Origin of the sequence: Paenibacillus senegalensis JC66, assembly GCF_000285515.1 — a bacterium.
GTDB lineage: Bacteria > Bacillota > Bacilli > Paenibacillales > NBRC-103111 > Paenibacillus_L > Paenibacillus_L senegalensis.
Map to the genome: position 1 here is coordinate 618,699 of NZ_HE610959.1, position 57,671 is coordinate 676,369.

Consider the following 57,671-nt stretch of genomic DNA (forward strand, 5'->3'; position numbering starts at 1 on the left):
AGGGCTTGTTGCCTGCACTTTGTACGAAATGTCGTACAAATGCATGGGGTTAAAGTGCGAATACCGGAGATTTGTATGAAACGTCGTACAAATACAGGGGATTGAAGGCAATTACCCAAAATTTGTATGACAAATCGTACAAAAGCATGGGATTGGAGTGCGATTGCCCGAGATTTGTATGACAAATCGTACAAATGCAAGGTCTTTAAGCTATTAAGGGCCTGCAGCCATCTGCAGCCAGTGTTTCAGACGAAATTTCGTAGCAAGTTATGGGATTGAGGCGCGATTCCCCGAGATTGGTCAGTTGAGTCCGTATAATTGTGTAAAAAGGATTTCCTGAAATGGATAGGAGCCATCCCCATAATCCTCGGTTAGAATGAAGTTTCCGACCTACATTCAGAGAGGAGATTATGAGAAATGGCTCAATATCAGATTAACGCAGATTCAGAGGTATTGCATCAACTTTTTTCAGGTAATTCCCGGTATGAGGCTAGAGTCCGTCCGGATGCTCGGTTACCTCAAGGGCTACCTGTCGTTCCGGCGTTCTCCTTATGAGGGCTGGACAAGGTATAACGTTGTGTAGGAACCGTGACATTGGCCCGCTTGAAAGTGGCAGGCACCCGCCTCGCTGCTTTCCTGCAAAATCAGCAGCACAAAAAAAGTTGGACGGAAAACATTAGTAACGTTTTTCCGCCCAACTTTTTATTTTGGGGACTTAGTGGATAGCCCCTTTGTTTACTATGAGGTTAAAAATAAACTATCAGTGCTTAACCAGTAAACTCCTGAACCCACACATCGTTGTAGTAAGATACACCGATTTTAGTGAAGTTAGGGCCAAGAATATTCTTCTTGTGGCCTTCACTGTTCATCCAATCGTTCATTACCTGCTCCGCTGTGCGTTGTCCTTTTGCAATATTCTCACCGGCATAAGAATAAGGAATATTATATTGATTCATCATATCAAAAGGTGAGCCATACGTAGGCGAATTATGACTGAAATAATTGTTGTGGTACATATCTTTAGCTTTATCCAGTGCCATATTGGACAGATCAGCATCTAGTGTCAGCGGACCAAGACCGGCTTTAGCTCTTTCTTCATTAACCAATCTGGCTACTTCTTGAGCGAGCTCATGAACTCCTTCTACACTGCCAGCATTATCGGGCTGCTGCGGTTGAGGTGCCGGGGTTGGTGTTGGTGCAGGGGCCGGGGCTGGCTGCCCCTTCTCTGGTGCTGGCGTTGGTGCCGGCTGCTCTGGTTCAGGGGCTGGCTGCTCCTTCTCTGGCACAGCTGGAATAACTTGCTCCAGCCAAGGAATATACCATTCGCCTTCTGGCAAGTTGCTGTTTATATGGTCATACAAGCGATCCAGCAAGTCTTGTGGATTCGCTTGAAGCAGTGAATCCAAATTGATGTGATAGACTTGTACAGTCTCATAGGATTGGGTCTGCTTCCCATGAGCTGCGGATGCAGCACCTGCCGAAAAAACCGTACTAGCCAAAAGCACCCCGCTAAGGGCAATCGTCTTGAATTTCTTGTTCATTCGGATTTTTCCTCCTTATTATAGCCAGAAACATAAAGAATAAAGAACTCAGAAAACGCAAGCTCAGTGCCGGCCGTTTCCTGGAGGGCGCTTCTTTTTCCTTTGTTTGCTACTTGGCCGAAATTCTATTAGATTGTAACATGGTCTATTAACTCTATCACTCCACAATGTTTGGCAAAACTGTAAATAATCTCGGAAACGCTTCCAAACCAAACCAACCGAATAGGCCGACAAATTCTGGTCTATAGCCATGAAGACATTGCCAGGTATGAACTTCAAGGGCCTCGACAAAATAATGATGAACATGGGTAGAAAACGATCTTTTTTTAAAATTGAAATAATAAGGAGGACTGAGCTTGCGAAATAAAACCATCATCTCCCTATTGCTGCCTATCATTCTTCTGTTAGGCTCTTGCGGGCAAGCAGCTTCGCCACAACAGCAATCATCGCTGGATGGACCCCGCTCTTCAAGCTTAAATGCCGAAGGTCATGCTGGAGGGACACTGGACATGCTGGCCGGTGGCTCCGAGAAAGCGGTGCGAAAAATCAAGCCCATGGACAACTACCAGCTGCAGCGCAAATTTCCCGATATCCTCTATATGACGGGTCCTTCGGATCAGCCGGTGGCCGCCCTCACCTTTGACGATGGGCCGGATCAGCGTTTCACTCCACAAATTCTGGATGTCTTGAAAAAGCATAATGTACGCGGAACCTTTTTCGTTATGGGCTCCAGAGTCAAAGGACATCCTGAAGTTGTTAAACGCATAGTGGAGGAAGGCCATGCACTCGGCAATCATACTTATTGGCATCCTCAGCTGTACAACGAGAGCTTGTACCGCCTCAAATGGGAAGCGGAAGAAACGGATAAAGCACTGCAGGAAGTGGTTGGTTTTAAGCCTAAGCTGTTTAGGCCTCCCTATGGAGGTTTAACTGATGAGCTCGTTGCCGAATTGGGAAGACAGGATTACAAGGTCATTGGATGGAATGTCGATTCACTGGATTGGAAGGAAATCGGAGCGGACGAAATTTTAAGCAATATGGAGAGTCATTTAAAGCCTGGGGCTATCATTCTTATGCATAGCGGAGGCAATTGGGATCAAGATTTATCCGGAGGGGTCGAGGCTTTGGACCGTCTCATCCCCGAGCTTAAAAACCGCGGTATTGATTTGATTACGATACCGGAGCTGTTGGATCTTCCAGACCGGAAATAGCCGGTCTGGAGGTTTCGCCGGAATTTTTGCCGGAATTATCAAAAACAATGGACAAATCACGAGTTGCCGCTTGATTTTCTAAATTTTTATTAACTGGCCAGGTGCCTTCAAACCTCGATTTGTTGTCTTTCCATACACCGTCAACTATAATTTCAGATAGATATACTTAATGATAGACCTAACGTTTGCCATGAGACGATAGTTTGTAATGACGATAATTTGCCATGACGATAGTTTGCAATGACGGATAAGGCGAAAGATTTTACATAGCGAATACGAAGGGGCCGAGATCATGGAAGTGATTTGCGATTGCAAGGAGATCAAGGATGCTCGGGGGGCTATTGTTCTGGTACATGGGGCTGGAGAGCATTTTGCCCGGTATGAATGGTTATGCGAACAATTGAATAAGGAAGGGTTCTCGGTTTATGGAGGAGATCTGCCTGGCTACGGGCGTACAGCAGGAAAGCGCGGACATATCAACAGCTTTGCGCAGTATTTCCAAGCAGTTGAGCGCTGGCTGCAGCAAGCGTCTTACAAGGACAGGCCGGTATATCTGCTCGGACATAGCATGGGCGGACTTGTAACGATCCGTTATGCGATGGAAAACAGCCCGCAAGTAAACGGAATCATTCTGTCCTCTCCTTGTTTAAAGCTGTACCGCCAAGTGTCCCGTTCGCTGGAAATGCTAGTTTCCGTGTTGAATCGGAGCTTGCCGGGTCTTCAATTCAAGTCGGGCATTCAACCTGGTGCGGTAAGCCGGAGTAAAGAAGTGCAGCGCAGAGTAACCGATGACCCGTATTATGCCAAAAAAGTAAGCGTCAGATGGTACAAGGAGCTGAGCTCAGCCATGGCCATTGCCCGGGAGCAAACCAGCCGCTTTCCTGATATCCCGCTGCTTGTTATGCAAGCCGGTGACGATCTTGTTGTCCAGGCTGAGGCAAGCCGGGAATGGTACGCCAAGTTAGAAATCCCGGACAAGCATTACAGGGAATGGCCCGGCTTGTATCATGAACTGTTTAATGAACCGGAAAAGCAAGAGGTGTTCGCGTATATGCTGGATTGGCTTGAGGCCGGGAGGTAGTCTTATGACTACACTCCTATAAAGCCTCCATACAAATTAATGAAGAAGATGGTGATGTCCGTCATTTTATCCGTATAGAGCAGAATGCCGACCAGTACCATTACTGCTCCGCCTATTTTCATAATGCGGTTGGAATATTTAATAATCCATTTGGTTCTGCCAATGAAAAAGGCCATTACGAAAAAAGGCACCGCAAAGCCCAAGGTATAAGAAACGGTATACAACAGCGCCTGATCCGGATTACTGACAGCCATAGCCAGTACCGCTCCAAGTATAGGCCCTACACAAGGAGTCCAGCCTGCAGCATAGGTCATGCCTACCAATACCGAACCCGTGTAGCCGACCGGTTTGCTGGGCAGTGAGAAGCGGAGATCCTTAAGGAGCATTTTAGGTTTAAAAATCCCCATCATAACCAGCCCCATTAAGGCCACCAATACGCCCCCCAGCTGTCTGATCAAAGTTTGATAATTGGCAAACAAGGAGCCTACGAGACTTAGCGACCATCCAAGGGCGATGAAGATAATCGAGAAGCCCAGCATAAAAAACGCGGTATGAAGCATTGCCCGCTGCTGGAACATTCCTCTTCCCTCTTGCAGGTCTTTTACGGATACTCCCGTAATGTATGACAGATAGGACGGATATAAAGGCAGACAGCATGGAGATATGAAAGACAGAACTCCTGCTCCAAATACAAGCCATATACTTAAGTCCGCAGCATTCATTATCTTCACCCATTTCATTGACGATATTATTCAAGTTTTCTTTCCAGCTATTTTCTATTGTAATGGATTTCCGCACTCTTCACTCTATCCTAGCTTATCTTATTATGAACATTTCTAGAACAAAGCGAGCAAATCCATCTTTTCAAACTCAAAGGGTGACACGGGATTTGGGCAGCATGCTTAAAGAGTATCAAAATGTCCCCTTGTTGAATACAACTTATGTTATTAGAACATTTTAAGAGCAGTCCGCACAGAAATACGATAAGCGCAGGAAATAGATGGCAGTCCAGGTGGAAAAGAGATACAATCGAGATTAGTTGTTTTCTTTTTTTCGCAAAATTTTATATGATAGGGATAATGGCCTTCAGAGGACCTATCAGCTACTAGTACAAACCGATGAAACAGAAACCGCCTTCTCAAAAGAGACTGCCGTTTCTAAGTGCAGCAAGTCAGGGTAGTTTTTTCAGGAGGGAATATTATTGCAAACAAAATTAAATGAAGTTAGAAATAAACTTCAAGCCTACGGCCAGGAGCATCTCCTCGCCTTTTGGCCTTCGCTATCCGATGATTCCCGGGAGAAGCTGTTGCAGCAGATCGATTCGATCGATTTTGATTTGCTTCAGCAGCTATCCGGCAAAGCGGGTAAGAAAGAAAAGCCCGATAGCATCGAGCCGATCTCCGCTGAGAAGTGGACAGAATTCGATAAGTCCAGACAGGCGGAGCTTGAACAATTGGGATGGTCGCTGCTAAAGCAAGGCAAGGCCGCTGTATTGGTCGTTGCCGGCGGTCAAGGAACACGGCTTGGTCATCCGGGACCTAAAGGTACTTTTGATATCGGCCTGCCTTCACGCAAATCTTTGTTTCAACTTCAGGCAGAGCGTCTGATTAATTTGTCGGGCAAAGCACAGAAGAACATTCCGTGGTATATAATGACCAGTCCCGAAAATGACGCGGAAACTAGAAGTTTTTTTGCTGAACACCATTACTTTGGCTATGATGAAAATTCTATTTATTTTTTTGAACAGGGTGTATTCCCGGCAATTGACGACAAGGGAAAGGTGCTGCTGGCCCGCAAAGACGAAATCGTTATGGCACCGAGCGGCAACGGGGACTGTTTCCCTGCTTTAAAGCGCAATGGCATACTGGATCAAATGAAACAGGAAGGCGTTGAATGGCTGTTTTATTATAATGTAGATAATGCTATCGTCCGCATTGCGGATCCGGCTTTTATCGGGTATGCTGCTGCTTCTGGTTTACAATCCGCCAGTAAAGTAGTCCGTAAATCTCATGCCCGGGAGCGGGTTGGCATACTCTGTATGCAGAACGGCCGTCCTGCAGTAGCGGAATATTCCGATATTCCGGAAGAGCTGATGCTCGCGGCTGATGATAAGGGTCAGTGGCTTTTTCCTTACGCCAATATTTCCATGCATTTATTCCATGTGAATTTTGTGGAAAAAGCGGCTGCTTACCCAATGCCTTTTCATGCAGCCAACAAAAAAATCCGTACGGTGGATGCGAAAGGCGACAAAGTCGTACCGGAGCAGCCTAACGGGTATAAATTCGAGAAGTTTATTTTCGACTGCTTCCCTTTAATGGAGCGAATGGCTTTGTTAGAGGTGGAGCGTGAGGATGAGTTCGCCCCTGTAAAGAATAAAGAAGGACAGGACAGTCCGGATACGGCCAGAGAGATGCTGTATCATCTTCATCGCAAATGGCTGCTTGCAGCGGGTGTATCCAGGGAATTAATCGAGCATCAGCCCGTTGAAATTTCACCTCTTCTGTCTTATGCGGGTGAAGGATTGGATTCTGAAGTCATCCGCTCTATCCTAGCGTCTAGAGTGGTCTGATTCTAAAGTTGTTAAGCTATCTCTAAAAAAATAAGGTGCCTCACGCTGTCGCTTGACGCTAGGGCACCTTGTTTGCTATTCCACAATCTTAAGAAATACCGGCTTGACGATTTCGAACGAATGGTCTGTTGGAGTCAAGCGACCACTGGATGCATCAATTTGAAATGTCGTAACTGTGTTGCTCTCTTGATTAGCTGCCAACAGCCAGCGGCCGTCCGGGGAAAGAGCAAAGTTTCTTGGAAAGCGGCCTCCGGTTGCTATAATTTCAATCAGTTCCAGCCTGCCGTCTGAAGGCATGACCTGGTAAACAGCCAGGCTGTCATGGCCGCGGTTGGAGCCGTATAAATATTGGCCGTCCGGAGAGAGATGCAAGTCCGCGCAATAATTTTGCCCGGTGAACGATTCCGGCAGTGTCGTGATCGATTGCAGCACTTCCAGCTGGCCCTGGCCATCGTAAGCAAGTACCGTAATCGTGGAATTCAATTCATTAATAACATAGAGGCGGTCCCCTTCCTTGTTAAACAGCAAATGCCGCGGACCTGCTCCCGGTTCGAGGGAGGTTCCTCCGTGTCTGACTAGTTGATTACGTTCCGGGTTGAGCTTATACACTACAATCTGATCCAGCCCAAGATCGGCAACAAATACGAATTGTTTGCCGGGGTCCATTACAATGCAATGAGGATGAGGCTGCTGCTTGCTGCCGGCGGCAGCCAGTTGGCGATGATCGTGGAAATCGGCCATTGCGCCTATTCTGCCATCATCCAGCATAGGATATGCGGCAATACTCCCCCCTGTATAGTTAGCTACCAGCAGCAGCTTAAGATCACTATATAGACTTACATAACAAGGGATAGCGCCCGAAGTCGGCTGCTTATTCAAATATGCAAATGATCCATCTTCATTTAATGCATAGGCATGCAGACTGCAGCTAGGCTCAGCAGTCTCACTAACGACATAGAGTCGAGTTTGCTCCGGATTCAATGCCGCATAGGAAGGATTGTCGATCCCGCTTATCCCTGCAACACGCTTAAGCATGCCCGAGCTTTTGTCAAGGATAAGCCGAGTCAATCGTTCTTCTCCCCCGCTTCCATACGAACCTGCAAATACATGCCATCCATCACTAATGGTCGGTTCCATTATCATAACCCCTTCCTCTCTACAACGCTGTTGTAGGCTCTGGAAGTATTTTCCCATAAGACGAGACATGCAGACAAGTCTTGAAATTAAAAAACTGATAAGGGTGTTCACCAAGGTGCTGATCGGAGGAGGAAAACCAAGGAGGAATTACGCGGGGAGAATCGTATCGCCTTTCATATCCATAACTTTTAATGTACTGGACGGTGTTAAGCGGCTGTTCGCGTATTCCCTTAAGTCTCCACGATATACGAGCTGCAGCAGCGGAGAATTCTCCAAATCTACTGGCGTAGTCATACAGGGTGTCTTGGAAACAAGATTGATTCCACCTGCCTGAAACACGGAAGTGACGAATTGCGTGCAAAAGTAGGCTTTTTTCCGTTTAATCCGTGTTTTCAATGCAACTCCCAGCAAGCCAAGGAAGTTATACCGGTATTTATGCTGTTCACGCTCAACACGCTGTACTTCCCCAAGAATAAGAGAGTACTGGTCTTCACTGACAGAGCAGCTGTAAATCGCGCATTGCGTCTGATTCTGCCCCTGCCTGATCAAGCTGCCGTACAGACTCTCTTTAACAAAACCGCCTATCCACGGATTGCTGGGATCTTTGCGTCCGAAGCTGTAAATTGTACTTAAATTTTTGTCAAACGCAATAGAAGAATGATTTAGAGCAGATTTTGTGTACAGCCCAATCGCTCTGGAAAGCAGCGTGCCCGTATCTGTAAATAAAATATAAATCTTCTTCTCATTCAACATAGTAACCACCTACATCACAATTATTATTGCCTGTTCTTACTCTATAACTGAATTATATTAAATAGGTTCAAGTTAATAACATAGTCCAGCGGCTGGAATTGTTCTGGACTTAAGTCGGGGTAATCCTATCCTCTTCCTGCTCATCTATTGTAATGGCTTGTAAGCAAATTGTGTACAGATTTAAAGAAAAATTAAACTTTCATTCAGAGAATGGTAAGACTTTGTATTGGCTTCCGGCCCCTTCCAGAATAAAAACCGAAGGAGTCTGCCATACTCTAAGTAAGGATGCACAGCGTCAACTGGACAGCCAGAGACATGGTTCCGACATGGTTTTCTGTTATGGTGCCATGTCTTTTTATTGACAAAGGAGCGACAAATGTGGAACAAGGTAAAAAGTGGGACCTGGTCGCGGTGGCTTCCATACCCCTAATTATGACACTTAGCAATTCCATGCTAATTCCGATCCTGCCTGTTATGGAGAGGGAACTCGGCATCTCCTCGGTTCAAGCCAGTCTAATCATCACGGCGTACGCGGGTGTAGCCATAGTGTTCATCCCTATCGCCGGGTATCTATCCGATCGTTTTGGCCGAAAAAGAATCATCCTTCCCAGCCTGATCCTGGCCGCAGCGGGCGGCGCATTATCCGGCGTTGGCGCATGGTTTTTCAAGGAATCGGCTTATCCGCTTATCCTTAGTGGACGATTGTTATCGGGGATCGGTGCGGCTGGTGCAAGCCCGATCGTTCTTCCATTAGTCGGTGATATGTTTCGTAGAGAAAAGGATGTCAGCACAGGGCTTGGCATTATTGAAACCTCCAATACGTTCGGCAAGGTGTTAAGTCCCATTTTGGGCTCTTTGCTGGCTGCCTTTGTCTGGTTTTTGCCTTTCCTGGTTATTCCCGTATTTTGTATCATTGCTATTGCAGCCGTCAGCTGGCTTGTCAAAATTCCTAAGAAAAAAGAGAAAAAACCACTGGAACTCGGCCGTTTTATTTCCAGCTTAAAATATACTTTCAAACGCGAAGCCGGTTGGCTCACAGCTATTTTTGTTATCGGCGGTTTCAGTATGTTTGTTATTTTCGGTTTTTTGTTTTACCTTTCCTCCGTCCTGGAAACAGCTTACCATATCGACGGAGTGGTCAAAGGAGCGCTGCTTGCTATTCCGCTAGCGGCTTTATGCCTATCTTCCTATTTAACCGGAAAAAAAATTGGAGAGAATAAAGTCATTATGAAATGGGTAACCTTTAGCGGCATAACGTTACTGGCTGCAGCTATGTTATACTGCGGATTATTTCCCGCTATGACTATTTCCCAATTATTTTTCCTCATGTTTGTCAGCGGAATCGGCATTGGAATTGCCCTGCCCAGTTTAGATGCCCTAATTACGGAAGGGATCAGCAAGGAAAAACGCGGAACCATTACCTCTCTTTACAGCAGTATGAGATTTATAGGCGTTGCCGCAGGACCTCCGGTTGCCTCCGTATTAATGAGCCAGCCCTCTGCCCTGTTCTATACTTTTGCCTGTGTCGCTGCTGTTGGAAGCTTATTGGCTCTGTTCGCTATTGTTCCCGGGCGCAGCAAGCTCTCTGCATTATCATAAACGAATTAAACTCGCATTTGGTTGCCTTAAATATAAAAAAACCTTTTTCCTGCATCTGACAATGCTAATACGAAAAAGGTTTTTTTCGTTTCAAATCACGTACAAGATTTATTCTACAGCCTGATTTTTCACCTCAAATTCAGCATATAACGTATGCTTGGAGTCCCTTGTCTCATTGTTCACTTGTTTGACAATCCGGTAAATTCCATCCTCCAGACCATCCAGAATAATGTCCTGCTTCCAAACTTCCCCTGGCTTCAAATAAATGGCTACCATAATAAAAAATTGCTCCTCTTTGGGCGGAACTTTTCTCCATTCCCCGTTTAGCCGCCTTTCGATTTCATAAGGATAGCCAAAGAAAAAAACATCGTTTCCCGGATTTTTAATAATCAGAGTAAGCGAATCACTGCCGGTATATTGATTCTTGTCGGTGCTCATTTCCAGCATTGGCTTCTCAGTCCCTTCAACCTCAGCTTCCTCAGACCAATTGTGTAGGGAAAACAGGCTGCGCCCTAATAACTGATTTAAGGGCATCTTGTTCGTTTCTGCTAACTCTGCCGGCGCTGGCTGGAGCACTAAAGTCCAAGCCAATGCAGCCATAACTATTATCATAAGCTCGTCTCCTGATTTTAAATTCCTTTTGACCACACATCCACTTGGTACTATTTTTCCATTGTTTCTGCAGAATAATAACTATAAAAATAACAAAACCTATATTTCCCTTTCCTATTCATGTAGAGCGCAACAAATGGGTTGTTATTCGCGTATAACATTTGGAAGACATTGGACAAGCTTTAATGGTCTGCCCTATTGTTAATTTTCGCACAGAAAGAGGTTACAGAAGGCTTTGAAACGTATCCGCAACATAAGCATATTTATTCTTTTCAGTTTATTGACACTTACTATTTATCAAGGAAACAGTTACGGTTATCAGCCTGCTGTCACATGGGCCGAGGCTGATCGTGCACTCCTTTCGGGGCAGATGGGTTTTAACCGGATGCAGGTTAGCCAGCTCAGACACGTTACCGGCACCGCCCCCACTCCACCGGAGGCGCAAACCGATATTACTTATATCGCTCATCGCGGCTATTCCGCGGCAGCACCGGAAAATACGATTCCGGCCATTGTCAAGGCTTTTCAGCACGGAGCCCATGGAGTGGAGATTGATGTGCAAATGACTGGCGACGGCTATGCTATCGTCTTTCATGATCATACACTCAAGCGCACTACTAATGGAAGTGGCTTCGTAAGGTTCAAAAAACTGAATGATTTGAAAGCACTGGATGCCGGCTCTTGGTTTCGTAATGGGGATTATACCGGAACGGCTATACCTACCTTTGGCGAGGCATTAGATGCTATGCTTCCTTACCGCAACCCGATTGTGTATACCGAAATTAAAGATTATCGCAATCCCCAGGATATTCAAGCCATTGTAGAATCCGCCAAAAAGAAGGGCTGGGAGAAAAGAATGGTTTTCTCTTCCTTCTCGGGAAAAGACCTTAAACTGGTAAGAGAGCACACAACGGAAGCACTCATTGGCTTTATTTGCGACTCCTCCAAAAGCTGCAATAAAGCGTTAAATTCTGCAGCAGAGGATGGTCATGCGATGATCCACGCAAGCTTTATGGTATTATTGGAGGAACCCAGAATTGTGGAGCTGGCTCTGCAGCGGGGAGTGGGGATTGCCGCCTGGACTGTTAATTCTCCCGAAACCCGGGATCGTTTGGTTGCTTTGGGTGTTACTACCTTCATTACGGATCAACCGGAATGGCTGTCCAAGGTGGAGGTACAGCCATCCTTTTAAACAAGGCTCTGGGCAAGCTGTTATGAGCTTGTTCAGGAGAAATCAGCTTATTAGTGAACATGCCCCCGCGACATTCGCGGGGGTTTTTTATGGAATCAAGGCTAATGTACAATCACTCTAGACATCTTGCCCGTATACTGTACCAGAAAAACGGAAGGAGTTGATATTCAAAATGTCCTGTAATCCTTATTGTCCAAAAGTGTCTCCTGTAGTTACTTCACCTACTGTTGTGTATAGAGATTTTTATCACCCGCAAGTGGTGCCAGTTGTCCATCCCGTTGAAATCGTTAATCGGCACCATTGTGTCCCCGTGCCTCAGCATGTTTACACTTACAGCTGCCGTGATGAAATGGGCGGTATGGTATCTCCCTCCAGCATGAAAGGCCGTCCTCGCCGTTAATCAATCAATTTAATCTCAGCACGGCTGGCTCCTATAACGGGGCTGTCCAGAAAGTCCCCAAAATAAAAAGTTGGGCGGAAAAACATAATGTTTTCCGTCCAACTTTTTTAAATTCAATGAAAATGGGGCGTCCAGCGGTCAGTCAACGCTGATTTTCTTGACAGCCCCAATTCGCCTCGCGATCCGCTATAGCGGCGATTGTATGCGATTTTTCTGTGAAAATAAAACGCCTCGCCCCGCATGATGAGCAATCTTGAGTTAATCGATCTTAATTACATAACTTGTTACGAAATTTCATCTGAAACACTGGCTGCAGCTCCTTAATAGCTTAAAGCCCTGCATTTATACGATTCGTCATACAAATCTCGGGCATTCGTACCTTAATCCCCTGAATTTGTACGATGTTTCATACAAATCTTGGGTAATCGCACCTCAATCCCCTGAATTTGTACGATGTTTCATTCAAACCTCCGGTAATCGCACTTCAACCGCATGAATTTGTACGACATTTCGTACAAACGCAGGCAACAAGCCCGAACAGCCGGCGAACCCCGCCAACCTTGGCTATTTTCATGCTGGAGTTCTGCCTGAGAATTCAATGGCATGACGGTTTTCGCATACACTTTCGCATATAATTCGCCTCGAGGCCCGCAGCTACGGCGAATGTATGCGGTTTTCCACATACAATTCGCCTCGAGGCCCGCAGCTGCAGCGAATGTACGCGGTTTTCCGCATACATTTCATTTTCAAGCACACCGAAATTAAAAATCCAACAATGTTGATATTACAGCATTCTTCGGATTTGCTTTTTAGTTATCGGCCTGAACTGCCACTTTTCGGATAGCCCCGATTTTCCATTTTATCCTGTAATGAGATTGACAGGAAAGGCGCAAACTACAAATCAACAGGAGGTGATAAACAATGAAGAAGTGGACCCTCTCTTGCCTGGCCGCAATTGCTTTGGTTATGTTCTCTTTTACAGCCAATGCACAACAACCAGCAGCCAGCCCAACTGTTCAAAACGGGAATAATGCTACCCTTCAAAGTCCAGCTGTTCATGATAACCGCGGAACTATGATGAATGACAATCTTAGAACCAACAACATGAACCAAGTGACTCCTAATGCGGGCAACAACCGCAATGATGGAAGAGCGACAACGGCTGGCCGCGCCGACACAGGTTTCAATTACCGGGCTAACGCGGCAAATAACAATGATAACTGGAGCTGGTTAGGGCTGCTTGGATTAGTCGGATTGGCCGGACTTATGGGCCGTAACCGCAATTCCGAGCCGGAAAAATAAGGCTTGTCAGCAAGTCCTTACTTAGCACTTTATCATGGATTTTTGCTTGGAGAACGCGTAAGGGGCTGTCCAAATTGTCAGTGACAAACTGACGACTGGACAGCCCCTTGTTTCCAGATTAAATGGTAATGTGGATAACGGCTGCGGATTAATTAGATTGTAAAAGGGTTTGCTGAGCCAAAGCCAGAGCCCCGCATAAGCCTGCGTTATCACCTAGACCGGGAGGTACTATATAATGCTCCGGGCTCTTCAGAATGGCCTCATGCCGAACATAACCATTAAGAAGCTGCTGCAGCTGCTTGTGAATTAACGGAAACAGCTGCTCCTGCTTCATTACTCCTCCGCCTAAAATAATTTTTTGCGGAGACAGGATTAGAATAATAGCAGCCAGCGACTGGGCCAAATAATAGGCCTCGATATCCCAGGCTATTGAATCCTTCGGCAATTCATTTGCCGGCTTGCCCCATCTTTGCTGCAAAGCCGGGCCGGAGGCCAGCCCTTCCAGGCAATCACCGTGAAACGGGCAAAGACCCGCAAAGCTATCCTGCGGATGCCGGCGAACAAGCATATGACCCATTTCCGGATGAGACAGACCGTGCAGCAATTCACCGGCAATGACAGCCCCTCCGCCGAATCCGGTTCCGATTGTAATGTATACACAGCTGTCTGTTCCTTGAGCCGCACCGAAAGTCCATTCGCCTAATGCTGCTACATTAACGTCTGTGTCAAATCCGATCGGCACCTGAAAGCTTTGTTTAAGTCTGCCAAGAAAATTGTAATCCCCCCATTGCTGTTTGGGAGTACTGGTTATATAACCGTAAGTAGGGCTATTTTTAACGGGGTCTATCGGGCCAAAAGAGCCAACCCCCAGAGCTTGTATTTCATGCTTGGCAAAATAAGCCTCTACCTGTTGGATCGTTTCTTCAGGGGTCGTGGTGGGAAACTGCGTACGATCCAGCACCTTTCCATCAGCTGTACCGACTCCGCATACAAATTTGGTACCGCCGGCTTCAACAGCACCGAGTAATGTCGTCGTCATGTGTCCTGCTCCTTCCTAATCTCCTGCTTGAACATTTAAAGAATCATCCTCTTACTATATACCTGACCGCAGAGCAGAGACAAGCAATAAAAACCGGAATGGTTGTTAATTTAACGGGTAACTAACCGGCGATCATGCAGCAAGCTCCGTGTCTGCAGCTGAGCATATGGGCCACAGAAGCTATTGTCCCGTTACCGTTACCTGGTTGCTTTCTGCATGAATCCATTGAAGCAGTTCAATTAAATCTTGAAGTCTGGATGAAGAATGGGAATAAAAACGCTGAGGCTCTTTGTTTTTTATTGCAGCTGCTTCCCTAATCAAACCATGCCAAGCCTTAGGCGCAACCTTCAGCCCATATTCAGCGGCCCCTAATTTACTCGTAACGGCTCCTTCTCTCAAAGTATAGTACTGCCTTAGCATTCCCAGCACACACCATTCCACCGTTTCGTCCAGCTCGCGCTCGTCCAGCGCTGCTGCCAAATGACGGCTCGCTTCCTGCTGCTTCGCCTGCAAGCGGTGAATCCAGTTAACCCAATAGGTGTTCATATTGGATAATACATAACCGCTTAATTTCTCCTTAGAGATATCGTATTGAAGAGGAACCGCTTGACCGTATACGCACACACCGTAGTGAAGAAGCAGCCACCAGGTTACCGGATTTATATCCGCACCACGCCCGTCCCCATGCAGCTGTTTGTTGTAATACGTAGGGAACCGAGAAATCTCATGATCGGATTTACCTAAATCTTCTTCGGACAGATACGCTCCCATGATCGTAAACCCGGGAATTTGCCGTTCAACCTCTTCGTGCGCCTCGCGAATCGCCTGATAATCAGCCTCTGATGCTGATTGCTTCAAAACGACGATAAAATCTATATCGCTTTTGCCCGGCACATAAGCATCAAGGACAGTGGAGCCGTACAAATAGATGGCGATCAGCTGGCTGTCCAGCTTTTTATATAATTCATCTCCCAGCCTCTTCATAATTTTGGTTACGTCCGCAGGTATCAAGTTGATCCCTCCCTTACCCCTAGTCTCAGATCTCTAACAACCTGTTTATCCATTGGGAACCGAATACAGAAAAGGAGGTTACCTTCGTCGTCAAAGGCAGCCTCCATTCACGTTTTGGATTAAGGGATGTCTCCATTTGCAGTAGCTGCAAACAGAATTCCTCTGCCGGCAAGTTCTAGTCATACAGATGAACCGATATCTCCTCCAAACCCCTATGGACAGGTCCGCATGAATGGCTCCCGCATACTTCTAATAATGTTAGTATACTATGGCTTGAAATCGATCTCAACGTATCTGACTAATCCGTTATGGCGAGGATTTCCCAAGAGCTTCCCCCATCTTCGGTTCGAAATAGCCCGGAATCTCCTCCTCCGCCCTGCCCCAATAACAGCCAGCCTCTATCATCAGCAGCCATCTGCAGCCTTACCGGCACCTCGTATTGATCCAGCAGCCCGCTCAGTCCCGAAGCGGGAATAGCTGTCCAGCTCAGCCCGCCATTATTTGTTTTATGCAATACGTCATCTTTTACACCCCAGCCCGTATCCTTGTCCAAAAAAATTAAAGAATGATCAAAGCCGGCTGGTACAAATGTCCAGGTTTCCCCGTTATCCGTGGAACGGAAAAAATCATAAAGAACCTGCATGCCATCCGTCCTTCGCGTTCTAATCCAGCCGTCCGTACGATCCATTCCGGATGCAAAAACGGGGCCCTGATCAATGGTGATGTCCGTCTGCGGAAGCTCTTCGGGAAACTCCAGCAGAGCCGCGCTCCAGGTCACGCCTCCATCCAGGCTCCGGTAAAGCTGGGGGATAGGAGCCGGGCCGGTTACGCTCAACCACCCGGTCTGCCTATCTTGAAAAAACATATCGACAACATGACCATGAAGCGGCAGCTCTGCAGGAATTCTTCCCACTGCATCCCCTTCATACGGGGATAACGAAATCAGTTCCCAATCTATTCCCCCATTCTCCGTTTTGTGCAGCAGCTTGCCAGACTTGCCCATTGCAACGTCATAAACCGAAATCAGCCAGCCAATTTCCGGTGTAACAAAGGAAAGAGCGGCAGGATACCCGGAGCTTGCAAGCTCTGTATGTCCCCACGTATCCCCGCCGTCTTTGGTGTACCAGATATGAATCTGCTGCGCCTCCGTGCTAATGGCCGCCCATCCATGCCGGGAGTCCAGAAATTGCATGCTGGGCAGCCCCACCCCTCTAGCCTTGGGCGCAGGAGTAATGGAAAGCCAATTTTCACCGCCATCCTCTGTACGGTAAACAGACAGTCCTTCATTCGCATCACTCCAGGCGAACCCCGTCCGATCATCCAGCATTTGGAAATCCACGACCCGCGCTGGCGATAATGTCTCAACTTGCGGGATACCCGCATCTGGCGAAGGTGAGGTGATGGTGAATACAGGTATGTCTTGCTGGGGAGCCGGGCTATAAACATCTGCAACGGGAGTGGTCGCGTTCACCTCTGACCCTAAAGAAAAACCGCTGTCCTGACATGCAGTTAAAAGAAATGCGGACAAAACGGCTGCAGCTGCTTTTTGAATTGTACGTTGGTTCATAGCGACTTCCACTCCTATCCGCTTGGCAGCGTATCTCTTTGTAGTATATCTCTCTATTTAACACCATTTAGCAGATAAGAAGCTAGAAGCATCCTATTTTTTTCAAGATTCCGTATGAAAAACATGCAGTAATCCTCGTAGTCTTAATGATAGGGAAAACGATCAGCCCACCCCTCGCGCACCCCTATTTTCAAGATGTATTAGAGAGCTATCTCCCTTGCTGCTATCGCTTAAAGACCGGGAACCTGGCGATGTCCGGCTCTGCAAATATGATTTGTTAGGCAGCAAGTGCTGAGCCTGCACAAACCGGATCGTGCCGGATTTCGCCCGCATGACCATGGAATGGGTCTCCGCTCTTTGTCCCGGCAAATAGCGCACACCTTTAAGAAACTCGCCGGACGCGATTCCGGTTGCCGCGAAAATCACATCCCCTTGCCCGACAAGATCCTCCAGCTGCAGCAGCGCATGCGGATGGCGGATACCCATTTGCGCGCAGCGCTCCAGCTGTTCATCGGTTTCGGGCAGCAGCCTGCCTTGGAAATCTCCTCCTAAACAGGTCAAAGCAGCTGCGGCCAGCACCCCTTCAGGCGCTCCTCCTGAACCCATATACAAGTCGATACCGGACTCAGGAAAGGCAGGGGCAATAGCTCCGGCGACATCTCCGGCGGGAATAAACTTGATTCTCACCCCGATATTCCGCAGAGCGTTAATGAGCTCATTATGACGTTCCCTTTCCAGAATCATGACAGTCAGATCGGAGACCGCCTTGTTCAAAGCCTCCGATGCTTTCAACAGCGTAACTTCCACAGGATCATCCAGACTAAGCTTTCCTTTAAGCGCAGGACCGGCTGCTAATTTCTCCATATATACATCGGGGGCATTAAGCAAATTCCCTTTCGGCGCTATCGCGATGACGGAAAGCGCATTATTCAAGCCTTTGGCCACAATTTCCGTTCCTTCAAGCGGATCGACAGCGACATCCACTTCAGGGCCTTCACCCGTGCCGACCTTTTCTCCAATATACAGCATGGGGGCCTCATCCATTTCTCCCTCGCCAATCACCACTTCTCCACGAATGCTGACGGAATGAAACATTTCCCTCATGGCGGAAGTAGCCGCTTCATCGGCTTCCTCCTTTTTGCCCCTTCCCATCCAAGGGGCAGAAGCCAGAGCTGCGGCTTCCGTCACCCGAACAATTTCCAATGCTAGCTCTCTTTCCATAAGCTGGCTCCTTCCTCAAAATGCTCTGAATGTCTGGTAATAGGACTAGCAGTCCTCCTGGTTCAAGGCCACTCCGCTGCCGGCTTGCTGCGCGGAATTCCCCGGTTTGCATGAAGCGCCGGAGCAGACGCTGTAGTAGACAGTGACCTTCTCCGTATCCAAAGTGCCGATCAATTCGCCGCAGTACTGGCAGTGTATACTTCCTAGCAGCGGCATGGAACCATTCATTTTCTCCATATCTACCCCACCTTTGTAGAAGTTTGGAGCGGATGGCATACTTGCTGCAGCATATCCAGCACCCGGCATGCATAGCCCCATTCATTGTCATACCAAGCCAGCAATTTTAGCTGTCTTCCGTCACTTGCCAGAGAAAGTCCGTCGATAATGGCGGAGAATGAATTCCCGGTAAAATCTGTTGAAACCAATGGCTCATCACACCAGCTAATATAGCGGTTGTAGAGCGGTGAGGTCTGAAAGACGGTCCGCACCTCTTCTGCGGAAGGAGCGGACCGAAGAGTTAAGGTAATATCCGCAATAGACACATTCTGTACAGGTACTCGTAAGGAGAGCCCGCGGATTTTCTTGGATAGATGCGGGAGCACCGCTGAGAGTGCTTTGCCGATGCCGGTTGATGTCGGAACGATAGAGTGAGTACAGGCACGTGCCCGGCGCAGATCAGCGTGAGGGTTATCCAGAGCCCTTTGATCGCTTGTGTAAGCATGAACGGAAGTAACCCAGCCTTCTTCAATCCCAAATGCCGTGTCCAGCACATACAGAAGAGGCGCTGCGCAGTTGGTGGTACATGAAGCAGTGGATAAAAGCTGATGCTGCTTCGGGTCATACAAATGATCATTGACGCCCATCACCGCTGTGAAATCCAGCTGTTTGCCCGGTGCGGTAACGATAACTTTATGCGCTCCTGCCTGCAAATGCTGCGAAGCCCCGCTGCGGTCCGTGAATTTTCCGGAAGCATCTATAACGATTTGCACACCCAGACTTTTCCAAGGTATACGGTTAGGCTGCCGTTCATAGGTGACTCTAACCGGCTGTCCGTTAATGATCAGCAGGTCGTTCCCGTCTGCCTTGACCTGAGCATTCCATGGACCGTGAATCGTGTCATATTTGAGCAGATGTACGATGGTGTCCAGCGGATGCACAGAATTTATGGCTGTAATCCGCGGGGCCTGAACCTGCTGCCCGGTATTCATTTCAAATGCTTTTCGCAAAAGCAATCGACCAATTCGGCCAAGTCCGTTGATCCCTACTCCAACCCCATCTCCCAACACTATAAAACACATCCTTTTTCCATTAATTTCACATATATTGTACATTAAATAAAAATAATACACAATATATATCACACTATTTAAACATATATTATTTTTCTAATCATGATATAGAAGAATAATGACGATTTATACTAAACTGAATTCTTTTCGTAGAAGGTAATCCTGTTGCAGGAAATGGATTCATCCAACAATAAAAAAGGTATAAATTCGGCACATAACCGAATTTATACCCTGATTAAGGTTTCTAGCGCACCCTCGTATTTGTAATTTAAACCAGCGTAACCTTGCATTCCAATGCCTGCAGCTGTTCCAAAATTTCCGCGCTAATGTTTCGATCCGTCACGACCTCGTCCACCTCTTCAAGCAGTGCTACACGGGTAAAAGCCTGAATCCCGAATTTGCTTGAGTCTGCCAGCAAAATGACCCGTTCCGCGGCTTGAATCATCTTTTGCTTGATTCTCGCCTGCAGTTCAGTTGATTCACTGATTCCTCTTGTCAGATGAACACCCTTGGCAGATAAAAATAATTTGTCCACATGATAAACCTCCAACGAGCTTTCCGCTAACGGTCCGACAAATGACATCGAACGGCTCGCTAAAGTCCCGCCTGTGGATACCACCTCTATCTTCTCTTTCATACTAAGCTCTGTCGCTACCCGGATCGAGTTGGTCAATACGGTAAGTGGGATATCAGGCAGGATAGACGCCATATACCACGCCGTTGTACTGGCATCAAGAAGAATCCTCTCCCCCGGCTCAATAAGCCGGATGGCCGCTTCTGCGATTTGCCTTTTCTCCTCGGTATTCATCACTTCCCTGATAAAGTAAGGAGTTTCCCGGTTCTGCTCCTTAATGCTGACGGCCCCACCATGAGAACGCTGCAATTTGCCTTCCCGCTCCAGCCGGTCCAGGTCGCGGCGGATCGTTTCCTCAGTGACCTCGCATAACTTGCTGAGCTCTGTTACCCGGATGCTTCCTTTTTCATTGACCAGCGCTACGATTTTGTCCAAACGTTCAGCAACCAGCATAGCCAACCTCTTTCCGCCGTTTATGATATCTGCTTTCGAGCTTCTGCTCCTCCGTATTCCAAAGCTGCCCGGCACCGGGATCAGCTTTCCTTAAGCCCAGTCTTTTGCAAAAAGCTTCCATAGGCGTGCCTCCACATTTCCAGGCTTCCGGGTTCATAGATGATTACCGGAAATGAGTCTCCGATAACCTTCCTGGCTTCCCATATGTCCGCTAATTCTCCCTGTGAAATCCATTGCACAGCCAAATTTCCTATCGCGCTACCTTCCGCTGGTCCAGCCCATACCGGTCTGCCGATCGCATTAGCTGTCCATTGGCACAGAAGCTGATTTTGAATACCGCCGCCCACCATATGCAGCCCGTCAAAGGCTTGGCCAGACAGCTGCTCGGTCTGATTCAGCACATACCGGTATTTTAACGCAAGACTTTCTAAAATGCACCTGACGATGCCTTCGGGCTCCTGAGGAGGGGACTGGCCGGTCTGCAAGCAGTACTCCCTGATCCGTTCCGGCATATTGCCCTGCGGCAAAAATCGTTCATCATCGGGGTCTATATAGGCGGCAAAAGCAGGGGCTTGCTCAGCCATTTGCAGCAGCTCCGGAAAACTGTAAGCGCGGCCTTCCTGCATCCATTGCCTCCGGCATTCCTGCAGTATCCATAACCCCATAATGTTCTTAAGCAAACGGAAAGTTCCGCAGACTCCCCCCTCATTACTGAACTTTAGCTTGCGCGCCAATTCGTGAATAACCGGCTGCTCCACCTCCGTTCCCATTAAAGACCAAGTACCGCAGCTGAGGTAGGCGAAAGGACGCTTAGAAGCCGGCACCGCAGCAACAGCGGAAGCAGTATCATGCTCGCCTGCGGCTACCACGGGAATGCCTGCGATGCCAAGCTCATGTTGAAGACGGGAATGGAGCTGCCCTACTGCTGTTCCCGGCTGAACCACAGAGCCGAACCAACCGGGCGAAAAGCCAAGCTTGCTAATGATGGTATCGTCCCAGCGCTTTAGCGTAGGATGAAACAGCTGAGTCGTTGTGGCGTTTGTAAACTCCCCCGCCATCTCTCCTGTTAAATAATAACGCAAGAGCTCGGGGATCATCAGCAGCCGATCCGCGGCAGCAAGAAGAGGAGAATTTGCCTTATGCAGCGCATAGAGCTGGAAGATGGTGTTAAAAGGGAGAAGCTGTATCCCTGTTCTAGAGAACAGCTCCGCTTCCGGAATTTTTTTGAACAGCTCGCTCATGATGCCAGCCGTATGCGAATCCCGATAATGATACGGATTCCCGAGCAGCTCGCCGTTTTTAGCGATAAAGCCAAAATCAACGGCCCACGAATCTATCGCCATACTATTAAGCGTAATCCCCTGATGCTTGACCTTTAACAGTCCCTGCTTAATCTCATGGTAAAGGCGCAGAATATCCCAATAGAGCCGCCCTCCCGCATGAACCGGATCGTTAGGAAAACGGTGAATTTCTTCAATTTCCATCTGCCGGTCAGTCAAACGGCCAAGGATTGCTCTGCCGCTGCTGGCCCCAAGATCAAAGGCAAGCACGCTCACCAGCTGACACCGTCCTTGCCTCTCGCCGCGATTCTATCCGCATACCCGCTTTCCAGGTAAGCTTTCATCGGATCGCGGGGGAGTCCCTGTTCTTCCCGGACAGCATGCAGGAGTGGAGTGACATCGAACTCGAAAGCACGGCGGACCGCATCTTCAGCGCCAAGCACATCCCCTTTTTCCTGGGCCTGCCGGACTTCATCATGATGGATTAACAACGCCTTCGCATACTGTGTCTGCACATTCAATACGGAGCGAAGCATGGCCGGGATCTTGGGCTCAATATTGTGGGATTGATCAATCATATAAGCTATCGAATTGACAGTATCCCGAAGTGCATCATTCCCCTCCGCGGCAGCCAGCTGGATTTGGTAAAAAATAAGGAACAGCTCATAAGGATTCACCGAACCGACAATTAAGTCATCATCAGCGTATTTGCGGCTGTTGAAATGAAACCCGCCGAGCTTTTGCTCGTCAATGAGGAGGGCGACAATATGCTCAATATTGGTTCCTTGCGGATGGTGCCCCGTATCAACCAGAACCTGTGCCTGCGAACCCAGCTTGAGCGCATAATTGTAGGCCATTCCCCAGTCTGCCAGATCTGTATGATAGAAGGCCGGCTCAAAAAATTTATATTCAATAAGCATGCGCATCGACGGATCCAACGCTTTGTACACTTCTTCAAAAGCCTCCAGCATCCAGGCCTTGCGCTTGCGCAGATGCCCCTGACCGGGATAGTTGGTGCCATCAGCCAGCCATAGACTAATGTCTCGCGATCCGGTCAGCCTGGCGATCTCCACACATTCCAGCAGATGATCAATAGCCTTGCGGCGTATGGCGGGATCCGTATGGGTTACACTGCCCAGCATGTATTCCTCTTCCTGAAACAAATTAGGATTAACCGCTCCGATCGTAAGCCCCAGGCTCTCGGCGTGGCTTCTGAGCTTACTGTAATCCTCGACTTTATCCCAAGGAATGTGAATGGCTACGGATGGGCACAATCCGGTCAGTTGATGCACCTGTGCCGCATCCTCGAACTTCTCGAACGGATTCCGCGGAACACCGGTTTGCTTAAACACCTTGAAACGGGTTCCGGAATTGCCGTATCCCCAAGAAGGAGTTTCAATTTTCAACTCCGACAAGCTTTTTTTGACAAAAGCCAAATCAATGCCTCTAGCCTGCTGCTGCTCTTCGAACAATGCATAAGCGCGATCTGACATCGTAACGCCCTCCTGATCATGATTAATAGTAACTAACGGGTAAATGCCGCCGGAACTCCGCCGTCAATGGTCAGCATACAGCCTGTCGTCTTGGACGCTTTGCTTGATGCAAAAAAAGCGATACCTTCAGCAATATCCTGAGGAAAAATATTGACCAGCAAGGTTGTGCGCTGCCGGTAGTACTCCTCCAGTTCATCCGGATGAATTCCGTACGCTTCGGCCCGCTCTTGCCTCCAGCGACCGTTCCAGATGGCCGATCCCTGGAGAATTGCATCAGGCAGGATCGTGTTCACGCGGATGCCATATTCCCCGCCTTCCGCAGCTATGCACCGGGCGAGATGCGCTTCCAGAGCTTTAGCCGAGCTGTAAGCGGCAGCGTTCTTGCCCGCATAGACAGAATTTTTGGAGCCGATGAATACCATACTCCCTCCTATGCCCTGCTCCTTCATCTGCCGGAACCCTTCCCTCGCGACCAGAAAATAACCGGTTCCGAGAACATCGATGTTAAGCCTCCATTCCTGAAGACTTGTGTCGGCAAACGGGCTTGAGGTCGCCAGTCCCGCATTGTTGACGATAATATCAACTCCCCCATAATGGAGAGCCGCCTGCAAATAAGCGCTCCTTACAGCCTCTTCATCCGTAACATCAACCTTCACGGCCAAGGCACGGTTTTCCCCGAATTGATTGTTGAGCTCACGAGCGACCTGCTCAGCGCCTTCCAGATTCAAATCTGCGAGCACAACATGAGCCCCTTCTGCCACCAACCGGCGTGCTGCCGCGCCGCCAATGCCTCCTGCCCCGCCGGTAATCAATGCCACTTGTCTTGAAAACTCGCTTTCCGGCGGAGCAAGACTAAGCTTGTAAAGCTCGAGCGGCCAGTACTCGACGTGGAAGGATTCCTCCTCGCTGAGAGAGACGAAACGCCCTACAGCGGTCGCCCCTTTCATCACCGCAATAGCACGGTGGTAGAGCATAGCGCTTACGTTCGCCATCGCCCGGCTCTTTCCAGTGGTGATCATGCCTACTCCCGGAATGAGAATGACCCTTGGCGCCGCCTCGAAACGCTTATCACCATCTTTGCGATAGCGCTCAAAATAGCTTTTATACTGTTCCTTATAATGTCGCAGCCCTTGAATGAGCTGCTGCTTCAGCTGCTCGAAGTCCTGTTCCTCAGCCGGATTCCAGTTAATGAACAATGGCACTACCTTCGTATGCACCAAATGATCGGGACAGGCTGCGCCGATTTGCGACAATTCTCTCGACTCACGTCCGCAAACAAACTCCAATACGTCCGGCTGATCATCAAATGTCAGAATCATTCGCTTCTCATCACTAACTTCGCCCCGGATCACCGGCATGATTTCTGCCGCCAGCTCGCGCCGCTTCTGTGCAGACAGAGGCTGGTACAGCTCGCCTCCGAACGGGGCATCTTCCATTCGGGATGCAATGTACGCTTCAGCCTCCTGTATGATGCTAATCGTTTGATTGTAGCAGGCCTCCGACGTCTCTCCCCAGGTGACCAGGCCATGCTTCTCCATCAATACCAGCTCGGCTGCAGGATTTCCCTTAACCGCTTCGGCAATCATTTTGGATAGAGCAAAGCCGGGACGAACGTAAGGGACCCATACGAACCGGTCTCCGTAAATTTTCTGTGCTATCTCCCTGCCATTGTGCGCGCAGCAAATGCTGATGATCGCATCGGGATGGGTATGGTCCACATGCTTAAATGGCAAGAAGGCATGCAGAAGAGTTTCGATCGAAGACCTCGGGTGCCTGGCGTCAATCATGCAGTGGGCCAAATAAGCAACCATTTCCTCGTCCGGCATTTCATCCTTTTCCATTAACGGCCGCACATCATCCAGCCGCAAACCGGTAAACTGCTCCCTTGTCATTGTTGCCAGATTGGAACCGCTTCCTTTTACAAACATCACTTCCACTTCGCGTCCGCGAAAATCCCTGACCGTCGTTTTGCTGGACGTATTGCCTCCTCCCCAGTTGCAAACTGCGGGATCCGAACCAATCAAATTCGAGCGATACACTAAGCTGTCCAGATCATCTGCAAGCGCAGCAGTGTTGGAATTGTTCCATAAGTTCTGTACCATTCCTGCCAACTCCTTTTTCTCCGCCTAAGTGAAAATAGATTTAGCTTCATAACTGTTTGCATTGTTTTGATTTTGTTTGTTTATTTCTCTTTTTACTATCATAACATTTTTGTTTTATTTTGAATATCTTTATTTACTAAAAAAACAAAAAAACATACTGTGCCCGCCAATATGATTTCCTTTGCAGGATACGAAACTGAAGGCAGCAGTATGTCGTATTATCCAATTAGATGGGCCCGCACGCCGAAATACGTGCAGTATTGCTTACTATAACGGAGTCCAAGCACGTTTCATTTCCTTGACCAATCGTTATATATGTATAAGGAAACTTGTATTGACGTGAGAAGCAAACAATTGAAGCCAAGGAGGACAATAATGCCGCCATACTTTTTACCCCTTATTATTCCCGGAGGAGTGCTGACTCTGCTGGGTGCTTTCTTTTTAACCATCGGTCTCATACGTAAGCTGCCAACCCGTCACTGGGAAGCGACGGTCGGGCAGGTTGTCAAAAAAGGAAAGCTTTTTCCCGGGCTTCCTGATAGCAGCCCTACCTTCCGATATATGGCTCATGATGGCCAAACTTATGAGAGAACATCGCTAATTACGCAAAGACCCGGCATTCCTCCGGGCCGGAACGTGCCGGTATTGTACCATCCGGAAAATCCGAAACGGGCTGTTATCAACACTTTTGCACAGAACGGCTCCGCTTTTATATTAATTGGAAGCATAATAATGGGCGTCGGTTTGATTCTTTTCATTATTCTGCTTGCTCTTTTATTTTCTAACGGCTCTTGATTACCCGGGCGGCCTCACTCTGGAAGAGCAATTCTCCATCTGTGCCGTCATGCGGTTCCGATATTCCGAAGGGGTTACGCCAACCTGATTCTTAAAGACACGAATGAACGTCGAGCGGCTCGAGTATCCGACCTGCTTGGCTACCTCTTGAATTTGCTCTGATGAATCATGGAGCAGCTGTTGGGCGCGTTGGATCCGGTATTCACTCAAGTACTGTAAAAAAGTACGATTGAGCTCTTTTTTCATGAGCTGTCCCAAATAGGAAGGATTCATGCCGAAGTGCTCCGCAACCATATTCAGGCTCATAGCTTCATCCTGGTGACGGTTTTTAATATAGTCGGCCACATTGCGGATCAAAGAAGTCTTGACTTCATATTGCTTGGAAAGAAAGCACTCGGTTATGCTTCTGCATACTTCCTGCAGTCTCCGTTCAACCTCACTCATTGTCGTGCAGGCATCAACAAGGGCAAATACGGAGCAGTCCTTGGTAAAAATCGAAGAGCGGTCGATATTGAGCTCATGGATCATCTTTTCCAGATCCATCAATACGGTATAGACAATATAACGAAAATGATGCCTTGCCCCTTCAGGATGATTTTCGATCCATTGCATCAACTCTTTAATTTTGTCCTCCGCCCGCTGCTGATTATGTTTGCGGATAGCAGCTATCAGCTCATCCTTAAGCTGAATCCATTCATCCATATGCAGGGTGCTCTGATCGGCAGCGGGCAGCTCATCGAAGCGGATTACCTGGCCCTTGCCCCGGTATATCCAATACTGTGCCGCTTTCACGGATTCTCTGTAGGAGTGGGAGAGGGTATCAGCCGTACAAGGCCTTCCTACTCCTATTGTCCACCCGGAATTCCATTCCTGCTGAAGATGCTGATGAGTTTCCAGGAGCAAATCCCGCCATTTCTCCTCGGGAGCAGCCTCCTCAGCGAACAAGACAATCGCAAAGCTGTGATCATTAAGCATGGCTGTTTCCAGCCTGCCCGTATTTTGACTTAACGCCTTACGAAAACGATTTGCAGCCGCAATTAAATACAGCTCCCTATCCCTCGAACCCGGCTCCTCCGCATCCTCCTTCAGAACGGTAATCACCTGATAATAACCCTCCTGCCTGGCAAGCTCCAGAGCAATTACCTCGTCCTTCTGCTGCCAGTCGTTTTTTTCCAACAGATTTAACACGATTTTGTTGCGGATCCATTCTTTGTAGTTCTCAAATACCCCTTCATACGTTTGCGTGGAAATGACCAGCTTCTTAAACACCTCGGGCAAATTGAGCAGCTTTCCCTGATCCACCATACCTCGTTCATGGGATTTGCGCCAGCCTTGTAAAACCGCTTCAAAAGGCCGGTAAAATTTTCTGGTGAAATAATAACTAACGAGCAAGCCAAGCAGTAAAACGATTACGGTGATAACGAACGTCATTCGGGTCATAAAATCGATGGGAGCAAATATCCAGGAAACTGGCACGGCAATCGTGTAAATCCACTGATTATAGCGGGAAGAGGCTTCTGATACAAGCCAATTCTGCTTATCCTCCCTCCATCCCTTCAGCTCTTGCGGGTACCCCGGTTCCAATCGGGAATATATAAATTGTCCATCACGATCATATATTTCCAATAAGAAGGGATATTCGCTTTCAAAATCCTGTAAAAACCGGTTTAGCCTTTCCGTTTTCACATCAATCCCCAAAATAGCGTCTGTTGCCAATCCGTCATGTGACAGCTTGCGGTAAAAAGTGACGACTTCATTATCGCGACGGCTGCGATGGCGATATTGTACCCCGCTTTGACGAACCCCGGTCCAGCCATAGGAAGGCGTATTTTCAGCTGCGAGACCGGCAATAAAATTCCCATCGGTATGTTCCGATATAAGCTGGTTTTGGCTTGCCGTTATCACTCTGCCGGTACTAGGTATGTACAGGAAGAGGGCAGCCATATTGTTGTAAAAACGCTCCTCGTTGCTTAATAGCTCGTAAACCTTTTTTAATTGCAGCTGCTGATCCTCCTCATGATGAAAAAGCTGCTTGCGCTCCAAAAAGACATACTGCTGCAAATTATATTGATTGGAAAGCTTTAACACCGAGCGGTCGAAATCCTGAAGCAAAGTATCCAGACTTGTTCGGATCTGGGTTACTTGGGAGTCGTTCATCATCGAGATTTGATGCTTCAATTTGTCCGAATAAGCAATGTACAAAGGAAATGTGAGAAGTGCGATCACGGCTACCACACACAATGCAAAGTAAAGAGGCAAACGGCTGTAAAATAAACGCTTGCAAAACTCACTCACCAAACGTTTCAAAGACCTCAATGCTTCATTCCCCCTTTTCCGCTTTCCACTGAGCAATCGCATCGCTCATTTCCTGCATCGCTTCACGTCCGCCCGTAGCCAGCCACTTGTCCACAAACTGCTCAAAGCCCTCCTCTACCGGGAGTTCGCCCATGATCATCCGGTTAAAGTAATCCTTCACCAATTCATCGGATGTGATTTTAAAAGAAATCCATTGGGGAGTCATTACATGATAAGCGGCAGGCTCCACAAGATAACGGTTCACCCGCTGTAGATTCTGCTCCACCATGGCAGTAAAGCCGGGATCGATGCTTTCGCGTAATTCAAGATATGATGCGCTGGTCATCTCCGACCACTTGACCAAGCCCCAATTCAGTTCATGCAATCCGCCATATACGTCGGTGTGAAAACCGGGATCCTTGATCCGCTCCTCCATATTCAACACACGCCGCGGCCCCTCAACTGTATAGTGAATCCCTTCCACCCCGAACAGAGTCAGCTCGCGCCCCTCCGGTGATAGTAAAAAGTCCAAAAGCCGCGCCGCCGCTTTGGGATTCTCAGCTTTATTCGTAATGACCGTATAGCCCCAAAAATCCGAGCCGCGCGAATACCCTCTTAAGCCCTGCGGTCCGGCCATAGCCGGCATTGTAATCAGCTTCGCATTTTCCTGCTGCTCCTGAATGCGGGTCTGCTTTTTCAGCAGCTTTTCGAAATTCATGCTGTCCAGCATCACTCCAATTTTGCCTTCCATAAATAACGGCCGGGTTTGGGTTATGCTTTCCATAGAAATCGAAGCCGGGTGAATCAGCCCCTCTTCATAGAGCTGTCTTGTAAATAGCAATGCCTCTTTAACCTCAGGCTGAATGACCCAATACTCGTATTGATCGCCAACCTGCAAAAAACCGGTGCTCTGGACATCAACCGGTATCCCCCAAGCGCCCATTATATATTTCACCATTGAATAAATACCGTTAATTAATACCCCATCAGTTTCCTGGCCTGTTCCTGTAGGATCTCCATATTTAAACGCTTTCAAAGTTTGCTGGAATTCATCCAAGGTAGACGGAATCGGCAAGCCCAGATTAGACAGCCAATCTTCGCGGATATGCCAGACATAATGGCCCGCGCTTCCCTCCGGATATTCATCTTTTAGCGGCAGACCGTAGTGTATACCGTTAATGCGGAGATCATCATATTTCGGTTTTCGTACTGCTTCGCTTAAATAAGGCAGGTCTTCAAGCAATTCGTCATCAAAAGGAATGAGAATCCCGTCATTTACCCACTTCTGGAATCGGCCCCTTCTGTCGCTGTCCACAATCGTGATGATGTCCGGGTAATCACCGGAAGCCACCATTATATCCAGCTGCATATCATCCCAAGGTGTAGAGATTATCTCGATTTGGGTTGACGTACGTTTTTCAATCTCTTGCAATAAACGGTCCTCACTGTAATCCAGCTGCTTGTCAAAAGAAAAGATCGAAATAGCATCTCTATGTGCAGGAGCCGGCTCATTCCTTTCACCTCCCGATGGAACATAGCAGCCAGCATTGGATACCAGCAGCACAGCACACAATAACCTTGCGGTAAATCGTTGAGAGTATTCAATCATAAAAAGCCCCCCTTAAAGATTACCCTTTCCTATATTTTTCATAGTACCATAGCTGCCCAGGCAGCTAGGAATAGCTTTGCAATCCTAGTCATCCGCGGCAGGAACATGCCTGCATGGAGAAAAAGCCCCGGTTATTCCGGGGCTGAGCCAATACAGGCTAAAACGATTATATAGGGTAATCCTCTATTGTCTCTATTGGATACCCATCCACTCCCTGCCAATGTTGTTCGCCTGCATGACCTCGTTTACTTCCTCAATGATTGCCGCGCCCCCATTGTTAAGATAAGTTTGAACCATTTGCTCCCACTGAGATATAGGCACTTGTCCTGAGATCATTTGTACCTGGGTGACATAAGCTTCTCTATACAGGCGGGTGTGATTAGCCATATAATTCTCCGAGTAGACACGATGTATGGGATTGATATAATGATCATGCTCCGCATGCATGGTTTCCAGTGATGCAGCTACATTTTTTTGCAGTGGAATGCGGTAAGTTTCAGAGGAGCGGTTGGCCTCATCATTCGGTGCCCAGGGTCTTTCCGATAAGTAGTTGCGCGGCTGCAGTCCCCGGGATTCCGGCTCGTTAACGACGACTCCGTCTTCCATCGTGTAGCCTTCCCCCTCATATCCCATGAACCAATCGAAATCTTCATTGTCAGGATTGCGGTCCTCCAGATCATGCCAGATTCTGGCGAAATCAAGCATCTCCAGAATTCGCCTGACTTTGTCCGGCTCGCTGGCCAGCCTTGAAGAAATCGCTGTTAATTGATAAAAGCCGCTGGAAGCCGTATAGCCCTTAGAGCCGTCCGGGGCTTCAAATGGCGGAATCGCCACGATTTCCGCTTCCGGCGCGAGATTCGATAAAGTCTCATAGTTCGCCTGTCCGCGGTTATAGGGCTGATCGGTAAAGATCCCTACTTTGCCGGCGTAAAACTCGTTGAGCGCATCCGTAGCGCTAAAGGTTGCGAAATCCGGGTGAACAGCCCCGGCTTTATGGGCTTCATGAAGCCACGTAATCAGCTCCTTGTAGCCGTCCGATACAAATCCCGGAATGAGCTTTCCTTCTTCATTTTCATGATACCAGGCACTGTGGTCCCAATAAGGTCCGAAGGCATATTCCGGATTAATGGAATTGCTGCCTGCTCCCGGCACAAGGCCATAGGTATCATTGGCTCCATTGCCGTCGGGATCATCAAAGGTAAAGGCAATCGCTACTTCCAGCAGCTCCTCATAATTAGTCGGCATTTCAAGACCAAGATTATCCAACCAATCCTTGCGGATAACCGGTGTCCTCACATACTTATGTGGAAAATACCGGGGGATGCCGTAAATTTGACCGTCAATAGAAAGGGCGTCCCAGGCCGCTTGCGGCACATTCTGAAACGTGTCGAACTCTTCTATGAAATCATTCAATGGAAGAAACGCACCCTGTTTAGCCCAATTGTAGAAGTTGGCGTTAGCATCAGGAAGTCCGATCACATCTGCAATTTCTCCGGAAGCAAATTCTGCCGATAGCTTTTCCGTATAATCGGTGGAAGGAACAAACTGGGGCTTCAAATCTACATTAAATCGTTCGTTAATCATTTGCACCCCCCGTCCGTCCAAAGGCGGCGCATCCCGGGAAACGCTATCAAACATCGTGATTGTAAAGCGCTGTCTATCTTCGTTTGCTCCATCAGCTCCGTTGGCGTTTGTGTTTCCTTCCGGGCTCAGACTCGGTGACGATACAGTTCCCCCTCCGCCGGAACACGCGCTGGTAACCGCAAGCAAACCACAAATAGTCGCTAAAGTCCACGTTTTTCTCATGACAAACCCCTCCGTTTATATAATTGAGCATTTTGCATAATTCGATTTCATCCACATGCGGTAACAAGATATAGACAAAGTAAAACCGTTTTGATCTATATCTTGTTTGATTGAAGCTCCGCTGGGATTTATGCAAAATGCTGACTTAAGCACCTTGTATATTTCGAAGCAAGCTGTTTTTTAAGTTTTTTTGCCTTTGACCTAGCTTTTGATCTTTTTGATCCAGCTTTTGACCAGCTTTGACCTAGCCTTTGACCGAGCCCAGCATCACCCCTTTGGCAAAATGCTTTTGCAGAAACGGATATACGATGACTATCGGAAGTGTGGCCAGTAAAATCGCAGCCATTTGAATCGTTACCGGAGGCGGCTCCAGCTCAGCCAGCAGCTCGAAATTTTGCAGAGTGGACGTCGTTTCATTCAAAATGACAATTTGCCTGAGCACGACCTGGATGGGCCATTTGGCCGGATCATTCAAATAAAGCACTCCGCTAAAATAACTGTTCCAGTGACTGACGGAGTAAAAAAGGCCAAAAGCTGCAAGCGACGGCTTGGACAAAGGAAGAATGACTTTTACAAAAGTCTGAAAATCGTTTGCCCCATCAATGAGAGATGCCTCATTCAGCTCCTGGGGAATTCCCTTGAAGAACTGCCGCATGACGATGAGGTTGAACGGACTAATTGCAGTTGGAATGATCAGTGCCCATAAGCTGTTGATCAATCCGGTTTCTTTAACAATCAGATAGGTCGGAATCAATCCTGCCGAGAATAAAAAGGTGAACAGCACCGCCATCAAATAAACTCTTTGTCCCAGCATAGGGCGCGACAAGGCATAAGCCATCGTTGAAGTCATGGCCAAATTGACGGCTGTTCCGATTATGGTGACATAAGCGGTGACCCATAAGGAGCGGATGAAATTTTGTGAGCTTAATATATATTGATAGGCATCCGTCACCCATTCCCTAGGCCAAAGCAAAATATTGCTGGATAAATAGTCCGCATAGGACGAGAACGAGACCGCGAATATATAGAAAAATGGAAATAGCATCGTAGCCGCTATAAAAGCGAGCACTAAGTAATTGATCCAGTCCGCTATGCGGTCAGCGGTTGAGCGGTGTAACATGTGGTTTCTACCTCCTTCACGCGGGTCATTAGCAGCCTCCCGTTTTAATAGAGACCCTCGTCCCCGAAACGTTTGGCCGCGTGGTTAGCAAGAACAACCAGAATTAAGCCAACCACTCCCTTGAACAAGCCGACCGCTGTTGCCAGGCTGAAATTGCCCTCGCGAATACCTTTGAAATACACATAAGTATCCAATACATTGCCGACCTCCATCGTAAACGGATTCAGCATGAGAAAAATTTGCTCGAAGCCGCTGTCCAATACATTGCCCAACCGTAAAATAAGCAGGATGACGATAACACTGCGGATTGAGGGAAGCGTAATATGCCACAATTGTCTCCAGCGGCTGGCTCCGTCTACGGTGGCTGCTTCATAAAGCTGAGGATTAACAGAAGCCAGTGCGGCAAGAAAGAGAATGGTGCTCCACCCGGACTCTTTCCATATGACTTCGAGCACAATCAACGGCATAAAAAAATCCGGATTCGTCATAAAAGGAATCGGCGCAATGCCAAGGGCTTCAACCAGAAGCTTGTTAATCAGGCCTTCGCTGCGCAAAAAAATCGCAACAATTCCGATAACGACGACCCATGATAAAAAATGAGGCAAGTACACTATCGATTGAATTAGCCGCTTGTAAACCTGATTTCGCACCTCATTCAGCATGAGAGCGAGAATAATCGGGATCGGAAACGCAAAGGCAATTTGCAAGAAAGACAGGTAAAGCGTATTCCATATGACCCGAACCACCTCACTATCTGCGAAAATGGTGCGAAAGTGCTTTAGTCCGACCCATGGACTGTTGGCAAAGCCTTGAAAAGCACTGTAATCCTTAAACGCAATAACAACTCCGGCCATGGGCACATACTTGTAAATAAGGAAATAAAGAAGTCCCGGAAGCAGCAATAGAAAAAGATAGCGCTCCCTCCACAGCCTTTTTAACGATGGGCTGGACATGTTCATCCCCTCCTTCCTGTCGGATTCTAAAAGTAGTATGAGTTGTGTGGCTGCACTCTCGAAGTATACGTTTTCATGCAGCAAATGCTAAGCTTCAGATTTGTTGATCTGTTTCATTTTGGCGGATCCAGCTGTTTCATATTTGCGAATTCGTTGCACAGGACCAAGCTTGGGGGCTGCCATCGTCCATCTATACCACAGAGGCGTAAATAAGATTTCCATAATGCATTATCAGGTGAGCATTTTGCATAATTCGATTCCATCTACAGATGGTAACAAGATATAGACAACTAAAACCGTTTTGATCTATATCTTGTTTGATTAAAGGCCTTTCTGGGATTTATGCAAAATGCTGAGGTAATTAAAAGAACGCCCGTACGGATAACTCAAAGCTATGCTGGAAACACTATGCTCGATTTCAGAAACTAAAAAGGAGAGATTAACAGCCATGCATAGTCAGCAAATGAATCAAGCTCAAATGTCGGCTCAGCAGCAGCCGTTAATGGCGAAACCGCCAAAAGTAATCACGACCAAAGACTGTTCATATTTAAAAGACGAGCTGTCCTGGGAGCTGCTGGCGATGAAAAAATGTCATCACTTCGCCCAAGAGTGTACCGACCCCGAAATCAGACAAGCTATTGATCGGGCAGGGCAAATGCACTTGCGCCACTATCAGATGCTGCTGAAACATTTACAAAACAATAATCAAGCGGAAATGGCAAAGGTTCCGCAAATGCAATCGTAAAGGGGGTTAACTAATGAATAACTATCGAGCTCCGGCTTCAACCGGGCATCAACAGCCAATGAGACCTGGGCAACCACAAAGGATGGGACATGCTCAGAGTCATCAAAGTATGAATCCACAGAGATCGGGCTATGCTCAAAACCAGCAGCACACGAATCAGCAAGGTATGGGCTTCTCCCAAAACCAGCAGCACACGAATCAGCAAGGTATGGGCTTCTCCCAAAACCAGCAGCACATGAATCAGCAAGGTATGGGCTATTCCCAAAACCAGCAGCACATGAATCAGCAAGGTATGGGCTTCTCCCAAAACCAGCAAGGTATGAACCAGCAAACTATGGGGTATGGTCAGGGGCAACAGACTGCGGGGCAACAAGGCATGGGGCTGTCACAAGGGCAGCAGTCCGGTGGCAGCATGACGATTAAGAATCCTAAATCTCCGGCAGAGCCAAAGGTCAAAGGTCCTCAGATGAATGACCGTGACCGGGTGAACGATATCCTCGCTATGGAGAAATACTTAACCGACAGCTTCAATGTCGCTGCTAGGGAAGCCAGCCACTCTTCTTTGCATCAAGATCTCATGACAATTCTGAATGAAACCCATCAATGTCAATATGACTTGTTTGAACTTATGTTCCGTAAAGGCCATTACAAGCTGTCCGCTGCTCAACAACAGGAGCTGGATCAGGCTTATCAGCAATTTAGCGGTTATTCCAGCCAATTCCCTTATCCGTCCTCCGGCGGATTACAGTAAGAAGTAATTATTTCGCACCGCGTGAGCATCAAACACGCGGTGTTGCGCTGTATAATGGCCGCCAGTGGTATAGATTTTCCTCCCGGCACCCGCATACATTTCCTCCAGCGGCACCCGCATAGGCCAAATGTATGCGAAATATTGCCTTCAAAAGACAGGTGCCTGATCAAAAGCAGCTTTTTAATGCGGCGCCTTAAAAGTCAACACCCAAGAGTGGCTTAAATCACCATTCTTGGGTGTTTAATTTTGACACCTTACATGCAAGAGGGTTTATTAGGCAGCTCTTCAATTTCAATTAGGCACATTACCTAGAAAGCAACATAAACTGAAGTAAGAAATAACCACTCGAACAAGAGGAGGTAATGTTACCCCATGCAACGCCGAGCGACCTCTTATGCAGCCCCTGGGCGAAACAGTTATCCAGCTGCCGCCGTCCAGTCACGCCAACCGGCTGCGGCCAGCAGTCATGAGCAAATCCTGGATCAAAAAATCGGTGATGTGACCGGTGATGGTGTTCCTGATCTTGTATATTTAACAGGCAAAAAGCAGGCGGACAGCCCATACATTCAACAAATTACTTTACATGTCACAGACGGGCAGACACGGCAGACGACTGCGGTAGCACTCCCCCAAAACAGTGGATATCATCCTACCCTCCAGCTAACTGATGTTACAGGAAACCGCATCCAGGACATTCTCATTGTCATTGATTCGGGAGGCTCAGGCGCCTTTATTTTCAGTTATGTTTATTCCTATTTAAACAATCGCCCGCAAGCCCTTTTTGATTCAGACGCCTACAATCAGCACCATAAATATAATGTAACCTATTTAGACGGATTTCGCGTCCGCGCTGTCAGTCATCAGCCGCAAGCCAGCTATATCATTGATCTTACCTATAAAGGCCGGGACTATTTATCGGAAATCTACACAAGCAGCGGCAAGCTGAAGCAGCCCATACAAGGTGATGTTAATGCATTGAGCGGCCTGTATCCGATCGATTTTGACCGGGACGGACAGTCTGAATTAATGGCTTTGCAGCGGATAACAGGTCGTTACAATGCCGATGGTTTGGGGTATTTCATGAATGTTCTCAAGTGGAATCGCGACCGTTTTGATGTAAGTCAGCAGTGGGTATGGATCAGTGGGGCTAACGGCTAAAAACTGTTACGCTTGACTTCCCTTTACTAGTTCTCAATTCCCGGCAAATGGATTATTCTTGCTCTATAAAAATAGGACCCAAAACCGTTCTAGAGGTGTTTTTGGGTCTTTTCCCTATGTGCCGGGGCCATGGTAAAATACAGGTAGGGGAGCAGTGCGGGTGATCCAATTGTTAGCCTTACCTCCCTGTACTCTAGCTTTTGGAGGGGACATCTATGAGCAAGTCTTTAACCGACTTCGTTCCTGACTCTCTTCCCTTAACGATAAGAGAGCATATTCAGACTGGAGAGGTTACGGACAAAAGCTGTTCCAAGCTTGCTACTACTTTGTATGTGAACCAGACTATACCTGTCTTTTTAAAAATCGGCGCCAAGGGCAGTCTCGAAAGAGAAATGAACATGAGTCAGTTTCTCTACCGTTATGAGTTAGGGCCGAAGATCATCGCGTACAGCAGCAGCGAAACCCACGATTATTTACTAACTGAAGCCCTGCCCGGCGAAAATGGAACATCACCCCGGCATCTCCGAGATCCCGAGGAGCTGGCTGCCGCATTCGGCCGCTATTTGCAAAAGCTGCATTCTTTGCCAACAGACGGCTGCCCTTTCCCGCAGCGTACACAGGAAATGTGGGAAGAAGCGCGCAGAAGAGGCGCAGAGCTCGAGGGCTTAATGGCCCTTCCCTACTCTCCTAAAGATAATGTTGTAATCCATGGCGATTACTGTCTCCCCAACATCATCATGGATCGCTTTTCACTGCGGGCTTTTATTGATCTTGGCGCGGGTGGCATCGGAGACCGTCATCACGATCTTTATTGGGGACTATGGACTCTTCACTATAACTTACAAACAAATGCTTACCAGGAAATTTTCTTGAATGCCTACGGGATCCATGACGTTGACCCCGAGGGCTTGATCTATTTCGGTGAATTGAATAGGTTACTGGAATGATCCTAACGCCTCTATCGGGATCAGCCCGGCTTTCTTTTACCATTTTCGGATAATACCGTTAACCACATAATGGACAATCGATCCGACTACCCCAACAATTATACCCATTACCGCTCCCGTAGTCACACTGCTAATAAAAGCAAATGCTCTGGCAATCAGAGTACCCATCGCCCCGGATAAATGGCTCAAATTCCCTCCCAGCTGGATGGGAGCCTCAAACACAAAGTTCCACAACAGCTGATGAACCACCGCCAGCAAAATTCCATAAAGCAATCCGATGCTGAACCAAGCTAGAAAAGGACGCTTTACATTTTTCCAGACTACATAAATTAACCAGACAGCTATGGGCAAACCAACCAACAAACGATTAACGGCACCATGAGGATCAACCAGTCCCAAATCGTGAGCAACGACACGGGGAACCCCCAGTGAGGCTAATACAAAAAGCGTTGTCCATGGCAGACCTGCCATCTGCTCGATTCGTTTAATCACTGTACTCCCTCCTGTTATTACGCTATAATCTTTAATCAAATTATTAGCTCCCTATGAACACCTCCAAGATTACGCTATCGTTGTTGCGAACTTATGACGAAAATGTTCTGCGTTTATGAAATTGGACTTAACCGCTTTACGCCGGAATCCCGAAGCGGGTACAATCGAATCGTTGCCTGATTGAATCCAACCTATAATTGCTAAACCATCCGCAGGGCAATGCGAGACAAGCTTACTAGAGGCGTACATTTTAGCGAAAACTAGTGAAAACATGGAGGGAAAATGACATGGCACCTACCATGCAGCGGATACTGCTGGTCGATGACGAGCAGCAGGTTCTTGAGTTTATTCAGCCTTTTTTAGAGGAGGAAGGCTATGTGGTTATGACTGCCAGCAATGGTGAGGAAGCCCTGGCGCTTGCCCAAGCTCAATCCCCGGACTTGGCAATTCTGGACTGGATGCTGCCTGGTATGAACGGAATTGAGCTGTGCATTCGGTTGCGGGCCTGGAAACCCATCGGCATCATTATGGTTACAGCGAGAGCTGAGGAGCATGATAAGCTTACGGGGCTCGAGATGGGAGCAGATGACTATATTGTCAAACCCTTTTCCCTTAGGGAATTGGCTGCGCGAATCCGTTCCGTCCTTCGTCGGACACAGGATTCCGGGACGAGCGCTTCTCAATTGATGGTCCGCGGGGAGCTCAAAATTTCTCCGGAAGAACTAAGGATCTGGAGATCGCAGCAAGAAATCCAATTAACTCCGACGGAATTCAAGCTTCTGATGACCATGGCCGCAAAGCCGGGAATTGTCTACAGCCGGATGCAGCTGCTCGATATGGTTCAGGATGATTTTTTGAATGACGAACGAACGATTGATGCGCATATAAGCCGCCTGCGTAAAAAAATCGAGCTGGATCCTTCCCGGCCCCACTATATTCAAACCGTATATGGCTTCGGATATCGGTTTAACGGAGAGATCTAATGAGTATTTTTCGCAAAATGTTCCTCACGTTCAGCTGTCTTTTTATCGTCACACTGGGTGTTTTTATGACCGCTACTTATTTATCCGTTCAACAGCTAACCTCCTATATGTCCGGCCAGACTCAACAAGAAATGATGACTACTATTGAATCCAAGTTAATTGACCATTACAGGAGGCACCACGGCTGGAATAATTTAAACCAGCTGACGATTGGACTGGAAGATCATTGGCAGATTGTCCCCCATACCCGGGGCTCCAATACTATACCTGCAGCAGGGCGCGGCCATGAGGAGCAGGCAGTAAGACTAGGCATTCCCCACAGCTTCTCTACTCCAGACGGGCAAACATGGACCCTATATTATCTTGATTCTGCCGTAAGAATCATCGCTATCCTGAAATATGCTGTTCGTGACGCTCTTGTGCTCAGTACAATAGCCGGGGGCTTGCTGCTTATCGTCATCACTCTGGTCATTACGTATTTCATTTCAAAAAAATTAACCGCTCCTGTCCGTACATTAATACCGGTCATGGACCAAATCGCCGGCAATCAATTTCACGTACGAGCAGAGGTCCATACTTCCGATGAGTTTGCAAGAGTAGCCGCAACGTTGAATAACATGATGGACGACTTGCAGAAGGCTGAACAGACGCGTAGGCAGCTTACTACCGATATTGCCCATGAGCTGAGAACCCCCTTAACGATCATCCAGGGAAAGCTGGAGTCCTTGCAGCAGAGACAAAAAGCGCTTGAGCCGCATGAACTGCTGCCCCTGCAGGACGAAATTCTTCGCTTAAAGAAGCTTGTCACTGATCTGCAGCAATTGTCGTTAGCCGAATCCGACCATCTGCAATTGAATCAGCAAAGCACCAATCTTGTATCCTTCTGCCAAGATATCGTTAGCCAGTTTAGCCTGGAAGCAGATGAGCAAGGGATCACCCTTTCCTATCGGTGCCAACAGGATACTCTTTACTCGGTAATCGACACTTATCGAATGACGCAGGTCATTATCAATTTGCTTTGGAATGCCATCCGATATACTCCTCGGAACGGGACGATTGTAGTGCAGGTCTACTCTACAGGTGAAGAGGCCTGCATTGAAATTTCCGATTCCGGCATCGGCATTGCTCCGGATCAGATCCCCAAATTATTTCAGAGATTTTACCGGACAGATGAAGCCAGGAATCGGGTCAGCGGAGGAAGCGGCTTAGGATTGGCTATTGCTTGGGAATATGTACGGCTGCACGGAGGAACGATTGAAGTGGAAAGCCAACTCCGGCAAGGGGCTACATTTCGTATCCTTCTCCCTCTGGAATCACGAAATGAGCGGTGAATTTCCGACCGAATTTCGTATCATCGCCTTCTGGAATCACCGAATGAGCGGTCAATTTCGGACCGGCGGCTTCAGCGATTTCGGGACGTTTACCAATCTTTTTGCTTCGGTAACTTCCAATTTTCCCTTTGAGGACTATACGAATTCGTTACGCAAAATTTTTTCTGCTTCTTTAAGATCGCGAGCCACATAATCGGGTTGAATACCTGCAGGCAGACGCTTGTTTAACCGATTGAGCCAAATCGTCCGAATGCCCGCTTGCTGCGCCCCATGAACATCACTTCTGGCGGAGTCACCGATATGTACGACCTCTCCCGGCTCAAAGCCATACCGTTCTAAAGCCTCCTCAAACAAGCGGGGGTTGGGCTTATAAGCACGGACATCCTCACTGGTGAGCACAGCCGTTATATCCAATTGATGGATAGCTATGGCCGCGTTAACATCCGCTGTATCAATATTGGACAAAACGTATCTCGGACGATCGGCAAAAGCCTCCAAAAATGGCTGGGTATCCTCAAAAAGCAGCGGATTTGCCCAATGAGCAAATTGTGGTTCTATGATAGCTTCCGCATTTGCCCGCGAATCGAAATACTCCACTGTCTCGATTAACGATTTGAGACTGAGAGCGCGCTGCGTCTCAAAAGCTGTTCCAATGCTGCCCGTCATAAGCGCTGAAAAACTCTTCCACCAATAGGCAGCAATCTCTGTCACTGAGCTTTCGGGTTTGGTAGAACTCAGGCGGATTTCCTCGCAAATGACCGGAATGATGTCGTCATCCTCATGTACTAAAGTGCCGTAAAAGTCTAGAAAAATAGCTTTCGGTTTCATACACATAGGCCTCCTCCAGGAATAGGAATATTAAAAAAAGCGCAGGACCTCATGGTCCCGCGCTTAAGTCACGGGCGGGCCAACGCCGGAAAGCGTTAGCCTGCCCTGATCGTACAGGTAGACTAACGCTGTTGGTGATGATGAAGTTGTTGGGTCTTTAGACGATTCATTGGAATCCACCCTTTCCCAATACTCGCTTCTTCGTAAACCAAATTATAGTGGATTCCTGGTACGTTAACAAGCAATTTGTTTGTCAGAAGCTTATTCTATCCATTCAGGAGTAATATGAACGCTGAATCCATGTCAAGAATGTACGGGTGAACCCGGCCTTTGCTCCAATAGCTTTTCAATATGCGGCGCAATGCGGGCGGGGTCATCTGCGGGAGCGAAACGGCGGATGACCTTGCCGCTGCGGTCCACCAGGAATTTGGTAAAATTCCATTTGATCGCTTTGGAGCCAAGAATCCCTCTTGCTTCATTTGTTAAGTACTCAAACAAAGGATCAGCTTGTGGACCCTTGACGTCAATTTTCGAGAAAAGCGGAAAGCTTACACCAAAATTAAGCTGACATGCCTGCTCAATCTCCGCGTCGTGTCCGGGCTCCTGATTCGCAAACTGTCCGCAAGGAAAGCCTAGCACAGCAAAACCGCGATCTTTATACCGGTCATGAAGTTCCTGCAGACTCTCGAACTGCCTAGCGAATCCGCACTTGGTGGCCGTGTTGACAATTAGCAGCACATCGCCCTGGTACTCCGACATGCTCTGTTTTTCTCCTTTGATGGTCTCTACCTGAAAATTGTAAACAGACACAGCTAATCCCTCCTCAGCTTCTTGGTTTATAGAATGAGGCTATCAATATTCTTGCGGGTACCCTCGTCGGCCACCAGGCTCATGATGTCATGATGTACGCGATGTACGCAAAAGCCGCGCAAACACCCGTGGGGATCGCGAGGTATACGCAAGGGCTCGCGAGGTTCCGCGAGTGGTCTCGCGTGAGATGCGTGCGGGACAAGCAAGCACGAGCTGGGGGAGGTACGCGTTAGGCCTCGCAAAAGCCGCGCAAGCACCCGTGGGGATCGCGAGACGTTCCACGCTAACGCTCGCCCTTGCTCTTATTTGCCAGAAAAGACAGGCTTTTTATTTCTAAAGCTCCTCCTCGCTCTTATTTGTGACAATTAGCCAGAAAAACCGCTATCTGAAGCAAAATAAGGACCGCTGCAAGCGTTACAATTCGAATCGGGCTGCAGCCGCGCCTGCAAGCCGAAATGCGTCCTAAACGCAGTCCGGAACCCTTGCCGGATCCGGGCGCAATGCAGTCCCGAACCCTTTTCCCAAACACAAGCCAAGACGCTACCGGAGACACAGTGTGTGAAAAAAAGGCCCCCCAACTGCAGTCTCTATCCCAACTATCATGCTCAGTGAACCGTCAGCCTTCAAATCCAACTATCATTCTCAATGAACCGTCAGCCTTCAAATAAAAGTTATCCCCTTGATGAGACATCCATATGAAAACAGTCATGTCTCCTCCAGTTCTGGCACAACTCCGGCATGCAACTAGCCATGGATGGCGGGGTTCGCGGGCTTGGCTTGCTTCCTGCATTTTGTACGAAATGTCGTACAAAAGCATGAGGTTGAAGGGCAATTACCGGTGATTTGTATGAAACGTCGTACAAATACAGGGGATTAAAGGGAGATTACCCAAGATTTGTATGACAAATCGTACAAATGCATGGGATGAAGGGCGATTGCCCGAGATTTGTATGACAAATCGTACAAATACCGGGGTCAAAGAGTTGAGTCCGTACAAATGCCGGGGTTTAAGGAGCTGCAGCCAGTGTTTCAGACGAAATTTCTTAGCAAGTTATGTGATTAAAGCCGATAACCCGAGATTGCTCATCATGTGGGGCGTTTTATTTTCACAGAAAATTATCTTTTGTCCTTGTCTTCTACACTTATTCTTGCCTCTGCTCTAGCTCTAGCCCTTACCCTTACCTAACCTTTCCCCTTTCTTTGCCCTTCCCTTCCACTGCCCTTTCTCATAGCCTCTTCTCCCTTTCTATTCTCTTATTCCCTTCCCCTTTTCCCTCTCACTCCCTTGGGTTCTACTTCTACTCCTTGTGGTCATCGAAACTTCACCTGTAATATAAATATCTCTTCGTTCCTCATTAAATCAATGGCAGTGAACATACCTCAAGTCGCATTTCATTAAAACAATTGTAAACTACATAGTCCAAGTCGTACTTCAGCAAAAATAAGTTTTAGCCAGATTAAGCCGTAAAATTCGTAAGTTTCTCCTACACTATTATAATATTAGCTGCGAGCAGGATCGAGAAACAAGTGCTGCAATCGGTATCAAGTCCAAAAATATGAGAAAAACACCATAGGGTAGTTTGTGGTTTGTGGTTTGTGGTTTGTGGTTTGTGGTTGTGGTAGTAGTTGTGGTTGTGGTTTGCTAGCATGATTTAAATAATTGCAGGGGTGCAGAAAGTGAACCTGAAATGACTCAGATTCAACTGTTGAGGATATGTCTCTCTGAACTAGCATGATCAAGAGGCGTCCCGCGCTAACGCTCGCTATAGCTCTTATTTAGCGGAAAAGACCGTTTTTGACCCCTGATTTTATTCAAATAGGGACCACTGCGAGCGTTACAATTCAAACAAGCAGCCAAACGAGCTGTGAACGACCTGTAAACAGCAGCAACAACTACAAACAGCCTTCTTCTGCCCCCTGACCAACCTTTGCGTAATCTGCCTTAAGTACACAATTTATATAATTAAGTGCATTTTTATTTTTTTGCGGATTGGTAGAATGAGAATAGAAATGTAAGCGCTTTAAAAACCTATTGGATCCGTTTCCCTGGGAGCTTCCACTGGTCGCTTCCTTTGAGATTATTCCTGTAGGGTTCGTCTATTGGATAGTTTCTATTTCTTTTGAATAATAGTCGGAACTTGATTAATTTCTATTATTCATCCAATCTATTATTCATCCAATAGTCATTATTTTAATTAATGCGCTTATACGTTTTATACTTGAAAACCAATGTGGATAGCAGAGAGAACCGACTAGTAAACAAAAAGGAGATGAGAACTTTGAAAACCGCTTCGTTGCGCTTGCCAAAACTGCTTTTGCTCGTCTTATGCTTGGGAATACTTAGCCCTTATCTCGTGCCTCAAACAAGCTCAGCTGCAGTCAATTATGAGGAAGTCCCGCTTCTGAATGCAGGTTTTGAAGACCCTCTTGATCAGGGAGAAATTCCCGGGTGGAACTTTACAAGCCCCTTATCGCGCAATGCTTTTACGATTTCTGATTCTGTATATAAAGAGGGCTTTACCAGCTTAAAGCTGCTCGATTTATCGGCCAGTAGTTACGGACTTGAGAGTGATTATATTCCGGTTTCCCCCAATGATATTTATACGGTCAGCGTTGAGACCTATTTGGAGCCCTTTACCGAGGAAGATCTGCAGGTGATGGCGGCTAACGGAGTCTCGGCTCCACTGCAGGAGGTGAACCGGCCGGGACTGTATGTCAGATTTTATGATGAAAATCATGTCAGAATTGACCAGCGCAGCACTGATTTCACTTCCCCTCTTGAGGAATGGGGAACGATGTCCATCGAGCATTATCAGGCACCGGCAAATGCTCGCTATGCCACCATTTTGTTCTGGGGCTTTACATCCAACGTGGCCAAGGCATACTTCGATGAAGTACAGCTGTGGGTAGCTGTGCCTGAGACATCCGATAATATGCTGCACAACGGAGGATTCGAGCTGCCGCTAACCTCGGATGGTGCTATTCCCGGCTGGACAGTCATCGGAAACCCGGCCTATTTGGAGATTACCGATGAAATTCCCGCCTTTGAAGGACAGTATAGTTTAAAAGTTAATGACCCAAGCAGCGAACATCCGGCTGCACTTGAATCTTCCTTTATTCCAATTACCCCGGGTGAGATTTACGAAGCAAACGCCATGGTTCTGGCCCCAGAAGGGCGGATCGGCCTCTATTTGAGATACTATGACCAGAATGGCGTAAGGATCGGCAACTACTCCGTATTTACTACGGATGAACATAAAGATGACTGGGCTCCGCTGTCCCTTTCTTACGAAGCACCTGCCGATGCTGTACACGCTACAGTCCTTGTCTATTCCACTATAGCGGGAACTGCCTTTGGTTATGTAGACGATATTCATCTAGTCCAATTCCAGCCCTCTAACTTCGGGGTCTTTACGAACTTAGGGACTCAAATTACCCGGGCTGTTTCACCAAGCGCAAGCTTTGCAAGAGACAGCTCCGGGACTCTCTATATGCACGTTGCGGTCAATGGAGAGCCTGCCAAGCTAGCAGTTATCAATATGGAAACCGGGGAAGTGGAGCGAATGCTGGATTTGCCTGGAGCTTCTACTGCATGGGCGATGGAAACCGGTCATGACGGGAAAGTCTATATCGGCGGATCCCGCAATGGACAGCTGTATCGTTATACCCCCGGAGATTCTTACGTTGAATCCGTGGGCCGCCCCCAAGGTGTGACTCATATATGGGATATCAAAAAAGGACCTGACGGCAAGCTATTTATAGGAGCTTACCCCGAAGGCAACGTCATTGAATTTGATACGAGTACGGATAGCTTTACGGATCACGGTCCTATGGTGCAAGGAGAGCTATACGCCAGAAGTCTGGATTACGACGCAGAGGAAAATGTATTGTACGTAGGAGTGGGAACGACGACGCATTTGATCCGTTATGATCTGAACACCGGAACAAAGACAGATATACTGCCTGCCAGCTACGAAGACAGTTCTTATCCGATGAGCGTGAATGTTGTTGGGGATTACTTGGCTGTTTATCTGGAGAAATCGACCGTCCTGTTTATTATGAATAAACATACAGGCGAGGTTGTATATGAGGAGTCCCAGGCCAGACAAAGGGTCGCTGCATCGCCGGAAGAAGATAAGATCTATTATTTGGCTGACAATCATCTCAAAGTTTTCGACCTTGCCACCCACGCATCAGATGCTCTTGTCAATTTGCAAACAAACGCCTACCCGCGTGATATTACTTTGATTGACCTGGACGATCCGGCATTTCCCGGTCTATCCCTTGTTATGTGGCTTGGTGGCAGCATAGCAAAATACAATTTGCAGGACGGTCATTATGAAGCTTCCCTTATTGCGGTACCTGGTCAGCCTAATGAAATCCGTACCCTTGCCAAAGGCCCGGACGGTAATATTTATAGCGGGGGCTATCTCGGCGGGGCTTCCGCCTATAACCCGATAACCGCCAGCATTCATGGCTTCTCCGGTATCAGCCAGCCGGAAGCGATCACTTCAGCGGGAGATAAGCTCTACTTCGGTGTTTACCCTGGAGCCAGAGTAGTGGAATTCGATACTGCTTTACCTTGGGGCAGCGGCAATCCGAGAACGGTATTGGATTTGTCGGCTTATGACCAGGACCGCCCGTTCGGAATGCTGGGTGTAGAGGAAGAAAACAAGCTATTCATCGGTACGGTGGCTGCCTACGGCAAGCATGAAGGAGCTTTGGCCATTTATGACCTTGGCTCTGGTCAATTAGATCATATGGAGAAAAATATCGTCCACAACCAGAGTGTCGTATCTCTCGCCTATCTGGATGGCAAAGTTTTTGGCGGCACCTCGATTTGGGGAGGGCTAGGTGAATCTCCAACCGAACAGGAAGGCAAGCTGTTCGTCTGGGATGTGGCAACCAAAACCAAAATAACCGAACTGACACCGGTATCTGGCAAACGGGCCGTCACCGGTTTGATTGTCGGACCAGACAATAATATTTGGGGTATAGCGGAAGGTGTATTGTTTATTCTCGATCCTAAGACATATTCGGTACTCTACAGCTCGCAACTTTTCTCTGTCCATTATGGGGATACAATATGGGGTGATGCCAACATGGACGTTGGTACGGACGGGAATGTGTACGGTACATCAATGGGCCGTTTTTTCAAAATTGACGCCGGCACCAAGCAGTACACCCTGCTCACCAATACGATTAATGATGCCCGGTACTTGGCCCAGGATGAATTTGGCCACTTCTATTTCCGCAGCAGCGTCAGTGATCTGTGGAAATATACTCACGAAGATTTGGTCCTGCAGCTGTCAGATGTCATTCTATCAGCCGAACATACGACCCTTCAAGCTGGCCAGCGCGCCCAATTAACATTAGATATCCGGCTGGACAATGGCAAAAGCTTAACAGCTTACAAGGATCTGCAAATTGAGCTGCGGAGCACAAATGCTTCCGTCCTTTCAGTCGAGGATGGTGCGGCAATTGCACTATCACCCGGGCAAGCAGACTTGCTAGCCGAGGTCAGCCTGCACGATGTGACGGTGCAATCACTGCCATTGGCCTTCACAGTAGAAGCGGCGGAGAATGTTGATGCCAACGGCCTGCAGCACTTGCTGGATCATTACTACAATATGGGGGAGCTGCAAACTCCGCTCTACCGGCAATTAAGCAACCGTCTGACACAAGCCGCCCGCCATGAAAAGAACGGACGCCTTACTCAGGCTTTGGATCATCTGGATAAATTCTTTATTCAAATGCATAACCAGGGCATGCAATCCTTTATAACTCCTGCAGCCAAGCAAGCCATTGAGCAGAAAGCGACACTTCTGCGAGAGCAGTGGACTGACAGATAAATTTCATTTTGTTAATTGATCACTTGGAAAAGACCAAATTCTGCGCTGCAGCGTGGCGGGAATTTGGTCTTTTTGTCATACAACGATAACAAGCCGCCTAGATTTCATCCTCTTTTTTTCTCGTTTCTATATTGAAATGGATTTCCGGCGAGAAGTAAAATTAAATTGAATTTTTATTCTTTAGAATGTATTATTATTCAATATCCACTCGAAGGGAGCCTGGGAACCCATGCAATATATGCAATATAGAGAAATGACTATTGAGGATTACGAGCAGATGATAGAACTTTGGCAGAAGATTCCGGGGCTCGTGTTGAGTCAAGCTGATTCCAGAGAAGGAGTAGCTGAATTCCTGGTTAGAAACCCTGGATTAAGCTTCGTATGCGAGTCTAGCGAAAAAATCGCCGGTACGATGATGTGCGGACATGATGGAAGAAGAGGATTTATGTACCATGTCGCAGTTGATCCGATGTATCGGCATCAGCAAATCGGCAAGCAGCTGGTGCGCTTGGGGTTAGCAGGCTTGCGCGAAGCGGGCATTGAGAAATGCCACATTTTCGTGCTTGCAGATAATGAAACCGGAAACCGCTTCTGGTCCTCCCAGGGCTGGCAGAAACGAAATGATTTTTTTACTTATTCCAAAAATACATAGCCTTTTCCGGCATTCATAAAACGTGGGAATTAAGCCGATTGGCGGTTTGGCGATCCTGCTGATCCAGTAAAATCTAGCCTGCCCAGATTCTCTTTATACTTGGTGAGAAATCGGTAAGCGTACTCCGATCTGCTATAGAAAATGTTAGTTCAAACACATCCGGATTGCTCATATCTGACCATTCCTTAAACCCAATTCTGGAATCGAAGTGCTTCAAGAGAAGCGAGAGCAAATTCCCATGCGAGACGAGGATAATGCTTTGGCTCTGGCTGGCCAGAGCTTCCTGGACAACGCGAACAGCCCGGTTCATAGCTGTGCGGCTGGATTCTCCGCCTTCGTAGCATATATCCAAATCATCATAAGTCGCGCGCAGCTTGTCCAGCCAATCGGCCAAATCTTTCTCTGCCAACACACGCTCCTTCAGCCTCTCCTCCAGGCTAATCGTTAGGCCAAGCCGGTTGGCTGTCGGCTTTATGCTTGAATGAGCCCGCTCATAGGGACTGGCTATAATTGCATCCACCTGTTTATCTGTGAAAAATTCCGCCAGCTCCTCAGCCTGCCGGGTACCGATAGAGGTTAATCGGGCTGCGGGGGCCTGCCCTTCTGCTTTACAGTGCCGTACCAAATAGATTGTTTTCATTACGATCTTTCCCTTCCTTTTGTGCTGACTAATTTTGACTAAGGCTCTAAGTAAGCTATAACTAAGGTTCTAAGCAAGCCCTGACTTTTTACCAACAATTCTTTTATTAAGATTGCAGGAAATGAAGGCCCGCAGCAGAATATCTTAGAGTTCAGCAGTTAGCATACTTCAAAGTTAGAGATCAGTCGATAGCTAGGGTAAGAGTCGGCAGCTAGCATACTACTAAGTTAATCCGAATGGATAAAAGGAGGCAAAGGAATGGGGGTAACGTTTCGCCATGTGACCAGAGCTTTGATTCTGGATCAGGAGAAGCTGTTAATTGCGCGGATGAAAGGGGCCCACTCTTTTTTGCCGGGAGGAGAAATTGAGCGCGGTGAAGGTGCGCAATCCGCTCTCAAAAGAGAGCTCCAAGAAGAGCTCGGCGTTGGTTCCTGCGAGATTGTGCGTTTTATGGGTGTCGTCGAATTCGGAATCAAGGAAAAAAATTACTGTGAAATCAACCATTTATTCGAGGTCAAGTGCTCTGAACTGACATCCGGCAGAAATCCTGAAGCTTTGGAATCTCATTTAGAATTTTTTTGGCTGGAACCTACGCTGGATAATCTCCGAAAGTATGATGTGCTGCCTTATCTCGTACAAGAAATGATACCGGAGGTGCTGCAAAAGCAGCAGCCGATGTGGGTTAGCAATATGTAAAAAAACGGACTTCCAGCGGCATAGTCAGACAGGCAGAATTGACACAACGAATTGTTGTAACTATAATGGATACAACGGTGGTGATATACTTGAAGCAGATCAGTACACGCTTTTCTATTGCCGTGCATACGTTGTCCCTGATCGCAGTTAGTCCGCAGGAATGCACAGGGGACTTTATAGCAGGCAGCGTCAATACTAACCCCGTGGTCATCCGCAGAATTATGAGCATGCTCAAAAAAGCCGGTTTAGTGGATGTTCGGCCGGGGGTCGGCGGAGCGAGGCTGCTCAAGGAGCCTGGCGAAATTTCACTTCTTGACATTTACCGCGCGGTTAATGTTACGGAAGAGAATCAATTATTCCGGATGCATGATAATCCCAATATTAATTGTCCTGTCGGAAGGAATATCGAGAAGGCTCTGCAATGCCAGTTGCAAGCGGCTCAATCTGCCATGGAGAACAGGCTTGAGCAGACAACGCTTCAGCAGCTAATTCAGCAATTTGAGAAGTAGCTGCTGCTTTGTGAACATACGTCGACCAGATTTCTGGGGTTGTTGTATCCACTTTAGTTGTAACCAAACAAGTCACAACTAAATAAGGAATAACCAAAAGATTATACTGGATAATCGCTATATCACCACTATTGCTTTTTAGGGAAATGCTGCAATGCATCAGATAACTCGCTTGCCCACATACTAATTACAAAAATTAGGAGGAACATGCTATGAAAATGTTGGTTACCGGAGCAACAGGTAAATTAGGCTCGAAAGTCGTAGACATTCTGCTAAACACTGTACCTGCCGATCAGTTGGCGGTTAGTGTCCGCAATCCGGAAAAAGCAGAAGGCTTAAAGCAGCGCGGCGTTGATGTTCGTCATGGAGACTTCGATCACCCGGAAACATTGAAAAAAGCGTTTGCCGGAATTGACCGCTTATTGATTATTTCTACCGATGGGGATAACGATACCCGGATCCGGCAGCACGGTCATGCTGTAGCAGCAGCAAAAGACGCAGGAGTACAGTTCATTGCTTATACAAGTCTTACTAAAGCGAAAGAAAGCCGCAACTTACTGGCACCAACGCACAAGGCTACTGAGGAAGCTATCCAACAAGCCGGCATCCCATACTCTTTTCTGCGAAACAACTGGTATTTGGAAAACGAGTCCTCCAGCATTCAAGGCGTACTCGCCGGCGCCCCGTGGGTAACATCCGCAGGCAGCGGCAAGGTAGGCTGGGCTTTGCAGCAAGATTATGCTGAAGCTGCAGCTCGCGTGTTGTCCGGCAGCGGGCACGATAATACAATCTATGAATTGTCCGGAAAGCTGTTGACTCAAGAAGAACTGGCTTCTGCCCTGGCCAGCGTAATCGGTAAGGAAGTACCTGTACAGCAGGTTGATGACGCCGCATACGCTGAGGTGATGAAGAATGCGGGAGTACCTGATTTTCTTATCCCTTTACTTGTAGGCATCCAGCAAGGCATTCGTGAAGGCACTCTGGAAGTAGAAAGCAGCGACTTTGAAAAATTGTTGGGCCGCCCGGCCACCCCGGTTGAGGAAGGTCTTCGTCAAATTGTTCAGCAGCTCGCTTAATTCATAACGAAGACAGCTGCCAAGCAGACGCTTACTTAAGTTTTAGGGCCAAGCGGCCGCTTACTGATGCTTTTGGGCCAAGCGCCGCTTGCGGGACGGGGGCTTCTTACCTGCGTGTGACGAGACGAATTCGCAGTTCGGGGGGGGGTCCAAAAGGACGTACCGACGAAGCCCCCGGTACCAGGTTCAGCGTTAGAGACGGTGGGCAGCCGCATTTTCAGCATGTCTCCTGCCGTCCTCGCTTCCCAATCTGTCTTTTGTTCGCCACTTTTCAGGATGTTCCTGCTCCTCTCTTCCCCTCCGTGTCTATAGCGTTGTCAAGCCCTGTTATTGAGCATGCAATTTTGTAGATAATTTGCCAGATAAGCATAGGTTGGCTAGCTTAAAAGCTCTTACTCCATTCCTCTACCCTGCGAAAGCTCTCTTCCTCAGAGATATCCTCAATTCTTGTCATAATCGACCAACGAATTCCGAACGGATCCAAAATACTGCAGTACCGGTCGCCTGAAACAAAGTTTGCAGCCGGCTCTCTGACAGCAGCTCCATGAGCGACCGCCAAAGCTAATGTGCGGTCAACATCCGGGACGTAAATGCTTAGGGAATAGCATGCATTACCTTCCCCTGGCGGGAGGATCAAATGATATGCAGGATTGGCGGCTCCCAGCTGCAGATACCCGTTGCCAAAATCGATATCGGCATGAACGATCATTTTGCTGCCTTCTTCCCCCATCTCGGTCACACTCTTCGCCTTTGCCCCAAATACGTTTTCGTAAAAGGCAATAGCTGCGACCGGGTTGCTGACAACAATAAATGGCGTTAAGGTACTATATCTATTTGGTTTCCCCTCAGTTGTATATTTTCCGGTTACCCCTGATTGCTTTTGTTCATTGGCCATTACAGATTCCTCCCTGGTAAAATTAATAGTGAAATCAAGCATGATCCCGGCGGACAATGCAGCAGCGGCGTTATCCACTAATCCAGTGGTATCTTTGTATGAGCAGCATTGCTAAATCGGCTGGCGTCTGCTAGTCTCCAGTATAAGAGGATTACTGATCGGATGTATTGTAAAAAGGCGACAGCATAGCGATTGTCAGGAGGATGGTTGTAACGTGAAGGCTAAAGACTCGACACGAGGTATTGTTCATGCAGCTTCCGGACAAAACAAATTTACTCTGTCCCGCATTGTACCGGGAAAGCTGCTCGAGCCTTTCATCGAGCATTATTGGGCTGTCCGCTATAATCTGCCGGAGGGAGAAACATACACACAGACAGTGTTGTCTTATCCTAACGTTCACTTGGCTTTCGAGGATGATGAGGAAGGACGCCGTTCACTGCTGTATGGGATCCCGAAACGCCCATTTGTTCGGGAGCTGCGAGGTGCCGGGCGGGTGCTGGGCGTCAAGTTTCGGGCGGGCGGCTTTTATCCGTTTTGGCAGCGGGACGTTTCCCTATTGACCGGCTTGACGATCCCCGCTTCGGAAATATTCAGCAACGGTCTTTCCCAATGGACGGATATGATACTTGACGCCGGCGATGATGCAGCGATGGCGCGACAGGCAGAGCTCGCTTTGCTGGAAAGACTGCCGCAGAAAGATGCACAGGCAGAGCTGACGGCTCGTATTGTAGAGGAAGCGATGAACGACCGCAACCTCATTAAGGTGGAGCAGCTCAGCGAGCGCTCCGGCCATTCCACCCGCCAGCTGCAGCGCCTGTTCCGCAAATATGTCGGCGTTACACCGAAGTGGGTGATCAAGCGCTTTCGTCTCCAGGAAGCGGCGGAGCGGCTGGAAAAAGACGAATCGGCTCAATGGGCAGAGCTCGCCGTGCAGCTTGGCTATTTTGACCAGGCCCACTTCATTAAAGATTTCAAATCGGTGCTTGGTCAATCTCCTGCAGCATATAGAAATAAGTCGGGCGGTTAATGGGATTAACCATGTTTGAGTGCAAAAAGTTCCAGCATAGTTTCATTGTCCTTGGCTGGAGCCACCGTCAGATAATTCCAGCCTGGTGCAAACTCCACCTCCATACAGACCACAAATCCCAATTTCTCCGTGTAGAATTTTTTTGCTTCTTCCTGATCTTTTACAAATATCGTTAGTTGAATAGCTTTAGTTATCATTTGCGCCCACCTTTCTTTGAGACCCAATCTGTTGGCCACCCTATGTGAAACCAACTACGGTCTTTTTGAATTCAGTATCATCTCGTATTTTAACACTCCGCCGTAGTGGACATTTCTTTTCTCTTGCTATTGAAGTCTTCTTCATAGCAGCCAACCAACTGTCGCCAGCAGCGAAACGTCAGCTCCTAGCTCGCTCATTCGTTTGCTCATGCGTCCACTCATCTACTTCGCCTACTCGTTTGCTCATGCTTCCGCTCATCTACTTCGCTTACTCGTTTGCTCATGCTTCCGCTCAACTATTTTGCTCATTTTCTAAGCTCATACAAAAAGGCAGTAGGAATCCTTCTTTCCCTACTGCCAATTACGTACTGGAGTATGGCCGTCACTCCTGCCGTTCAACTTGGTGAATATGAATTTTATCGCGCACTGCCGTATTCCGCTGACCGTTTATGCTATATGCAGACTGATTCATGGATTGATTATTCATCGAAACATTGATATCGCATTGAAATTCTACGGCTTGTCCCTTAAATATGAACGTGTAAGTTACCACGTATGGCGTTTCAATATAATAAAGGGTTAGTACTAGCGTGCTTTCGTTATTCAACGAAGCATAAATGACTACCTCTTGCCACGTTTTAGACAGATCTTTGTGATAAAAATCCCTCGTATGTACCGGTTTAGAAAAGTCAAATGGAATAATGCGATTAAGATCATGACCGATCAATTGAAGCTTCCGCGCCCCATCTTCCCGACAAAGGAAGCGGATCGTTTTAATTCCGGCAGAATTTTGACTCATTGTATAAGTGCTATTGTGAGCTATCATCGGAAGCCTATAGCTGTAATCATGAAGGATTGGCAGCTCGGCGGGACGCTCTGCAGGAAAAGGAGCATGGGCAGCCGCAGGGTTGCCGCCAATCTTAGCTAACAAAGACTGCAGCTCCATGTAGTCTTCACGTACAGTTGCACTTTCACGTGCAGTTGTACTTTCATGTACCGTTGCACTTTTACGGACGGTTACACTTTTGTCCAGAGGGTCAAGAATATGCTCAAAAATCAGGTTCAGCAGGGTCTGCAAACAACCCCCGGATTTGAAGCTTGAAGTGGCTGCAACGACTATATTTTCCTTTGGGGCCACAAAGCATAACTGGCCAAATGCTCCATCGCCCCGATAGCAGCCCCGCCTGCACAAATGAATCTGATAGCCATACCCCTGGGCTGAATCTATCCTTGAAGCACCTGCACGATTATCGCTTTGCTCCGCAGTCGCCATTTTGAGGTAGTCCTCTGACACAATTCTGTTACCCTCATACATTCCATTGTTCAAAAGCATAACCCCGAATTTCGCAATATCCTCAGTACGCAAGCTCAAGCCCATGCCCCCTGCCGTAATTCCTAATGGACAAGTTTCCCAGGCCGGTCTTGGGATGTCCAGAGGCTCGAATAAGGTGGGCATCAAAAAATCAACCAGATTTTGCCCCGTTACCTTTTCTATAATGGCAGACAGCATATAGCTAGAATGTGTGCTGTAGCGGTAATAAGTCCCCGGTTCATGCTCGACGTCTTGAGACAGAAAAGCTTTTACCCAATCCTCTTCCCTCTCTACATAAGGATAAATATTATGCTGATGACCCGCATTCATGCATAAGAGATGATGTATGGTCATTTTGGCCAAGTTCGGACTGATCGTTTCAGGCAGCTTGTCGGGGAAAAAAGAAATGACCGGATCCTCTAACTCGAGCCATCCCCTGTCCCTTGCTATGCCGACCGCTATCGAAGTGAAGGTTTTACTCAGGGAAAAAAGCAGCTGCGGGCACTCCTTGCGATAAGGAGGCCGCCAAAACTGAGCCGTGGCCCTGCCATTCTGAAGCAGCATGAAAGTGTTAACCTGCAGGTTGAGCTGTTCAATCTGATTGAAGAACTGAATTAATGCTTTCGAAGGCAGCCCGTGATGGTCAGGCAGATCTGTTATGATTCCCAATCTATAACTCCTCTCGTTTCCCCGTTTCTTGTCTGGCAAAACCAAAGGCAGCTATGATCTGCTCTGCTGTTGCCCGCGCTTCCAGTTCCGAGGTGTCGATACGCAAATACAGCTCCTTCTGAATCTCTCCCGGACGGGAATTTAGCCTGTACTTCTTCATAGTGTCCTGCAAATCCCTCTCCGACCATTCCAAATTCCGTTTGGACGGCTTGTGAGCCAGGCGGTTAGGTGTCTGATTTCGCTCTAGCCGTATCGATAAATCCGCCTCCAGTTCTACCCAATACACCTCGTTGCCTTCTTTTTCAAATAGGCTGCTAATTTCCTCTACATACTCCCAGTCCTCGGGACGGTCAAAGGCCCATACAAAGGTAAAAATAAGACCTGGCAAATCACTCTGAGCTGCTTCCTCAAACACAGCTCGGCGGATCCGTTGGATCAGCCTTTTCCCTTCAGGCGATCCGTAGCTAAACAACGCGGTGACGAAGTCTATACTCATGTGATTGTGAAAAAGCTTAAACCCCGTTAATTCAGCAAGCTCCTGACCAACGCTCATTTTTCCAACGGCCTGCGGTCCGATCAATAGGATAAATTTCAATGCTCCCCCTCCTCATCCTGTAAATCTCGCGAACCCCGCTAAGCAGCCTAACTGCTCCTTTTACCGAATTGTCATTTACTGGGGATCGTTTTTTTGTAAGATTATATAGGAAAAAGCCGATTAAGGAAACGGAAAATTAAACAGAAATCATTTAATCCCTTAAAAAGACAGGAGGACTTATGAGCGGAAGAAGCAGAAGATTTACACAGTACCAATGCCTGTTGGCCGCCCTGATTATAGCTTTGGCGCTCGCCCTGTTGTTGGTTATCATATTAGCTGCACAGCTGATGATGAACAGGACGGACACCTATATAGTATTGCCAGCCGAGCAAGCAAGCTTAGAAGTCCAGGAAGGCATCACAACCGCTGTAGAGAAAAGAGAAAGCGGTTTGCTCGATGGGAGCATTACGTACTCCTTGGACGAACGGGCTGTTCATCTAATTTTCGACTTGAAAAATGTTCATTCTAATCTCCGCATCACTTTTATAAACGAGGAAGGCTCCGGGGTCATCTTGGGAGAGGGCAATGCGTTAATGAAGCTGGGAGAGATACAAGACGAGGTTATCTTGTCGCCGGTAAATCACGGAATCGTGTTTTGGTCGCAAATTCCCCGGAGGATTCTTGGCGGGAGCAGCCAATTTACGATTAAGATAGAAGACGCTATAAGCTCCCTCCTTCTGGCGGAAGCATCAGTCGTCTTACATCATGAATAACCGGCTATGCCAGACCACCGAGTCTAAAAACTGGCCGGGAGAATACCCTTCTCCCGCAATACCCTCCCATCCTGAACTTCTCCCGTCTATCCTTTTATCACCTGCTTGAACCCTGGTACTGGCTGTCTCATCACTATACCGCCTTTCTTTGAAAGTACAGATAGCTTCCAAGGAAAAACAGAACGAAGCTGCCTCCTACCACAGTCAATAATTGATCCCAGGGAACATAGAACAGGCTGCTCTCACCCTCACGAATGTACATCATGGAAAAAGGCTGCGCCCACGGATAATAAGGCGCCACTTTATTGGAGTTAACAACCAGCAAGGTCGGCAAGGTAAAGATTACATTAATCGCCAAGGGGATAGCGAAGCTCCTGAACAAAATGGACAGGCCCAGCTGCAGCGCAAGCAGCGGGAAGGCAGCTACCCAGCCGCCAAATATGCTTTTCCAGACGATAGCGAGAGGAAATGGATCGGCAAAGCCATTGAATTTTCCAGCCAAATAAATGGACCCCATATACAGGATTTGCATGACGAATACCAGGAACAACAGCAGGCTGTATTTCGCCACAAACAACTGACCGCGGGTTATTGGCAAAGCGAGCAGATGCTTCCAGCCGCCAGCCTGATGCTCATACCTGCAAATGAGACTGGCTAGAACAGCCGTGATCAAAGGCAAAAATAAGAGGGCATAGACTATATTGGAGTAGACCAATTGCAAATACCAGGCGTTGACACCGGGGTCCAAGTCCATACCACCGTTCAGTAGCCCCATCGCTAAGCCGACTA

The 57,671-nt window shown here is 47.8% G+C and carries 49 protein-coding genes (1 of these 49 only partly in view); 20 read left to right on the forward strand and 29 right to left on the reverse strand.

What is annotated here, in order from left to right; genetic code table 11:
- Nucleotides 1-767: 767 nt before the first annotated feature.
- Nucleotides 768-1,541: a CAP domain-containing protein gene (locus PSHG_RS31730; RefSeq protein ID WP_010274151.1), complete on the reverse strand. Its 774-nt coding sequence runs from the start codon at nucleotides 1,539-1,541 to the stop codon at nucleotides 768-770.
- 356 nt (nucleotides 1,542-1,897) lie between these two features.
- Here PSHG_RS31730 and PSHG_RS14930 point away from each other — a divergent pair, with 356 nt between their 5' ends.
- Both PSHG_RS14930 and PSHG_RS14935 read left to right on the forward strand, forming a co-directional pair.
- A complete protein-coding gene (locus PSHG_RS14930) occupies nucleotides 1,898-2,752 on the forward strand; it encodes a polysaccharide deacetylase family protein (protein WP_010274152.1) in 855 nt (284 codons plus the stop codon).
- A 292-nt stretch (nucleotides 2,753-3,044) separates the two neighbouring features.
- Nucleotides 3,045-3,833: an alpha/beta hydrolase gene (locus PSHG_RS14935; RefSeq protein WP_010274153.1), complete on the forward strand. Its 789-nt coding sequence runs from the start codon at nucleotides 3,045-3,047 to the stop codon at nucleotides 3,831-3,833.
- A gap of 8 nt (nucleotides 3,834-3,841) precedes the next feature.
- Here PSHG_RS14935 and PSHG_RS14940 read toward each other — a convergent pair whose 3' ends face one another.
- Nucleotides 3,842-4,555 (reverse strand): cytochrome c biogenesis CcdA family protein, encoded by a 714-nt coding sequence (locus tag PSHG_RS14940; RefSeq protein WP_010274154.1) that lies wholly within the window; start codon nucleotides 4,553-4,555, stop codon nucleotides 3,842-3,844.
- A gap of 479 nt (nucleotides 4,556-5,034) precedes the next feature.
- Between PSHG_RS14940 and PSHG_RS14945 the strand changes: the two genes are divergently transcribed.
- The gene (locus PSHG_RS14945; protein WP_010274155.1) at nucleotides 5,035-6,402 is read left to right on the forward strand and encodes a UTP--glucose-1-phosphate uridylyltransferase; all 1,368 of its coding nucleotides are present in this window, start codon (nucleotides 5,035-5,037) and stop codon (nucleotides 6,400-6,402) included.
- 75 nt (nucleotides 6,403-6,477) lie between these two features.
- On the opposite strand, the gene PSHG_RS27735 is transcribed toward PSHG_RS14945, so the two are convergent.
- Complete coding sequence (locus PSHG_RS27735; protein ID WP_010274156.1) at nucleotides 6,478-7,539, reverse strand: lactonase family protein; 1,062 nt, start codon at nucleotides 7,537-7,539, stop codon at nucleotides 6,478-6,480.
- A gap of 147 nt (nucleotides 7,540-7,686) precedes the next feature.
- Nucleotides 7,687-8,292 (reverse strand): hypothetical protein, encoded by a 606-nt coding sequence (locus PSHG_RS14955; RefSeq protein WP_010274158.1) that lies wholly within the window; start codon nucleotides 8,290-8,292, stop codon nucleotides 7,687-7,689.
- 378 nt (nucleotides 8,293-8,670) lie between these two features.
- Between PSHG_RS14955 and PSHG_RS14960 the strand changes: the two genes are divergently transcribed.
- Nucleotides 8,671-9,891: an MFS transporter gene (locus PSHG_RS14960; RefSeq protein ID WP_052310071.1), complete on the forward strand. Its 1,221-nt coding sequence runs from the start codon at nucleotides 8,671-8,673 to the stop codon at nucleotides 9,889-9,891.
- A gap of 108 nt (nucleotides 9,892-9,999) precedes the next feature.
- Here PSHG_RS14960 and PSHG_RS14965 read toward each other — a convergent pair whose 3' ends face one another.
- The gene (locus tag PSHG_RS14965; RefSeq protein ID WP_010274162.1) at nucleotides 10,000-10,503 is read right to left on the reverse strand and encodes an immunoglobulin-like domain-containing protein; all 504 of its coding nucleotides are present in this window, start codon (nucleotides 10,501-10,503) and stop codon (nucleotides 10,000-10,002) included.
- 235 nt (nucleotides 10,504-10,738) lie between these two features.
- On the opposite strand from PSHG_RS14965, the gene PSHG_RS27740 reads away from it, so the two are divergent.
- Together PSHG_RS27740 and PSHG_RS31535 are read left to right on the forward strand one after the other, a co-directional pair.
- Entirely contained in the window at nucleotides 10,739-11,695 is a 957-nt protein-coding gene (locus PSHG_RS27740) for a glycerophosphodiester phosphodiesterase (protein WP_010274165.1), read from the forward strand.
- 1,321 nt (nucleotides 11,696-13,016) lie between these two features.
- Nucleotides 13,017-13,397: a WGxxGxxG-CTERM domain-containing protein gene (locus tag PSHG_RS31535; protein WP_010274167.1), complete on the forward strand. Its 381-nt coding sequence runs from the start codon at nucleotides 13,017-13,019 to the stop codon at nucleotides 13,395-13,397.
- Between the two features lie 148 nt (nucleotides 13,398-13,545).
- Here PSHG_RS31535 and PSHG_RS14980 read toward each other — a convergent pair whose 3' ends face one another.
- The 10 genes from PSHG_RS14980 to PSHG_RS15030 all read right to left on the reverse strand — a co-directional run bounded on the left by PSHG_RS14980 (nucleotide 13,546) and on the right by PSHG_RS15030 (nucleotide 25,426).
- On the reverse strand, nucleotides 13,546-14,436 hold the full coding sequence (locus PSHG_RS14980) for an ROK family protein (RefSeq protein ID WP_010274170.1): 891 nt from the start codon (nucleotides 14,434-14,436) through the stop codon (nucleotides 13,546-13,548).
- 180 nt (nucleotides 14,437-14,616) lie between these two features.
- On the reverse strand, nucleotides 14,617-15,447 hold the full coding sequence (locus PSHG_RS14985; RefSeq protein ID WP_010274173.1) for a nucleotidyltransferase domain-containing protein: 831 nt from the start codon (nucleotides 15,445-15,447) through the stop codon (nucleotides 14,617-14,619).
- Between the two features lie 298 nt (nucleotides 15,448-15,745).
- Nucleotides 15,746-17,014: a WD40/YVTN/BNR-like repeat-containing protein gene (locus PSHG_RS14990; RefSeq protein ID WP_010274175.1), complete on the reverse strand. Its 1,269-nt coding sequence runs from the start codon at nucleotides 17,012-17,014 to the stop codon at nucleotides 15,746-15,748.
- A 162-nt stretch (nucleotides 17,015-17,176) separates the two neighbouring features.
- Nucleotides 17,177-18,235, reverse strand: coding sequence for a class II fructose-bisphosphatase (gene glpX / locus PSHG_RS14995; protein ID WP_010274177.1), 1,059 nt, complete (start codon nucleotides 18,233-18,235; stop codon nucleotides 17,177-17,179).
- Between the two features lie 45 nt (nucleotides 18,236-18,280).
- A complete protein-coding gene (locus PSHG_RS27745; RefSeq protein WP_010274179.1) occupies nucleotides 18,281-18,472 on the reverse strand; it encodes a GapA-binding peptide SR1P in 192 nt (63 codons plus the stop codon).
- Between the two features lie 2 nt (nucleotides 18,473-18,474).
- Nucleotides 18,475-19,521 (reverse strand): type I glyceraldehyde-3-phosphate dehydrogenase, encoded by a 1,047-nt coding sequence (locus PSHG_RS15005; protein WP_010274181.1) that lies wholly within the window; start codon nucleotides 19,519-19,521, stop codon nucleotides 18,475-18,477.
- Between the two features lie 271 nt (nucleotides 19,522-19,792).
- Nucleotides 19,793-20,551, reverse strand: a complete 759-nt coding sequence (locus tag PSHG_RS15010) for a DeoR/GlpR family DNA-binding transcription regulator (RefSeq protein WP_010274184.1) — start codon at nucleotides 20,549-20,551, stop codon at nucleotides 19,793-19,795.
- Nucleotides 20,552-20,631: 80 nt separating this feature from the next.
- Complete coding sequence (locus tag PSHG_RS15020) at nucleotides 20,632-22,107, reverse strand: rhamnulokinase (protein WP_010274185.1); 1,476 nt, start codon at nucleotides 22,105-22,107, stop codon at nucleotides 20,632-20,634.
- Nucleotides 22,104-23,324 carry an L-rhamnose isomerase gene (rhaI, locus tag PSHG_RS15025; protein ID WP_010274187.1) on the reverse strand — a complete coding sequence of 407 codons (1,221 nt, stop codon included), beginning with the start codon at nucleotides 23,322-23,324 and terminating at the stop codon, nucleotides 22,104-22,106. Before rhaI ends, PSHG_RS15020 begins: the two co-directional genes overlap by 4 nt.
- Nucleotides 23,325-23,356: 32 nt before the next feature.
- On the reverse strand, nucleotides 23,357-25,426 hold the full coding sequence (locus PSHG_RS15030) for a bifunctional rhamnulose-1-phosphate aldolase/short-chain dehydrogenase (RefSeq protein ID WP_010274189.1): 2,070 nt from the start codon (nucleotides 25,424-25,426) through the stop codon (nucleotides 23,357-23,359).
- 375 nt (nucleotides 25,427-25,801) lie between these two features.
- Between PSHG_RS15030 and PSHG_RS15035 the strand changes: the two genes are divergently transcribed.
- Nucleotides 25,802-26,221 (forward strand): DUF3592 domain-containing protein, encoded by a 420-nt coding sequence (locus PSHG_RS15035; protein WP_010274191.1) that lies wholly within the window; start codon nucleotides 25,802-25,804, stop codon nucleotides 26,219-26,221.
- Here PSHG_RS15035 and PSHG_RS15040 read toward each other — a convergent pair whose 3' ends face one another.
- From PSHG_RS15040 to PSHG_RS15060, 5 genes are all read right to left on the reverse strand, one after another.
- A complete protein-coding gene (locus PSHG_RS15040; RefSeq protein ID WP_010274193.1) occupies nucleotides 26,222-28,537 on the reverse strand; it encodes a helix-turn-helix domain-containing protein in 2,316 nt (771 codons plus the stop codon).
- Between the two features lie 4 nt (nucleotides 28,538-28,541).
- Nucleotides 28,542-30,125: an extracellular solute-binding protein gene (locus PSHG_RS15045; protein WP_010274195.1), complete on the reverse strand. Its 1,584-nt coding sequence runs from the start codon at nucleotides 30,123-30,125 to the stop codon at nucleotides 28,542-28,544.
- A 192-nt stretch (nucleotides 30,126-30,317) separates the two neighbouring features.
- Nucleotides 30,318-31,931, reverse strand: coding sequence for an extracellular solute-binding protein (locus PSHG_RS15050; protein WP_010274198.1), 1,614 nt, complete (start codon nucleotides 31,929-31,931; stop codon nucleotides 30,318-30,320).
- Between the two features lie 244 nt (nucleotides 31,932-32,175).
- Nucleotides 32,176-33,051 (reverse strand): carbohydrate ABC transporter permease, encoded by an 876-nt coding sequence (locus PSHG_RS15055; RefSeq protein WP_010274201.1) that lies wholly within the window; start codon nucleotides 33,049-33,051, stop codon nucleotides 32,176-32,178.
- Nucleotides 33,052-33,095: 44 nt separating this feature from the next.
- Entirely contained in the window at nucleotides 33,096-34,004 is a 909-nt protein-coding gene (locus PSHG_RS15060; RefSeq protein WP_010274203.1) for an ABC transporter permease, read from the reverse strand.
- Between the two features lie 448 nt (nucleotides 34,005-34,452).
- On the opposite strand from PSHG_RS15060, the gene PSHG_RS15065 reads away from it, so the two are divergent.
- The 4 genes from PSHG_RS15065 to PSHG_RS15085 all read left to right on the forward strand — a co-directional run bounded on the left by PSHG_RS15065 (nucleotide 34,453) and on the right by PSHG_RS15085 (nucleotide 37,605).
- Complete coding sequence (locus PSHG_RS15065) at nucleotides 34,453-34,749, forward strand: ferritin family protein (protein ID WP_010274204.1); 297 nt, start codon at nucleotides 34,453-34,455, stop codon at nucleotides 34,747-34,749.
- Nucleotides 34,750-35,161: 412 nt separating this feature from the next.
- Entirely contained in the window at nucleotides 35,162-35,500 is a 339-nt protein-coding gene (locus PSHG_RS15075) for a spore coat protein (RefSeq protein ID WP_026021395.1), read from the forward strand.
- A gap of 372 nt (nucleotides 35,501-35,872) precedes the next feature.
- On the forward strand, nucleotides 35,873-36,658 hold the full coding sequence (locus PSHG_RS15080; protein WP_010274210.1) for a hypothetical protein: 786 nt from the start codon (nucleotides 35,873-35,875) through the stop codon (nucleotides 36,656-36,658).
- A 215-nt stretch (nucleotides 36,659-36,873) separates the two neighbouring features.
- The gene (locus PSHG_RS15085) at nucleotides 36,874-37,605 is read left to right on the forward strand and encodes an aminoglycoside 3'-phosphotransferase (protein ID WP_010274213.1); all 732 of its coding nucleotides are present in this window, start codon (nucleotides 36,874-36,876) and stop codon (nucleotides 37,603-37,605) included.
- Between the two features lie 36 nt (nucleotides 37,606-37,641).
- Here the strand turns inward: PSHG_RS15085 and PSHG_RS15090 are convergent, their stop codons facing one another.
- A complete protein-coding gene (locus PSHG_RS15090) occupies nucleotides 37,642-38,097 on the reverse strand; it encodes a hypothetical protein (RefSeq protein WP_010274215.1) in 456 nt (151 codons plus the stop codon).
- A 287-nt stretch (nucleotides 38,098-38,384) separates the two neighbouring features.
- On the opposite strand from PSHG_RS15090, the gene PSHG_RS15095 reads away from it, so the two are divergent.
- Together PSHG_RS15095 and PSHG_RS27750 are read left to right on the forward strand one after the other, a co-directional pair.
- Nucleotides 38,385-39,080 (forward strand): response regulator transcription factor, encoded by a 696-nt coding sequence (locus PSHG_RS15095; RefSeq protein WP_010274217.1) that lies wholly within the window; start codon nucleotides 38,385-38,387, stop codon nucleotides 39,078-39,080.
- Nucleotides 39,080-40,411 (forward strand): sensor histidine kinase, encoded by a 1,332-nt coding sequence (locus PSHG_RS27750; protein WP_010274218.1) that lies wholly within the window; start codon nucleotides 39,080-39,082, stop codon nucleotides 40,409-40,411. Before PSHG_RS15095 ends, PSHG_RS27750 begins: the two co-directional genes overlap by 1 nt.
- A 135-nt stretch (nucleotides 40,412-40,546) precedes the next feature.
- On the opposite strand, the gene PSHG_RS15105 is transcribed toward PSHG_RS27750, so the two are convergent.
- Together PSHG_RS15105 and PSHG_RS15110 are read right to left on the reverse strand one after the other, a co-directional pair.
- Nucleotides 40,547-41,239, reverse strand: coding sequence for an HAD family hydrolase (locus tag PSHG_RS15105; protein WP_010274219.1), 693 nt, complete (start codon nucleotides 41,237-41,239; stop codon nucleotides 40,547-40,549).
- Nucleotides 41,240-41,542: 303 nt separating this feature from the next.
- Nucleotides 41,543-42,049, reverse strand: a complete 507-nt coding sequence (locus tag PSHG_RS15110; protein WP_010274220.1) for a glutathione peroxidase — start codon at nucleotides 42,047-42,049, stop codon at nucleotides 41,543-41,545.
- Nucleotides 42,050-44,328: 2,279 nt separating this feature from the next.
- On the opposite strand from PSHG_RS15110, the gene PSHG_RS15115 reads away from it, so the two are divergent.
- Together PSHG_RS15115 and PSHG_RS15120 are read left to right on the forward strand one after the other, a co-directional pair.
- Nucleotides 44,329-47,901, forward strand: a complete 3,573-nt coding sequence (locus PSHG_RS15115; RefSeq protein WP_010274221.1) for an FIMAH domain-containing protein — start codon at nucleotides 44,329-44,331, stop codon at nucleotides 47,899-47,901.
- A gap of 229 nt (nucleotides 47,902-48,130) precedes the next feature.
- Complete coding sequence (locus tag PSHG_RS15120) at nucleotides 48,131-48,553, forward strand: GNAT family N-acetyltransferase (protein ID WP_010274223.1); 423 nt, start codon at nucleotides 48,131-48,133, stop codon at nucleotides 48,551-48,553.
- 73 nt (nucleotides 48,554-48,626) lie between these two features.
- On the opposite strand, the gene PSHG_RS15125 is transcribed toward PSHG_RS15120, so the two are convergent.
- A complete protein-coding gene (locus PSHG_RS15125) occupies nucleotides 48,627-49,193 on the reverse strand; it encodes a histidine phosphatase family protein (protein WP_010274226.1) in 567 nt (188 codons plus the stop codon).
- A 258-nt stretch (nucleotides 49,194-49,451) separates the two neighbouring features.
- Here PSHG_RS15125 and PSHG_RS15130 point away from each other — a divergent pair, with 258 nt between their 5' ends.
- From PSHG_RS15130 to PSHG_RS15140, 3 genes are all read left to right on the forward strand, one after another.
- Nucleotides 49,452-49,889 carry an NUDIX domain-containing protein gene (locus tag PSHG_RS15130; RefSeq protein WP_010274229.1) on the forward strand — a complete coding sequence of 146 codons (438 nt, stop codon included), beginning with the start codon at nucleotides 49,452-49,454 and terminating at the stop codon, nucleotides 49,887-49,889.
- Between the two features lie 89 nt (nucleotides 49,890-49,978).
- Entirely contained in the window at nucleotides 49,979-50,398 is a 420-nt protein-coding gene (locus PSHG_RS15135; RefSeq protein WP_010274231.1) for an Rrf2 family transcriptional regulator, read from the forward strand.
- A 212-nt stretch (nucleotides 50,399-50,610) separates the two neighbouring features.
- The gene (locus PSHG_RS15140; protein ID WP_010274233.1) at nucleotides 50,611-51,474 is read left to right on the forward strand and encodes an SDR family oxidoreductase; all 864 of its coding nucleotides are present in this window, start codon (nucleotides 50,611-50,613) and stop codon (nucleotides 51,472-51,474) included.
- A 382-nt stretch (nucleotides 51,475-51,856) separates the two neighbouring features.
- On the opposite strand, the gene PSHG_RS15145 is transcribed toward PSHG_RS15140, so the two are convergent.
- On the reverse strand, nucleotides 51,857-52,369 hold the full coding sequence (locus tag PSHG_RS15145; RefSeq protein WP_010274238.1) for a VOC family protein: 513 nt from the start codon (nucleotides 52,367-52,369) through the stop codon (nucleotides 51,857-51,859).
- A 214-nt stretch (nucleotides 52,370-52,583) separates the two neighbouring features.
- Here PSHG_RS15145 and PSHG_RS15150 point away from each other — a divergent pair, with 214 nt between their 5' ends.
- Nucleotides 52,584-53,396: a helix-turn-helix transcriptional regulator gene (locus PSHG_RS15150; RefSeq protein ID WP_010274240.1), complete on the forward strand. Its 813-nt coding sequence runs from the start codon at nucleotides 52,584-52,586 to the stop codon at nucleotides 53,394-53,396.
- 5 nt (nucleotides 53,397-53,401) lie between these two features.
- On the opposite strand, the gene PSHG_RS27755 is transcribed toward PSHG_RS15150, so the two are convergent.
- The 3 genes from PSHG_RS27755 to PSHG_RS15165 all read right to left on the reverse strand — a co-directional run bounded on the left by PSHG_RS27755 (nucleotide 53,402) and on the right by PSHG_RS15165 (nucleotide 56,169).
- The gene (locus PSHG_RS27755) at nucleotides 53,402-53,593 is read right to left on the reverse strand and encodes a VOC family protein (RefSeq protein ID WP_148497729.1); all 192 of its coding nucleotides are present in this window, start codon (nucleotides 53,591-53,593) and stop codon (nucleotides 53,402-53,404) included.
- Between the two features lie 382 nt (nucleotides 53,594-53,975).
- The gene (locus PSHG_RS15160; RefSeq protein WP_010274245.1) at nucleotides 53,976-55,574 is read right to left on the reverse strand and encodes a serine hydrolase domain-containing protein; all 1,599 of its coding nucleotides are present in this window, start codon (nucleotides 55,572-55,574) and stop codon (nucleotides 53,976-53,978) included.
- 1 nt (nucleotide 55,575) lies between these two features.
- On the reverse strand, nucleotides 55,576-56,169 hold the full coding sequence (locus PSHG_RS15165; RefSeq protein ID WP_010274247.1) for an AAA family ATPase: 594 nt from the start codon (nucleotides 56,167-56,169) through the stop codon (nucleotides 55,576-55,578).
- Nucleotides 56,170-56,348: 179 nt separating this feature from the next.
- Between PSHG_RS15165 and PSHG_RS15170 the strand changes: the two genes are divergently transcribed.
- The gene (locus PSHG_RS15170; RefSeq protein WP_010274249.1) at nucleotides 56,349-56,882 is read left to right on the forward strand and encodes a hypothetical protein; all 534 of its coding nucleotides are present in this window, start codon (nucleotides 56,349-56,351) and stop codon (nucleotides 56,880-56,882) included.
- A gap of 133 nt (nucleotides 56,883-57,015) precedes the next feature.
- On the opposite strand, the gene PSHG_RS15175 is transcribed toward PSHG_RS15170, so the two are convergent.
- Nucleotides 57,016-57,671, reverse strand: partial view of an ABC transporter permease gene (locus PSHG_RS15175; protein WP_010274251.1) — the 3' portion only. It continues 76 nt past the right edge of the window; 656 of the gene's 732 nt are visible here — the last part of the coding sequence; the start codon falls outside the window, past its right edge; the stop codon is at nucleotides 57,016-57,018.

What these genes read in the sequence shown, in the direction of transcription:
- PSHG_RS31730 (WP_010274151.1), bottom strand. Translation starts at nt 1,541, where the DNA reads ATGAACAAGAAATTCAAGACGATTGCCCTTAGCGGGGTGCTTTTGGCT.
- PSHG_RS14935 (WP_010274153.1), top strand. Translation starts at nt 3,045, where the DNA reads ATGGAAGTGATTTGCGATTGCAAGGAGATCAAGGATGCTCGGGGGGCT.
- PSHG_RS14940 (WP_010274154.1), bottom strand. Translation starts at nt 4,555, where the DNA reads ATGAATGCTGCGGACTTAAGTATATGGCTTGTATTTGGAGCAGGAGTT.
- PSHG_RS27735 (WP_010274156.1), bottom strand. Translation starts at nt 7,539, where the DNA reads ATGGAACCGACCATTAGTGATGGATGGCATGTATTTGCAGGTTCGTAT.
- PSHG_RS14955 (WP_010274158.1), bottom strand. Translation starts at nt 8,292, where the DNA reads ATGTTGAATGAGAAGAAGATTTATATTTTATTTACAGATACGGGCACG.
- PSHG_RS14965 (WP_010274162.1), bottom strand. Translation starts at nt 10,503, where the DNA reads ATGATAATAGTTATGGCTGCATTGGCTTGGACTTTAGTGCTCCAGCCA.
- PSHG_RS31535 (WP_010274167.1), top strand. Translation starts at nt 13,017, where the DNA reads ATGAAGAAGTGGACCCTCTCTTGCCTGGCCGCAATTGCTTTGGTTATG.
- PSHG_RS14980 (WP_010274170.1), bottom strand. Translation starts at nt 14,436, where the DNA reads ATGACGACGACATTACTCGGTGCTGTTGAAGCCGGCGGTACCAAATTT.
- PSHG_RS14990 (WP_010274175.1), bottom strand. Translation starts at nt 17,014, where the DNA reads ATGAACCAACGTACAATTCAAAAAGCAGCTGCAGCCGTTTTGTCCGCA.
- glpX (WP_010274177.1), bottom strand. Translation starts at nt 18,235, where the DNA reads ATGGAAAGAGAGCTAGCATTGGAAATTGTTCGGGTGACGGAAGCCGCA.
- PSHG_RS27745 (WP_010274179.1), bottom strand. Translation starts at nt 18,472, where the DNA reads ATGGAGAAAATGAATGGTTCCATGCCGCTGCTAGGAAGTATACACTGC.
- PSHG_RS15010 (WP_010274184.1), bottom strand. Translation starts at nt 20,551, where the DNA reads ATGCTGGTTGCTGAACGTTTGGACAAAATCGTAGCGCTGGTCAATGAA.
- rhaI (WP_010274187.1), bottom strand. Translation starts at nt 23,324, where the DNA reads ATGTCAGATCGCGCTTATGCATTGTTCGAAGAGCAGCAGCAGGCTAGA.
- PSHG_RS15030 (WP_010274189.1), bottom strand. Translation starts at nt 25,426, where the DNA reads ATGGTACAGAACTTATGGAACAATTCCAACACTGCTGCGCTTGCAGAT.
- PSHG_RS15035 (WP_010274191.1), top strand. Translation starts at nt 25,802, where the DNA reads ATGCCGCCATACTTTTTACCCCTTATTATTCCCGGAGGAGTGCTGACT.
- PSHG_RS15045 (WP_010274195.1), bottom strand. Translation starts at nt 30,125, where the DNA reads ATGATTGAATACTCTCAACGATTTACCGCAAGGTTATTGTGTGCTGTG.
- PSHG_RS15050 (WP_010274198.1), bottom strand. Translation starts at nt 31,931, where the DNA reads ATGAGAAAAACGTGGACTTTAGCGACTATTTGTGGTTTGCTTGCGGTT.
- PSHG_RS15055 (WP_010274201.1), bottom strand. Translation starts at nt 33,051, where the DNA reads ATGTTACACCGCTCAACCGCTGACCGCATAGCGGACTGGATCAATTAC.
- PSHG_RS15060 (WP_010274203.1), bottom strand. Translation starts at nt 34,004, where the DNA reads ATGTCCAGCCCATCGTTAAAAAGGCTGTGGAGGGAGCGCTATCTTTTT.
- PSHG_RS15065 (WP_010274204.1), top strand. Translation starts at nt 34,453, where the DNA reads ATGCATAGTCAGCAAATGAATCAAGCTCAAATGTCGGCTCAGCAGCAG.
- PSHG_RS15075 (WP_026021395.1), top strand. Translation starts at nt 35,162, where the DNA reads ATGACGATTAAGAATCCTAAATCTCCGGCAGAGCCAAAGGTCAAAGGT.
- PSHG_RS15080 (WP_010274210.1), top strand. Translation starts at nt 35,873, where the DNA reads ATGCAACGCCGAGCGACCTCTTATGCAGCCCCTGGGCGAAACAGTTAT.
- PSHG_RS15085 (WP_010274213.1), top strand. Translation starts at nt 36,874, where the DNA reads ATGAGCAAGTCTTTAACCGACTTCGTTCCTGACTCTCTTCCCTTAACG.
- PSHG_RS15095 (WP_010274217.1), top strand. Translation starts at nt 38,385, where the DNA reads ATGGCACCTACCATGCAGCGGATACTGCTGGTCGATGACGAGCAGCAG.
- PSHG_RS27750 (WP_010274218.1), top strand. Translation starts at nt 39,080, where the DNA reads ATGAGTATTTTTCGCAAAATGTTCCTCACGTTCAGCTGTCTTTTTATC.
- PSHG_RS15105 (WP_010274219.1), bottom strand. Translation starts at nt 41,239, where the DNA reads ATGAAACCGAAAGCTATTTTTCTAGACTTTTACGGCACTTTAGTACAT.
- PSHG_RS15120 (WP_010274223.1), top strand. Translation starts at nt 48,131, where the DNA reads ATGCAATATATGCAATATAGAGAAATGACTATTGAGGATTACGAGCAG.
- PSHG_RS15125 (WP_010274226.1), bottom strand. Translation starts at nt 49,193, where the DNA reads ATGAAAACAATCTATTTGGTACGGCACTGTAAAGCAGAAGGGCAGGCC.
- PSHG_RS15130 (WP_010274229.1), top strand. Translation starts at nt 49,452, where the DNA reads ATGGGGGTAACGTTTCGCCATGTGACCAGAGCTTTGATTCTGGATCAG.
- PSHG_RS15140 (WP_010274233.1), top strand. Translation starts at nt 50,611, where the DNA reads ATGAAAATGTTGGTTACCGGAGCAACAGGTAAATTAGGCTCGAAAGTC.
- PSHG_RS15145 (WP_010274238.1), bottom strand. Translation starts at nt 52,369, where the DNA reads ATGGCCAATGAACAAAAGCAATCAGGGGTAACCGGAAAATATACAACT.
- PSHG_RS27755 (WP_148497729.1), bottom strand. Translation starts at nt 53,593, where the DNA reads ATGATAACTAAAGCTATTCAACTAACGATATTTGTAAAAGATCAGGAA.
- PSHG_RS15170 (WP_010274249.1), top strand. Translation starts at nt 56,349, where the DNA reads ATGAGCGGAAGAAGCAGAAGATTTACACAGTACCAATGCCTGTTGGCC.